This window comes from Vibrio sp. 10N.247.311.51 (assembly GCF_041467855.1).
Taxonomy (GTDB): Bacteria; Pseudomonadota; Gammaproteobacteria; order Enterobacterales; family Vibrionaceae; genus Vibrio; species Vibrio coralliirubri.
In genome coordinates, this window is the sequence record NZ_JBFSVK010000010.1 from 1 (window position 1) to 57,671 (window position 57,671).

The 57,671-nt window shown below is 45.5% G+C and carries 52 protein-coding genes, 1 tRNA gene and 1 other RNA gene (1 of these 54 running past the window's edge); 34 read left to right on the top strand and 20 right to left on the bottom strand.

Annotated features, from left to right (window positions below; genetic code table 11):
* The coding region (locus AB6E85_RS11130) for a type I restriction endonuclease subunit R, EcoR124 family (protein WP_408063618.1) at positions 1-1,347 on the top strand (1,347 nt) is incomplete at its 5' end.
* Between the two features lie 239 nt (positions 1,348-1,586).
* Here AB6E85_RS11130 and AB6E85_RS11135 read toward each other — a convergent pair.
* The 6 genes from AB6E85_RS11135 to rpsU form a co-directional block, all read right to left on the bottom strand.
* A complete protein-coding gene (locus AB6E85_RS11135) occupies positions 1,587-2,828 on the bottom strand; it encodes an integrase domain-containing protein (RefSeq protein ID WP_372142693.1) in 1,242 nt (413 codons plus the stop codon).
* Between the two features lie 185 nt (positions 2,829-3,013).
* Positions 3,014-3,089: transfer RNA gene (locus tag AB6E85_RS11140), tRNA-Ile, on the bottom strand.
* Between the two features lie 163 nt (positions 3,090-3,252).
* Positions 3,253-5,097 carry an RNA polymerase sigma factor RpoD gene (gene rpoD, locus AB6E85_RS11145; RefSeq protein WP_048609664.1) on the bottom strand — a complete coding sequence of 615 codons (1,845 nt, stop codon included), beginning with the start codon at positions 5,095-5,097 and terminating at the stop codon, positions 3,253-3,255.
* Positions 5,098-5,196: 99 nt separating this feature from the next.
* The gene (gene dnaG / locus AB6E85_RS11150) at positions 5,197-6,948 is read right to left on the bottom strand and encodes a DNA primase (RefSeq protein WP_017069474.1); all 1,752 of its coding nucleotides are present in this window, start codon (positions 6,946-6,948) and stop codon (positions 5,197-5,199) included.
* Positions 6,949-7,067: 119 nt separating this feature from the next.
* The gene (locus AB6E85_RS11155; RefSeq protein WP_017069475.1) at positions 7,068-7,511 is read right to left on the bottom strand and encodes a GatB/YqeY domain-containing protein; all 444 of its coding nucleotides are present in this window, start codon (positions 7,509-7,511) and stop codon (positions 7,068-7,070) included.
* A gap of 25 nt (positions 7,512-7,536) precedes the next feature.
* Positions 7,537-7,752: a 30S ribosomal protein S21 gene (gene rpsU / locus AB6E85_RS11160; RefSeq protein WP_004396009.1), complete on the bottom strand. Its 216-nt coding sequence runs from the start codon at positions 7,750-7,752 to the stop codon at positions 7,537-7,539.
* A 258-nt stretch (positions 7,753-8,010) separates the two neighbouring features.
* Between rpsU and tsaD the strand changes: the two genes are divergently transcribed.
* Together tsaD and AB6E85_RS11170 are read left to right on the top strand one after the other, a co-directional pair.
* The gene (tsaD, locus tag AB6E85_RS11165) at positions 8,011-9,027 is read left to right on the top strand and encodes a tRNA (adenosine(37)-N6)-threonylcarbamoyltransferase complex transferase subunit TsaD (protein ID WP_372142695.1); all 1,017 of its coding nucleotides are present in this window, start codon (positions 8,011-8,013) and stop codon (positions 9,025-9,027) included.
* A gap of 106 nt (positions 9,028-9,133) precedes the next feature.
* Entirely contained in the window at positions 9,134-9,949 is an 816-nt protein-coding gene (locus AB6E85_RS11170) for an alpha/beta fold hydrolase (protein ID WP_372142697.1), read from the top strand.
* 43 nt (positions 9,950-9,992) lie between these two features.
* Here the strand turns inward: AB6E85_RS11170 and plsY are convergent, their stop codons facing one another.
* A complete protein-coding gene (plsY, locus tag AB6E85_RS11175; RefSeq protein ID WP_009847793.1) occupies positions 9,993-10,589 on the bottom strand; it encodes a glycerol-3-phosphate 1-O-acyltransferase PlsY in 597 nt (198 codons plus the stop codon).
* Positions 10,590-10,727: 138 nt separating this feature from the next.
* Between plsY and folB the strand changes: the two genes are divergently transcribed.
* The 3 genes from folB to AB6E85_RS11190 are packed head-to-tail and all read left to right on the top strand — an operon-like array spanning position 10,728 to position 12,385.
* Entirely contained in the window at positions 10,728-11,087 is a 360-nt protein-coding gene (folB, locus tag AB6E85_RS11180) for a dihydroneopterin aldolase (protein ID WP_050622274.1), read from the top strand.
* Positions 11,084-11,566 carry a 2-amino-4-hydroxy-6-hydroxymethyldihydropteridine diphosphokinase gene (folK, locus tag AB6E85_RS11185; RefSeq protein WP_050622275.1) on the top strand — a complete coding sequence of 161 codons (483 nt, stop codon included), beginning with the start codon at positions 11,084-11,086 and terminating at the stop codon, positions 11,564-11,566. Before folB ends, folK begins: the two co-directional genes overlap by 4 nt.
* A 15-nt stretch (positions 11,567-11,581) precedes the next feature.
* Entirely contained in the window at positions 11,582-12,385 is an 804-nt protein-coding gene (locus tag AB6E85_RS11190) for an undecaprenyl-diphosphate phosphatase (protein ID WP_010434624.1), read from the top strand.
* Between the two features lie 92 nt (positions 12,386-12,477).
* Here AB6E85_RS11190 and AB6E85_RS11195 read toward each other — a convergent pair whose 3' ends face one another.
* The gene (locus AB6E85_RS11195; RefSeq protein ID WP_172380449.1) at positions 12,478-13,794 is read right to left on the bottom strand and encodes a multifunctional CCA addition/repair protein; all 1,317 of its coding nucleotides are present in this window, start codon (positions 13,792-13,794) and stop codon (positions 12,478-12,480) included.
* 36 nt (positions 13,795-13,830) lie between these two features.
* On the opposite strand from AB6E85_RS11195, the gene AB6E85_RS11200 reads away from it, so the two are divergent.
* Both AB6E85_RS11200 and AB6E85_RS11205 read left to right on the top strand, forming a co-directional pair.
* Entirely contained in the window at positions 13,831-15,501 is a 1,671-nt protein-coding gene (locus AB6E85_RS11200) for an AAA family ATPase (protein ID WP_372142699.1), read from the top strand.
* Positions 15,501-16,460, top strand: a complete 960-nt coding sequence (locus AB6E85_RS11205) for a general secretion pathway protein GspB (RefSeq protein WP_372142701.1) — start codon at positions 15,501-15,503, stop codon at positions 16,458-16,460. The genes AB6E85_RS11200 and AB6E85_RS11205 overlap by 1 nt, the downstream gene beginning before the upstream one ends.
* Positions 16,461-16,565: 105 nt before the next feature.
* Here AB6E85_RS11205 and AB6E85_RS11210 read toward each other — a convergent pair whose 3' ends face one another.
* The 3 genes from AB6E85_RS11210 to AB6E85_RS11220 form a co-directional block, all read right to left on the bottom strand.
* Positions 16,566-17,177: a TIGR04211 family SH3 domain-containing protein gene (locus AB6E85_RS11210; protein ID WP_017629377.1), complete on the bottom strand. Its 612-nt coding sequence runs from the start codon at positions 17,175-17,177 to the stop codon at positions 16,566-16,568.
* A gap of 205 nt (positions 17,178-17,382) precedes the next feature.
* Positions 17,383-18,645, bottom strand: a complete 1,263-nt coding sequence (locus AB6E85_RS11215) for an inorganic phosphate transporter (RefSeq protein WP_048609672.1) — start codon at positions 18,643-18,645, stop codon at positions 17,383-17,385.
* A gap of 128 nt (positions 18,646-18,773) precedes the next feature.
* Positions 18,774-19,454 carry a TIGR00153 family protein gene (locus tag AB6E85_RS11220; RefSeq protein WP_010434644.1) on the bottom strand — a complete coding sequence of 227 codons (681 nt, stop codon included), beginning with the start codon at positions 19,452-19,454 and terminating at the stop codon, positions 18,774-18,776.
* A gap of 207 nt (positions 19,455-19,661) precedes the next feature.
* Between AB6E85_RS11220 and AB6E85_RS11225 the strand changes: the two genes are divergently transcribed.
* The gene (locus AB6E85_RS11225) at positions 19,662-21,179 is read left to right on the top strand and encodes an inorganic triphosphatase (RefSeq protein ID WP_017102953.1); all 1,518 of its coding nucleotides are present in this window, start codon (positions 19,662-19,664) and stop codon (positions 21,177-21,179) included.
* 51 nt (positions 21,180-21,230) lie between these two features.
* On the opposite strand, the gene AB6E85_RS11230 is transcribed toward AB6E85_RS11225, so the two are convergent.
* Entirely contained in the window at positions 21,231-21,980 is a 750-nt protein-coding gene (locus tag AB6E85_RS11230) for an ion transporter (RefSeq protein ID WP_333007649.1), read from the bottom strand.
* A gap of 97 nt (positions 21,981-22,077) precedes the next feature.
* On the opposite strand from AB6E85_RS11230, the gene AB6E85_RS11235 reads away from it, so the two are divergent.
* The 3 genes from AB6E85_RS11235 to hldE all read left to right on the top strand — a co-directional run bounded on the left by AB6E85_RS11235 (position 22,078) and on the right by hldE (position 27,960).
* Entirely contained in the window at positions 22,078-23,334 is a 1,257-nt protein-coding gene (locus tag AB6E85_RS11235; RefSeq protein WP_372142703.1) for a methyl-accepting chemotaxis protein, read from the top strand.
* Positions 23,335-23,558: 224 nt separating this feature from the next.
* On the top strand, positions 23,559-26,408 hold the full coding sequence (gene glnE / locus AB6E85_RS11240) for a bifunctional [glutamate--ammonia ligase]-adenylyl-L-tyrosine phosphorylase/[glutamate--ammonia-ligase] adenylyltransferase (RefSeq protein ID WP_372142704.1): 2,850 nt from the start codon (positions 23,559-23,561) through the stop codon (positions 26,406-26,408).
* 121 nt (positions 26,409-26,529) lie between these two features.
* A complete protein-coding gene (gene hldE / locus AB6E85_RS11245; RefSeq protein ID WP_017061423.1) occupies positions 26,530-27,960 on the top strand; it encodes a bifunctional D-glycero-beta-D-manno-heptose-7-phosphate kinase/D-glycero-beta-D-manno-heptose 1-phosphate adenylyltransferase HldE in 1,431 nt (476 codons plus the stop codon).
* Positions 27,961-28,050: 90 nt separating this feature from the next.
* On the opposite strand, the gene tolC is transcribed toward hldE, so the two are convergent.
* Entirely contained in the window at positions 28,051-29,370 is a 1,320-nt protein-coding gene (gene tolC / locus AB6E85_RS11250) for an outer membrane channel protein TolC (RefSeq protein WP_019824182.1), read from the bottom strand.
* Between the two features lie 227 nt (positions 29,371-29,597).
* Between tolC and nudF the strand changes: the two genes are divergently transcribed.
* The 6 genes from nudF to parC all read left to right on the top strand — a co-directional run bounded on the left by nudF (position 29,598) and on the right by parC (position 36,559).
* The gene (gene nudF / locus AB6E85_RS11255) at positions 29,598-30,227 is read left to right on the top strand and encodes an ADP-ribose diphosphatase (protein ID WP_372142706.1); all 630 of its coding nucleotides are present in this window, start codon (positions 29,598-29,600) and stop codon (positions 30,225-30,227) included.
* A gap of 4 nt (positions 30,228-30,231) precedes the next feature.
* Positions 30,232-30,672, top strand: a complete 441-nt coding sequence (locus AB6E85_RS11260) for a DUF1249 family protein (RefSeq protein WP_008222561.1) — start codon at positions 30,232-30,234, stop codon at positions 30,670-30,672.
* Positions 30,673-30,731: 59 nt separating this feature from the next.
* Positions 30,732-31,556, top strand: coding sequence for a 3',5'-cyclic-AMP phosphodiesterase (gene cpdA / locus AB6E85_RS11265; protein ID WP_017061426.1), 825 nt, complete (start codon positions 30,732-30,734; stop codon positions 31,554-31,556).
* Positions 31,557-31,571: 15 nt separating this feature from the next.
* Positions 31,572-32,177: an esterase YqiA gene (gene yqiA / locus AB6E85_RS11270; RefSeq protein ID WP_048614924.1), complete on the top strand. Its 606-nt coding sequence runs from the start codon at positions 31,572-31,574 to the stop codon at positions 32,175-32,177.
* Between the two features lie 239 nt (positions 32,178-32,416).
* Positions 32,417-34,297, top strand: a complete 1,881-nt coding sequence (gene parE / locus AB6E85_RS11275) for a DNA topoisomerase IV subunit B (protein ID WP_017061428.1) — start codon at positions 32,417-32,419, stop codon at positions 34,295-34,297.
* 3 nt (positions 34,298-34,300) lie between these two features.
* Positions 34,301-36,559, top strand: a complete 2,259-nt coding sequence (parC, locus tag AB6E85_RS11280; RefSeq protein ID WP_372142707.1) for a DNA topoisomerase IV subunit A — start codon at positions 34,301-34,303, stop codon at positions 36,557-36,559.
* Positions 36,560-36,661: 102 nt separating this feature from the next.
* Here the strand turns inward: parC and degS are convergent, their stop codons facing one another.
* The 3 genes from degS to zapG all read right to left on the bottom strand — a co-directional run bounded on the left by degS (position 36,662) and on the right by zapG (position 39,822).
* Positions 36,662-37,726 (bottom strand): outer membrane-stress sensor serine endopeptidase DegS, encoded by a 1,065-nt coding sequence (gene degS, locus AB6E85_RS11285; RefSeq protein ID WP_017061430.1) that lies wholly within the window; start codon positions 37,724-37,726, stop codon positions 36,662-36,664.
* A 158-nt stretch (positions 37,727-37,884) separates the two neighbouring features.
* On the bottom strand, positions 37,885-39,240 hold the full coding sequence (locus tag AB6E85_RS11290) for a Do family serine endopeptidase (RefSeq protein ID WP_052880165.1): 1,356 nt from the start codon (positions 39,238-39,240) through the stop codon (positions 37,885-37,887).
* A gap of 126 nt (positions 39,241-39,366) precedes the next feature.
* The gene (gene zapG, locus AB6E85_RS11295) at positions 39,367-39,822 is read right to left on the bottom strand and encodes a Z-ring associated protein ZapG (protein WP_019824592.1); all 456 of its coding nucleotides are present in this window, start codon (positions 39,820-39,822) and stop codon (positions 39,367-39,369) included.
* Between the two features lie 219 nt (positions 39,823-40,041).
* Here zapG and zapE point away from each other — a divergent pair, with 219 nt between their 5' ends.
* The 8 genes from zapE to sspB all read left to right on the top strand — a co-directional run bounded on the left by zapE (position 40,042) and on the right by sspB (position 46,381).
* On the top strand, positions 40,042-41,145 hold the full coding sequence (gene zapE / locus AB6E85_RS11300; protein ID WP_086971329.1) for a cell division protein ZapE: 1,104 nt from the start codon (positions 40,042-40,044) through the stop codon (positions 41,143-41,145).
* 247 nt (positions 41,146-41,392) lie between these two features.
* The gene (rplM, locus tag AB6E85_RS11305; protein ID WP_010434689.1) at positions 41,393-41,821 is read left to right on the top strand and encodes a 50S ribosomal protein L13; all 429 of its coding nucleotides are present in this window, start codon (positions 41,393-41,395) and stop codon (positions 41,819-41,821) included.
* A gap of 13 nt (positions 41,822-41,834) precedes the next feature.
* Positions 41,835-42,227, top strand: coding sequence for a 30S ribosomal protein S9 (gene rpsI, locus AB6E85_RS11310; protein ID WP_004740758.1), 393 nt, complete (start codon positions 41,835-41,837; stop codon positions 42,225-42,227).
* Positions 42,228-42,557: 330 nt separating this feature from the next.
* Complete coding sequence (petA, locus tag AB6E85_RS11315; protein ID WP_017061434.1) at positions 42,558-43,148, top strand: ubiquinol-cytochrome c reductase iron-sulfur subunit; 591 nt, start codon at positions 42,558-42,560, stop codon at positions 43,146-43,148.
* Positions 43,148-44,413, top strand: coding sequence for a cytochrome bc complex cytochrome b subunit (locus AB6E85_RS11320; protein ID WP_017061435.1), 1,266 nt, complete (start codon positions 43,148-43,150; stop codon positions 44,411-44,413). Before petA ends, AB6E85_RS11320 begins: the two co-directional genes overlap by 1 nt.
* Positions 44,410-45,147, top strand: a complete 738-nt coding sequence (locus AB6E85_RS11325; protein ID WP_048614931.1) for a cytochrome c1 — start codon at positions 44,410-44,412, stop codon at positions 45,145-45,147. The genes AB6E85_RS11320 and AB6E85_RS11325 overlap by 4 nt, the downstream gene beginning before the upstream one ends.
* 97 nt (positions 45,148-45,244) lie before the next feature.
* A complete protein-coding gene (gene sspA / locus AB6E85_RS11330; RefSeq protein ID WP_009848943.1) occupies positions 45,245-45,880 on the top strand; it encodes a stringent starvation protein SspA in 636 nt (211 codons plus the stop codon).
* 6 nt (positions 45,881-45,886) lie between these two features.
* Positions 45,887-46,381, top strand: coding sequence for a ClpXP protease specificity-enhancing factor (gene sspB, locus AB6E85_RS11335; RefSeq protein ID WP_372142708.1), 495 nt, complete (start codon positions 45,887-45,889; stop codon positions 46,379-46,381).
* Positions 46,382-46,458: 77 nt separating this feature from the next.
* On the opposite strand, the gene AB6E85_RS11340 is transcribed toward sspB, so the two are convergent.
* Genes AB6E85_RS11340 through AB6E85_RS11355 form a run of 4 tightly spaced genes read right to left on the bottom strand, consistent with a single transcriptional unit; the run spans position 46,459 to position 49,876 of the window.
* Positions 46,459-47,064: a BON domain-containing protein gene (locus AB6E85_RS11340; protein ID WP_017059276.1), complete on the bottom strand. Its 606-nt coding sequence runs from the start codon at positions 47,062-47,064 to the stop codon at positions 46,459-46,461.
* A 16-nt stretch (positions 47,065-47,080) separates the two neighbouring features.
* Positions 47,081-47,671, bottom strand: a complete 591-nt coding sequence (locus AB6E85_RS11345; RefSeq protein ID WP_004729817.1) for a phosphoheptose isomerase — start codon at positions 47,669-47,671, stop codon at positions 47,081-47,083.
* A 2-nt stretch (positions 47,672-47,673) separates the two neighbouring features.
* Complete coding sequence (locus AB6E85_RS11350) at positions 47,674-48,072, bottom strand: YraN family protein (RefSeq protein WP_050622288.1); 399 nt, start codon at positions 48,070-48,072, stop codon at positions 47,674-47,676.
* Positions 48,059-49,876: a penicillin-binding protein activator gene (locus AB6E85_RS11355; protein WP_372142710.1), complete on the bottom strand. Its 1,818-nt coding sequence runs from the start codon at positions 49,874-49,876 to the stop codon at positions 48,059-48,061. Before AB6E85_RS11355 ends, AB6E85_RS11350 begins: the two co-directional genes overlap by 14 nt.
* Positions 49,877-49,937: 61 nt before the next feature.
* Between AB6E85_RS11355 and rsmI the strand changes: the two genes are divergently transcribed.
* The 8 genes from rsmI to mraY form a co-directional block, all read left to right on the top strand.
* Positions 49,938-50,804 carry a 16S rRNA (cytidine(1402)-2'-O)-methyltransferase gene (rsmI, locus tag AB6E85_RS11360; RefSeq protein WP_372142712.1) on the top strand — a complete coding sequence of 289 codons (867 nt, stop codon included), beginning with the start codon at positions 49,938-49,940 and terminating at the stop codon, positions 50,802-50,804.
* Between the two features lie 176 nt (positions 50,805-50,980).
* Positions 50,981-51,420: RNase P RNA component class A (gene rnpB, locus AB6E85_RS11365), an RNA gene on the top strand.
* Between the two features lie 228 nt (positions 51,421-51,648).
* The gene (gene rsmH, locus AB6E85_RS11370; RefSeq protein ID WP_017059280.1) at positions 51,649-52,599 is read left to right on the top strand and encodes a 16S rRNA (cytosine(1402)-N(4))-methyltransferase RsmH; all 951 of its coding nucleotides are present in this window, start codon (positions 51,649-51,651) and stop codon (positions 52,597-52,599) included.
* A 3-nt stretch (positions 52,600-52,602) separates the two neighbouring features.
* Complete coding sequence (gene ftsL, locus AB6E85_RS11375; RefSeq protein ID WP_019824585.1) at positions 52,603-52,920, top strand: cell division protein FtsL; 318 nt, start codon at positions 52,603-52,605, stop codon at positions 52,918-52,920.
* Positions 52,917-54,674 carry a penicillin-binding transpeptidase domain-containing protein gene (locus tag AB6E85_RS11380; protein ID WP_048618225.1) on the top strand — a complete coding sequence of 586 codons (1,758 nt, stop codon included), beginning with the start codon at positions 52,917-52,919 and terminating at the stop codon, positions 54,672-54,674. Before ftsL ends, AB6E85_RS11380 begins: the two co-directional genes overlap by 4 nt.
* Before the next feature lie 18 nt (positions 54,675-54,692).
* Positions 54,693-56,177, top strand: coding sequence for a UDP-N-acetylmuramoyl-L-alanyl-D-glutamate--2,6-diaminopimelate ligase (murE, locus tag AB6E85_RS11385; protein ID WP_372142714.1), 1,485 nt, complete (start codon positions 54,693-54,695; stop codon positions 56,175-56,177).
* Positions 56,177-57,550 (top strand): UDP-N-acetylmuramoyl-tripeptide--D-alanyl-D-alanine ligase, encoded by a 1,374-nt coding sequence (murF, locus tag AB6E85_RS11390; protein WP_372142716.1) that lies wholly within the window; start codon positions 56,177-56,179, stop codon positions 57,548-57,550. Before murE ends, murF begins: the two co-directional genes overlap by 1 nt.
* Positions 57,547-57,671, top strand: the 5' end (the start) of a protein-coding gene (gene mraY / locus AB6E85_RS11395; protein ID WP_019824581.1) for a phospho-N-acetylmuramoyl-pentapeptide-transferase. The gene runs 958 nt beyond the window's last position; 125 of the gene's 1,083 nt are visible here — the first part of the coding sequence; it begins with the start codon at positions 57,547-57,549; the stop codon falls past the right edge of the window. The genes murF and mraY overlap by 4 nt, the downstream gene beginning before the upstream one ends.

Here is a 57,671-nt window from a genome sequence, read left to right on the forward strand (position 1 = left end):
ACGTTTAAAGGTGATGGTCTACAAGAGGTTATGGCCGATTATAACGCTCGCTATGGCCTAGAGTTTGATTTTGCCCGCCATTCAGCTTTTAAAAAAGATATCGCAGCGCGGCTTGCTCATAAAGAGCAATACAAGAATATTCAAAAAGAGCCTTCAAAGCAGTTGGACTTACTGATCGTTGTCGATCAAATGCTGACTGGCTTCGATTCTAAATGGCTGAACACCTTGTATTTAGATAAAGTGATTAAGTACCAGAATATTATTCAGGCTTTCTCGCGTACTAATCGTTTGTTTGGTCCCGACAAGCCTCATGGCATTGTTCGTTATTATCGCTATCCACATACCATGGAGCAGCACATTAATGATGCTGTCAAACTCTACTCCGGCGACAAACCTATTGGGCTGTTTGTTGATAGGTTGGCAAGTAATATTGAGCTTATGAATGGGGTGTCAGCGGATATCTCTGAGCTGTTTGCTAGTGCAGGTATTGAAAATTTTGAAACACTGCCAGACGATGTAGAGCTCTGTGCTAAGTTTACCGAATTATTTAATACCTTTAACAAGCACCTAGAAGCTGCCAAAGTGCAAGGTCTGAATTGGGAGCAGTCTACCTATACGGACTCATTAGAAGGCGAGAGCGGTGTTGAGCGCGAGGTCACTCTGGCTATCGATGAACTCACTTACATGAGCTTAGTTCAGCGTTATAAAGAGCTTGCTGGCAAAGGGGACGGCAATGGTGAAGGTTCAGGTGGTGATGTCCCTTTTGATATCAGTGGTTATCTAACTGAAATAGACACGGGTAAAATCGATGCCGACTACATGAATAGTCGCTTTGATAAATATTTAAAAGAGCTTAATCAGCACCAAGGATCTACCAGCGTTGAAACTACACTCAATGAGTTACATAAGTCATTTGCGTCACTGAGTCAAAGTGAGCAAAAGTATGCCAAGCTCTTTTTACACGATTTGCAGCGTGGAGATGCGCAGCTAATTGAAGGCCATACTTTTAGAGACTACATCAACGACTATCAAAATCAGAAGGAACAGTTACGAATAGCCGTTATTGTCGAGGCTCTTGGTTTAGATAGGAATTTACTTCTTCAGTTGATGGGTGGGGATGTGAATGAGCAGAACATTAACCGTTTTGGTCGCTTTGACACACTGAAATCAACGGTCGATAGAGCTAAGGCAAAAGTCTACTTTGAACGCCTCGAAGGAGCGACGATCCCCCCGTTCAAACTGAACATGCGCATTGATAAGTACCTTCAAGAGTTTATCTTTGGGCAAGCGGAAGATTTTCTGGGCGATGTTCTGTTAGGTGATCTCGAAGGTATTAATAGTCAATAAGAAACTAATTAAAGAAGGGAAAGGCACTTAGCACTAGTATTGAGAACTATCAAAACATGAGCAGAATGTGAAAATTTGAAATGTTTTATAGCTTGAATACTTACTTCCAGTAACGAAGAGGCAGCCAAAGGCAGCCTCTTCTATATGCACGAGCCACCAGCACATCGTCGATGTACAATGCTTTAGGTCATTAGTAGGGTTGTGAGCATTGGGATCTAGTTGTCAGTGCCACATAAAGGTTAACCAACGGCCTTTAGATTTTTATAACCAGTTAAGGATAAATTACCGTAGCTGGCTTGCTCTATATGCTCACCCCACCAGTCCATAACTTTTCTTCGTCTTTCTAAATAATCTGTGCGGTTATAAGCTCTACGAACTTCATTCTTATCAACGTGCGCTAAACAGGCTTCAATTTCATCAGGGTCAAACCCTTGTTCATTTAGAGTGGTAGATGCTAACGCTCGTAGGCCATGAGAGACTAACTGATCTTTAAACCCCATACGTTTTAACGCCATATTAGCTGTTTGCGTATTAGAGTGCTTTAGAGGGTTTCTATGGCTAGGAAATAGGTATTGTCTATGCCCACTAATAGGACGCATTATTTCTAATAGCGCGAGCATTTGCCTTGATAAGGGAACTGAGTGAGGCTTCTTCATCTTCATTCGTTCTGCTGGAATGACCCATACGTTATTTTCTAGGTCGATATGTTCCCATTCTGCTGTGGCGGCTTCTACAGGCCTTGTCATGGTATGTAATTGCCATTCTAGTAAACATCTTGTTGTGAGCGTGATTCTCGCTTTGCTAATAGCGTTCATTAACTCTGGTAAACGATCTGGTGTAATTGTTGCCATATTCGTTTTATTAGGAGATGGGAATAATCGAGTTACATCAGTTAAGTAGTTAATGTCAATTTGTCCACTAGCAACAGCAAGGCGCATAACTTCATTTATGATACGACATAAACGTTTAACCGTTTCTAAGTTCCCTTTAGCGGCTACAGGCTCAAGAATCGATATGATTTGTTTCGGTCGAATGTCATCAATAGGAGTTTGTCCTAAAGATGGCAAGATATGTTTTTCTAATGCTCGATAGGAGTGTGCCGCAGTATCTGGCTTTACTTGTTGTTTTTTTAATTCAAACCATTTGTCCGCAAATATTGAGAAGGTTGACTCACTAGCTTCTTTTTGTTGTAGCTTTTGCTGATCTCTATGCGTTTTCGGATCGATTCCTTGAGCTAGTAATTCTCTTGCTTCATTTGCAGCTTTTCTTGCTAAGGCGAGAGTTAAGCTAGGATAGATACCTAAACTTAAATTAGCTCGTTTATTATTGATAGGACGAGAATAGTTTAGCAACCAAAGCTTAGAGCCATTTGGTTTTATTCTTAACTGTAAGCCATTCCCATCAGATAAAGCATAATCTTTATCCCTAGGCTTAGCATCTTTTACCTTTATTGCGGTCAGTGGAACCACTGTTCTAGCCATAAAAACGCCTTTTAGTAACAATGAAATGAGCAATTTTGTGCTGATGTTACTAATGATGTTACTAAAAAGGTTGGATTCTAACAAACGGCAAAAGATGCTATTGGACGCTAATTTTTGTAAGTTGTTGATTTTCTTTTTATTTAAACGTAAAAAAAGACGCCAGCGGACGTCTTTGATTATGAATTTGGTGGCCCCTCCCAGATTTGAACTGGGGACCGAACGATTATGAGTCGTGCGCTCTAACCACTGAGCTAAGGGGCCGTAGGGCATAGATTATAGGGGAACCAATCAATGGTGTCTAGACACTATGAGGGGCAATTCCGCTTACATCTTAGCCACTTAAATCACGTAGGCACAAAAAAGGTGAGCCAACGCTCACCTTTTTTATTTTATGCTTAAAAGCTAACCACACTAAAGTGTGTAATTACTCGTCTAGGAAGCTACGCAGAGTTTCTGAGCGGCTTGGGTGACGAAGTTTACGCAGTGCTTTTGCTTCGATCTGACGGATACGTTCACGAGTTACGTCGAACTGCTTACCAACCTCTTCAAGAGTGTGGTCAGTGTTCATGTCGATACCGAAACGCATACGCAGTACTTTCGCTTCACGAGGCGTTAGGCCTGCAAGAACGTCTTTAGTTGCACCGCGCAGGCTTGTTGCCGTTGCAGAGTCTAAAGGCAGTTCTAGCGTTGTATCCTCGATGAAATCACCTAGATGCGAATCTTCGTCGTCACCGATTGGTGTCTCCATTGAGATAGGCTCTTTAGCGATTTTCAGTACTTTACGGATCTTGTCTTCAGGCATTTGCATGCGCTCAGCCAGCTCTTCCGGAAGTGGTTCACGACCCATCTCTTGTAGCATTTGACGAGAGATACGGTTTAGTTTGTTGATCGTTTCGATCATGTGAACCGGAATACGGATAGTACGAGCTTGGTCGGCAATCGAACGAGTGATTGCTTGACGGATCCACCACGTAGCGTAAGTAGAGAACTTGTAACCACGACGGTATTCAAACTTATCTACGGCTTTCATCAGACCGATGTTACCTTCTTGGATTAGATCCAGGAATTGTAGACCACGGTTTGTGTACTTCTTAGCAATCGAGATTACTAGACGTAAGTTCGCTTCAACCATCTCTTTCTTCGCACGACGAGCTTTCGCTTCACCGATAGACATACGACGGCTGATATCTTTGATGCTTTGAACAGTAAGAGACGTTTCACGTTCGATCATATCCAGTTTTTGGATAGAGCGACGGATGTCGTGCTCGTTACGTTTGATCTTTTCTGCGTATGGCTTGTCTGAAGCAAGAACTTCATCCAACCATGCTTCGCTAGATTCATTGCCAGTAAATAGAGCAATGAAAGATTTCTTCGGCATTTTGCCGTACTCAACCGTTTGACGCATGATTAGACGTTCTTGAGTACGTACGCGATCCATAGAGTTACGCAGTTCGTTTACTAGGTAATCAAACTGTTTTGGTGTTAGACGGAACTCTTTGAATACGTCTTGCATCATTGTTGTTGCAAGCATTGCTTTCGGGCTTTCATGGCCGTACTCGTTGATCGCTAGCTGACGGTTCTGGTAGCTAGTGCGAAGCGCTGTGAACTTCTCAAGAGCAAGCTCAGGATCGATACCTGTATCTTCTTCTTCCTCTTCCTCGTCGTCTTCAGCTTCTTCTTTGTCTTCGTCTTCCAGATCAGTTTCAGCAAGTTCTGAACCGATGTGAGTCGCCGTTGGCGCAGCTGTGCCATCGTCGTCAGGGTCAACAAAGCCATTGATTAGGTCTGTTAAGCGAATCTCTTCTGCTTGTACGCGGTCAAACTGTTCCAAGATGTATGGAATAGTGCCTGGGTACTCAGCAACCGATAGTTGAACTGTATTGATACCATCTTCAATACGTTTCGCAATGTCGATTTCGCCTTCACGAGTCAGTAGTTCAACCGTACCCATTTCACGCATGTACATGCGAACTGGGTCAGTAGTACGGCCAATCTCGCTTTCTACGCTTGAAAGCGCAGCAGCTGCAGCTTCGGCTGCATCTTCATCTATATTGGCATCGTCATCATTAAGTGCTAGATCATCAGCATCAGGTGCAGTTTCAACTACCTTGATACCCATGTCGTTGATCATTTGAATGATGTCTTCTACCTGTTCAGAATCCACGATTTCTGCAGGTAGGTGGTCGTTTACTTCGGCGTAGGTCAGATAGCCTTGTTCCTTGCCTTTAATAACAAGTAATTTAAGCTGTGACTGCGGATTTTGATCCATAGATGATATCCAACTTCAGGTCTGGTGAAGGACGTTGCATTCTCAAATGCAAACCAATTATGTTAACAAATTTATTAAATGCTGACTAATCAAACAGGGTTACGCTTTTAGATCTAGCATTAAAGCTAGTAGCTCCCTTTTTTCTTCGGCTGATAAACCGACGCTTCTTGCTTTGGCCTGCAGGTTTTCAATTTGTTTTTCAACGCACTGGGCAAGTATGTTGTCCAGTGAGTCTAAAAATATGTCTTCTTGATTGTCTTCGTCGAGGGGGATTTCCCAGCTCGCGAGACGAGACAGAAGAGCCTCATGTTTATTGTGTCGCCAATGCTCTAATAATTGGCCTGTGTTGATATGGGGATGCGCGTGGCATTTATCAAGTACTTCGACGAATAAACTTAGTCCAGGCAACTGTAAGCCTTTGACACTTGATAAATCCGGTACCATATCAGCATAGCTCGGATTTTGGATAAGCAAAGCGATAACTTCACGCATTGGAGTGCGCTTGAGCTCTTTATGCGGTTGAGGTGTCGGGTTCTGTGTATGAACACGCGCACGTCGCAATTGGTTATCAAATCCAGTTCGCTCATCGAGCAGTTTTTCGAGCAATTCTTGGAAGTAACTGTCAGGAATTTTGTTAATCAAGGCGCTGGCGTGTGCACGCAGTGCTGATTTACCTTCGGTTGTTCCCAAGTTTAACTTGTGTATTTCAATCAGGTTATCGAACAAATAGGTCGAAAGCGGCGTCGCATTGTGGACTAGCTGTTCAAAAGCGGCTTTACCATGCTCTCTAATATAGCTGTCTGGGTCTTCACCGTCGGGCAAGAACAGAAACTTAAGCGTGTTACCGGTTTTCAGATACTCAAGTGCGTTTTCTAGTGCGCGCCATGCGGCCTCTTTACCTGCTCGGTCACCATCGTAACAACAAACCACAGTGCTGGTCTGACGGAACAACATTTGAACGTGGTCGCCAGTTGTCGAGGTGCCCAGTGATGCTACTGAGTAATCGACACCATATTGCGCGAGAGCCACGACATCCATGTAACCTTCAACCACAAGAATTTGCGGCGGTTCACGGTAGGCTTGCAGCACTTCATAAAGGCCGTAAAGCTCTTTACCTTTATGGAAGATAGGCGTTTCTGGTGAGTTGAGATATTTTGGTGTGCCGTCTTCTAATACACGACCACCAAAACCAATCACACGGCCACGACGATCGCGAATCGGGAACATTACGCGTCCACGGAATCGGTCGTATCGGTTACCTTTATCGTTCTCAATTAACATGCCGCCAGTCACGAGCATGTCTTGGGCTTCTTTCTGTTGGCCAAAGTTCTTACGAACTAAGTCCCATTCATCGGCCACATAACCAATGCCAAACTTCTGGACGATCTCGCCCGAAAGGCCACGATTCTTTAGGTAATCAATCGCAGGTTTGTTGGCTGATATTTTCAGTTGAGAGCGGTAAAAATTACTGATACCGCCCATCAAATCGTAGAGGTTACGTTTTTGTTCGCTGTTGGCTCTTGGTGCTGTTGATATCTCGCCGCTGCGCTGTTCTCTAGGAACATCGAGGCCTAAGAAAGAGGCTAGCTCTTCAATAGCTTCAACAAAATCGAGACGTTCGAACTCCATAATGAAGTCGATAGCATTACCGTGTACGCCACAACCAAAGCAGTGATAAAACTGTTTTTCTTGGCTTACGCTAAAAGAAGGGGTCTTTTCGTTGTGGAATGGGCAACAAGCACCATAGTTTTTGCCTTTTTTCTTAAGTTTCACGCGTGCGTCCACAATGTCGACAATGTCGAGACGCGCTAGGAGATCATCGATGAAACTACGCGGGATGTGTCCTGCCATAAAACCTTAGAAAAATGCACTAACTGAGAGTGTGGATAATAATAGTTTGAATAGGTTACAGATACAAACAAGCCGTGCGTTCCGAAGGATTGCACGGCTTGTTGCAATTTGATTTGGGATTAAGCGAGTTTAGAACGAACTAAACCACTAACTTTACCCATATCTGCACGCCCTTGAATTTGTGGTTTCAAGATAGCCATTACTTTACCCATGTCTTGCATGCCCGCTGGTTGAGCTTCGGCGATTGCGCTATCAAGTAGTGCAATAACTTCTTCATCAGTTAGCGGTTGAGGCATAAAGCCTTCAAGTACCGTAATTTCTGCTTTTTCCACGTCAGCAAGATCTTGACGATTTGCCGATTCATATTGAGCAACAGAATCGCGACGTTGCTTAACCATTTTAACTAATACAGCAAGAATGTCGTCGTCGTTCAGAGTGATCCGTTCGTCAACTTCACGTTGCTTAATTGCTGAAAGAGCTAAGCGGATAGTGCCAAGGCGCGGTTTGTCCTTGGCTTTCATCGCTAATTTTTGCTCTTCTTTGAGTTGTTCAATAAGAGCCATAACTCAGTCCTTATGGATTAAGTTATTAGTACAGGCGAACGCGACGTGCGTTTTCGCGAGCTAGCTTCTTAGCGTGACGCTTTTGAGCTGCTGCTTTAGCGCGTTTGCGAACTGTTGTTGGCTTTTCGTAGTGCTCGCGACGGCGAACTTCAGAAAGGATACCTGCTTTTTCACAAGAGCGCTTGAAACGACGTAGTGCAACGTCGAACGGTTCGTTTTCACGTACTTTAACTATTGGCATATGCCTTTCACCTCAGGGGTTATTCATTATCGCTGGCCACTCAGTACCAAATCAGAGAAGTTACCCATCGAGCTAACTCTCTATTCGCGTTTGGCCATTAACCAGCTTGATCAAAAATGGTGCGGAATTTTAATCCGATCACAGTGGCTTTGTAAAGCACTTTGTCGATTATAGTCTGTACAATATTTGTTTGAAGAGCTTAGGCAGGGTAATATTGCGCTAATTTCCCATTTTAGACGAAAGCGTGCCGAGAAAATTATGCGCATTATTGGTATTGAAACCTCTTGTGATGAAACAGGAATCGCGATTTATGATGATGAGCAAGGGCTGCTTTCTCATCAATTATATAGCCAAGTAAAGCTGCACGCCGATTACGGTGGTGTGGTGCCTGAGCTAGCTTCGCGTGACCACGTGAAAAAAACAATTCCTCTTATTAAAGCGGCATTAGCTGAAGCGAACCTAACGTCGAAAGACATTGATGGTGTGGCTTACACAGCTGGCCCTGGTTTAGTGGGTGCTTTGCTTGTAGGTGCAACGATTGGTCGCAGTATTGCTTATGCGTGGGGCGTGCCTGCTGTGCCTGTTCACCATATGGAAGGTCACCTTCTTGCGCCAATGTTAGAAGACAACCCACCTCCATTCCCATTTGTGGCTCTGCTGGTTTCTGGCGGGCATACCATGATGGTAGAAGTGAAAGGTATTGGTGAATACCGAATCCTTGGTGAATCGATTGATGATGCAGCGGGTGAAGCGTTTGATAAAACCGCGAAACTGATGGGCTTAGATTACCCTGGTGGTCCACTGCTATCTCGTTTGGCGGAAAAAGGCACTCCAGGCCGTTTTAAGTTCCCGCGCCCAATGACCGATCGTCCGGGTTTAGATATGAGCTTTTCTGGTCTGAAGACGTTCGCAGCGAATACCATTCGTGATAACGATAATGATGACCAAACTCGCGCTGATATCGCTTACGCGTTCCAAGAAGCCGTTTGTGCAACCTTAGTAATCAAGTGTAAGCGTGCCTTGGTTGAAACGGGCATGAAACGTATAGTGATTGCTGGCGGTGTAAGTGCCAACAAACAACTGCGTGTTGAGCTTGAGGCGCTTGCTAAGAAAGTCGGTGGTGACGTGTACTACCCACGCACTGAGTTCTGTACAGATAATGGTGCGATGATCGCTTATGCGGGCATGCAGCGCCTGAAGAATGGCGAAACGGCTGATTTGTCTGTTCATGCCACACCGCGTTGGCCAATTGACCAACTAGAGCCAATTGCGTAATTGACTATAGTGTTTCGATAAACGGTCGCCTTGTGCGGCCGTTTTTATATCCTAGCTTACCGACTGTATGTCGATAAATAATTGCTGATAGAGATTAGGGAAGAAAATGAACAAGTTCACAGTAGACAATCAATCGATGGCGTACCTAGATGAAGGTCAAGGCCCTGTTGTTGTACTCGGCCACAGTTACCTTTGGGATAGTGCGATGTGGAACCCGCAGATCGAAGCGTTAAAAACTCATTATCGCTGTATTGTTCCAGATCTTTGGTCTCATGGTGGATCTCAAGCTGCACCCACTTCGATGCGTAACTTGAAAGATTACGCTCAGCACGTTTTGGCTCTGCTTGATCACTTAGAGATCGAAGAATTCTCAGTGGTTGGCTTATCGGTTGGCGGTATGTGGGGGACTGAGTTAGCGGAGCTTGCACCTGCACGTATTAAGTCTTTGGTTCTAATGGATACTTTTGTGGGTTTAGAACCAGAAGTTGCTCACGCTAAGTACTTCAGCATGTTAGATACCATCACTCAAACCAAGACGTTTCCTCAGCCAATTGTTGAAGCGATTGTTCCACTGTTCTTCGCTAATGATGCTCAAACCAACACGCCAGCTTTAGTTGAAGGTTTTACTCAGCAGTTATCAGCTCTTGAGGGCGACAACGCTGAAGAAGTGGCACGAATTGGTCGAATGGTGTTTGGACGTCGTGACATGATTGAATCGGTAGAGAATTTTGCTCTGCCTGTTTTGATTGCTGTAGGACAAGAAGATAAACCACGTCCGGTACTTGAGTCATACCTAATGCACGATTGCATTACGGGCAGTGAATTAGTGGTGATTCCTGGCGCAGGTCATATTAGCTCGTTAGAGCAACCAGAGTTTGTGAGCACAATGCTGAAGACGTTTTTAGATAAACACCTGCTATAAGCTTTAAATACTGAATATTATGGTTCGGCTTAGACGTAACAGTTTAAGCCGATTTTTTTTGTCCGAGTTTTGGTTCGCTGCCATCGAGTAGGCGGCGGATATTCTGGTGGTGACGTAACACGATCAAACAGCAAAGCATGGCTACTGGCAATGTGTATTGAGGTTTGACTAACCAAGCGTAGAAAGGGGCAAGTAGCACGGTGACCAGTGCCGCTAAAGAAGAGTAACGAAACAAAAACGCCACCACTAACCAAGTCGCCATGATCATTCCTGTTAGATCGAATCCTATTGGGGCGATAGCGCCGAGTGCGGTTGCCACGCCTTTACCACCTTTGAAGTGGAAGAAGATCGGATACATATGACCTAGACACGCCGCAATTGCCACAACCCCTAGAATGATTGGGTCGATCTTGAGGTAGTAGCCAAGCCAGACAGGGATAGTGCCTTTCAGCATGTCACATAGGAGGACGGCAGCAGCTGCGCCTTTACCGCCAACGCGCAGTACATTGGTGGCTCCTGGGTTATTAGAGCCTACCGTTCTTGGATCAGGAAGTCTTAAGACTCGGCATATCAAGACCGCACTAGAGATTGAACCTAGCAAATAGGCTGCAATGATCATGATTAGTGCCAATGGGGTCATGTCTTTCCTTAAACGGTTATAAGCCTAACGATGGGAAAATAATGCTCAATCCAAGAGTAATTGATATCATATCTCGAATTACGCAAATAATACGTTTTTTTCCCTCATATGGGTATCCGACCTCTAAAAGGACAAGTCATGGCACTGGATAAAGTTTTCATTGAACAGCTAGAAGTAATTACAACGATCGGTGTTTACGATTGGGAACAAGAGATTAAACAAAAACTTGTGCTTGATATTGAAATGGCTCATGACAACCGCCCAGCGGGTAAGAGTGATGATGTAGTTGATGCTTTGGACTACTCGACTGTGAGTACAGCTGTGCTTGACCACATTGCTAATGGCCGATTCCTATTGGTTGAACGTGTGGCTGAAGAAGTCGCTGAATTGGTCATGACTCAATTTTCTGTGCCGTGGATTAAAATCCGCTTGGCGAAACCTGGCGCAGTGCCGCAAGCAAAAGCCGTTGGCGTGATCATCGAACGAGGTCAAGCATGACAGTAGCCTATGTTGGTGTTGGCACGAACATAGACCGCGATAAGCATGCAAGGGTGGCATGGACAGAGCTTCAATCGTTAGGGACTAACCTTAAATGCTCTAAAATCTATCACTGTGAGCCCGTGGGTTTTAATAGCCATCCGTTTTATAACTTTGTGATAGAGCTCGACACGTCACTCTCGTTGACTGAATTTTCACAGAAGCTGCGTAAAATTGAGTTTAAATGGGGTCGCTCTCAAGATGCGCACAAACTACAAGATCGAAAGCTCGATCTTGATATTGTGCTGTTTGGAGAGGAGGTTTCTGAGCGTGAACCAGAACTGCCACGCAGTGATATCTACAAATATCCTTTTGTAACACAACCGCTTTATGATCTTTGTCCTGCGCGAGTGATCCCGCAAGACGGAAGAACCGTCAGTGAAATATGGCAGAAGATGCAGCAATTAGACTCGCTCTCTGTCGTAGATATAAAACTATAATTTTTAAGGTAAGTAATGAGTTATTTTGAAGCGTTTATATTGGCGTTGGTGCAAGGCTTTACTGAGTTTTTACCTATTTCCAGTTCTGCACACCTAATCCTTCCTTCTGCTGTTTTAGGCTGGGAAGATCAAGGCTTGGCCTTTGATGTCGCTGTCCACGTTGGTACTTTGGCAGCCGTGGTTATCTATTTCCGTAAAGAAGTGGTCTCTCTGTTGAGTGCATTCTTTGGTTCAGTGTTTAAAGGCGATCGCAGTAAAGAAGCGAAGTTAGCGTGGATGATCATTCTCGCAACGATTCCTGCGTGTATCTTTGGTTTGTTGATGAAAGATATTGTTGAGCTTTACTTGCGCAGTGCGTGGGTGATCGCGACGACAACGATTATCTTTGGTCTATTGCTATGGTGGGTGGACAAGAACTCAAGCCTGCGCGATGACGAATACCAAGCAGGTTGGAAAAAGGCGCTGTTTATTGGTCTTGCTCAAGCAATGGCGATCATTCCGGGTACGTCTCGTTCTGGCGCAACCATTACCGCAGCGCTTTACCTTGGTTTCACACGTGAAGCCGCGGCTCGATTCTCTTTCTTGATGTCTATCCCAATCATCACTCTGGCGGGTGGTTATTTAGGTCTTAAGTTGGTGACCAGTGGTGACCCAATCCATGTTGGCACTTTGCTAACGGGCGTTGCGGTGTCTTTCATCAGTGCTTACATCTGTATTCACTTCTTCTTGAAGCTTATCTCTCGTATGGGCATGACACCGTTCGTTATCTACCGCCTGATTCTCGGTTGTGGTCTGTTTGCTTTCTTGATGATGCAGTAACAGACGCGGACAACGGTCTCGCTGTAAAGATTGAAACAAAAGGCCCGCTTAACAGCGGGCTTTTTAATGCGTTTTAGTTAGTGCGGTGACGATTAACTGGTAGCGAGCCCTGATAGGGCGCTTTCAATTGCGATGGCTCTTCGCTTCTCTTGTTCTTCTCGAATATCTTTGCCTTTAAAACCATCGGCAATGATCGCTTTGACTTCGACTTGAAGCGCCGCTTGGTAAGCGACTTCAAAACGCGCTTTTTGAGGATACGGCTGATCTTCTAATCCTTTTCGGCCTGCGTGATCGGCTTGGCAGCAAAGCAGTATATCGTCGAGCCTATCTGGCTTACGCCAAACATCAAACTTGTTGAGAACCTTGAGAAAGGTGGTTGGCTTTAGTTCACCTGCACGGTGGATATTAGAATGCTGCTCGCACACTAGCAGCGCAAGATCTCTGAACTCATTGGGCACTCTGACTCGTTCACACAGCTTCTTAATGATTTTCAAACCTGTGTGGCAATGCAATTTGTGGCTTGGCCATTCGCTTTCTGGCGTGACGCCTTTACCTAAGTCATGCACTTGAGCTGCAAAGCGTACCGGTAGCGATGGGCTTAATAGTGCGGCTTGCTGAGCAACCATCAGAGTGTGAATACCCGTGTCGATTTCAGGGTGCCATTTCTCAGGTTGCGGGACGCCAAATAGAGCGTCAATCTCAGGCAATACGACTGCCAATGCACCACACTCTTTCAATATAGAGAGGAACATTTCAGGGTGCGGCGTACTAAGAGACTTATGCCACTCTTGCCAAACTCGCTCTGCAGTGAGGTGTGCCAGCTCACCAGATTGAACGATCTCACTCATCATATCCATGGTTTCAGGTGCAACCGTGAAGTTAAGATGGTGAAGCTTAGCGGCGAAGCGAGCCACACGCAGCACACGAAGAGGATCTTCAACAAAAGCGTCTGAAACGTGTCTTAAAACACGATCTGAGAGATCTTTCTGACCATGGTAAGGATCGTAAAGTTGGCCTTTATCATCTTGAGCGATAGCGTTGATGGTCAGATCTCGACGCATCAGGTCTTCTTCCAAACTCACGTCTGGCGCGAAGTAACACTCAAAGCCGGTGTAACCGGAACCGGATTTTCTCTCAGTGCGAGCTAGTGCGTGCTCTTCTTTGGTTTTTGGGTGCAAGAATACGGGGAAATCTTTTCCCACAGCAGTAAAGCCAAGGTTTTCCATCTCTTGAGGGGTACTCCCTACCACGACCCAGTCTCTATCATAACTATCAATATTGAGCAGCTTATCGCGCACTGCTCCACCGACTAGATAGCGTTGTAGCCCGTTGTCTTTTGGTAGGCTATCGTAAATTTGCAACTTATCACCTCGAAATGTTTTATCACTGCTGGACTTTACTGCAAGCAATGGTACTTTCCATTAATCGTAATTATAGGGCAGCACATGTATAAGGAATATTTTGGCTTCGTTGAGATGCCATTTTCGATTGTACCAAATTCTCGCTACTTGTTTTTGAGTCAGCGCCATCAAGAAGCGATGCAGAACCTACAAGCCGGTTTAGGCGAGGGTGGGGGCTTTGCGATGCTTACTGGTGAGGTTGGTACTGGGAAAACAACGGTCGCTAAGGCGATGTTGTCTTCATTGGATAGTCATACTCAGGCTGGCCTTATACTTAACCCTACGTTTTCAAATACGGATTTACTTGAAGCTATCTGCGATGAGTTTGAGGTCGAGTACCCGGAACAGGCATCGTTGAAACAGCTCAGTCAGGCTATTCATTATTTTCTACTTGATAGCCATGCCGAAGGCATTCAAACCCTATTGGTAATAGATGAAGCCCAACATCTCGCTGCCGATGTGTTGGAGCAGCTACGCCTTCTAACAAACTTGGAAACCGACAGTCGCAAGTTGTTAAAAGTACTGTTGGTCGGCCAACCTGAATTACAACAGCACTTACAAACTACGCAGCTGCGTCAGCTAGCACAGCGCATTACTGGTCGTTATCACTTACTGCCTCTTAATACCGAAGAAACGGGCAAGTACATCGCGTTTCGTTTGGAGACGGCGGGTGGCGAGCAGATGTTGTTTTCGAACCGCTCTATCAAGCTAATTGCTCAATATACGCATGGTATTCCAAGGCTCATTAACTTGGTGTGTGACAAAGCACTGCAGTTGGCTTTTCATGATGGAGAGCAGCTACCGAGCAATGAAACGGTTAACCGAGCATGTCAGCAGGTTATGTCCTTTCAGGCCGATGTCTATCACGTCGAGAAAGCTCGAACTTCTCGTGTCGCGCCCAAGTTATTCCAATACGCAGGGATTGCGACGTTAAGCGTTGGCCTTGCAATAGCGACCTTTAACTTCGCTCCAACTTATATCAATGCTTGGTTGCCTAAGGATGCTTCAAATGAAGCGAAGACTGAAGTGTTAGCACATACTCAGCGTTCATTGGTGGCAGATGTTCCTAAGTTGGTTGCTGAGCCAAAACTTGCCAAGCTTGAATTGCCACAACACATTCAACAACATTTGATGCAGGGGACCAATCGTTCTCTTGCTATAAAGGACTTGTATACGCTGTGGGGATATCAATCTTCACTGCGTGATGGCTTGTGTTTAAGTGAGCCACAAAGTGTCTTTGTATGCGAGCAGCAACAGGCCAATTTGGATACATTGTTAGAACTAGGCGTGCCTGTGGTACTTAATCTCGACATAGACCAAAAGCCAGTGTTTGCTGTGCTATATGGTGTGTCTGAGGATGCTGTAGAGTTACTGGTGAATGAAAAGCTCCTGGTGATGCCGAAGCAATCCTTAGAGCAAATCTGGCAAGGCGATTATGTCGCTATTTGGAAACAGCCGTTGCGAGAGACACTCAAAGAGGGCTATCAAGGTGAAGCGGTTGCTTTGCTTGATCTACTGCTTTCTGAAGTGTTAGGAGAGGTTGTTTCCGGTAGTGATGTCTTTGATTATGAGTTAAAAATGAAAATCGAAGCATTTCAAACGTGGCAGGGTATGTCGGTTGATGGCATTGCAGGTAAGCGCACCTTGGCAAGATTGCAGAAATTAGCTCAACTCGATTCGCCTAAGCTGATGTCACTAGAAGGGGGCGAAAGCTAATGTCACGTATTATGCACGAACTTAAACAGTCGTCTCACAAGCCGTCTTCTATTAATCAGCACTCTCTTAGCAAACTAAACTTCAAAGGCTACCAGAATCATCATGTTCCTAATTCTGCAAAAGGGATGAGTAACAAACGAGGTTCATCGTTAGCGATGGGGTTGCTCTTAATCTTGGTTCCTTCTTTGTTGGTGGGTGGCGTTCTAGCTTATCAATCTTACCATCAACAGCAAACGGCTAGCCAAGCTGTCACCACTTCGAACACAGAACCACAGCCAGCTCAATTCAAGGATGTCGAAACGGCTGACTTGAATGCGGAAGAAGAAATGGAAGAAGAAATGGAAGATGGGCCTCTGTTTGTGGTGCGTTCAGCACCGACAAGTAAGGCGTTAAAGTCGTTACCTCGGCAAGAGGTTTATGCTCAGGTTTATTTTGACAGCACTAACCTCTCTAGTGGAGTTACTGTGCCGGTAGTCATAGCCGAGAGCAGTACGCGAACGATAGATGATTCAGAGCTGTCATTAGCTGAGCCTGAAGTTGGACCTGGTGTAAGCGATAAAGGCAATTATCAGCAATCAGACAGCGACCTGCTGCAAGGGCTAGACCTCAGTGAGTTGCCACCTGATTTGGCATTGAAGCTTGAATCCATTATGGGTGAGCAACAAAGCGCTCCTGAACCAATGGACTCTAGACCAGCAGGGCAAAGAGGTTCTCAGGTCATTGAGTTGGAAACGCACACCAATAGCTTATCAGGAGTCCTTCCTAAGTTAGACCTACAAACCCATATGTACTCGAGTAGCGAAACCAAGCGTTGGGTAAAAGTGAACGGCCAAGAAGTGGCGCAAGGAGATTGGATTGGACAAGACATTCAATTACTGGAGATTAAGCCACAATCGGTGATCATAGAATTCAATCAGCAGAAGATAGAAATCCCAGCTCTGTATGAGTGGAAAGGTTAGATAGCTCTAAACGCACCTAGAGAACAGACAAATAAAAAGGAGCACCTCGGTGCTCCTTTTTGATATTCGATACTGAATTTACTGTACCTGATACAAGCGTTACGTCTACGCCCAACCGTTTGGTGATTTTCTGCGACGAGGCATGATGTGTGGCAGAACAAGGCCTAGAAGTAGACCAATACCCGCAACACCACCACCGTACATGAAGTACTTTAATAGCAGGTCGTCTTTCTGAGTGTCTAGCTTAGCGCGCAGTTCACGGTTCTCTGTTTGAGAGCTCGTTAGTTGTTGGCTAATTTCACTGTAGTTCTGTTCTAGTTCAGCAATCTGCTTGTTACGAGAATCTAGAGAGCTTGCTAGGCCAGCTTTTTCGCTGTCAGCACTCTGACGAGCATTCGCTAGCTTACCTTTAACTTCCGTCAGCTCTTTCTCTAGCTTAGGCATACGCAGTGCCATGCTTTCTTGAGTGCTTACAAACTTGCTTTCAACCCAACCTTTACGGCCACGGTTGTCTTGAATTTGGGTGTAACCCGTACTCTTGTTAGTTTGTAGGTATGTAATCTTTTCACCAGCATCAACACTACCGATGATACGGAATGTGTTGTTTGGGCCAGAATGCATATAAGTAAATAGTTTGTCAGCAATATAACGGTCTTGTGCAAAGGCAGCTGGAGCCGCAAGCATTGCGAACAAAACTAAGCTAATCAGTTTTTTCACAGTAAATCCCTTAACGATTCAAATTGGGTAGGCGTATGAGTCAGCCTCAATCAGCAAATAATATTTAGTTTCTTTATGCGGTGCAACAAAGAAGGGAGGCAAAGCCTCCCTTTCTGTGCGTTTGAGTCAATAATGACATGGCATTTACATATCGTTACTGAAGCTCACACTATTCTGACGCTAGTATTCACTAACGCAGTCGCGATTACATAGTAAACGCAGCTTGAATTCCGTAGAAGAACACAACAGCAAGTAGAGCACCTGCAGGCAGTGTCACAATCCAAGAAGCCACGATATTACGTACAACACCTAAGTTTAGTGCTGCAATACCACGAGCAAAACCAACACCTAATACTGCACCAACGAGTGTTTGTGTAGTAGAGATTGGAAGGCCAGTACCTGAAGCTAGTACAACTGTACATGCCGTTGCAAGTTGTGCAGCAAAGCCACGGCTTGGTGTTAGTTCTGTAATACCAGTACCAACGGTTGCCATTACTTTATGACCCATTGTTGCAAGACCAACAACGATACCGAAACCACCTAGAGGAAGAATCCACCATGCGATAGTACTCTTACCTGTGATTTCACCCATGTGCTCAACGGTTGATACAACAGCAGACAGTGGACCAATCGCGTTCGCAACGTCGTTTGAACCGTGTGCAAAGGCCATCGCACAAGCTGTGATAACCATTAGTACCGAGAAGATGCCTTCAACACCGGCAAAGCCGTGGTCTTCTTCACGATTAGCAAATTTCTTCTGGATGTATAGGTAACCGCCGACCATAACAAGCGCAGAAACGGCAGCAGCCCAAACCCATGCTTCAGTGTTGCTTAGGTGAAGACCAACGTGCTTAAGACCTTTCTTGATGGTTACAAGTGCAATCACCATCGTTGTGATGAACATGTATACCGGTACAAAGCGTTTCGCGTTGAATAGCGGGTTCTCTGTATCAAAAATCAGTCGTTGAGCACTTACAAATATCACGTAAGCGAAGAAGCCGGAAATAACGGGTGTGATAATCCAACTGCCCACAATACCTTGAACACTGTTCCAGTCTACAGCTTCAGTACCTACAGAAATACACGCAAAACCGATGATTGCACCGATGATTGAGTGAGTCGTAGAAACAGGCCAGCCCATGTAAGAAGCGAGAAGTAGCCATGTACCAGCAGCAAGAAGTGCTGACATCATGCCGTACACAAGTACATCAGGTTGATGAGCGAATAGAGACGTTTCGATAACACCTTTACGGATCGTGTCTGTTACTTCGCCGCCCGCAAGGTAAGCACCTGCGAATTCAAAGATCATTGCGATAATGATCGCTTGTTTAACGGTTAGAGCTTTAGAGCCTACTGAGGTGCCCATTGCGTTCGCAACGTCATTTGCACCAATACCAATAGCCATCAAGAAACCGAAAGCTGCTGCAACAATAATCAGGACAGTGCCGTAGTTAGCAAGGATATCCATCGTAATACCTAGTTGTTTGATAACAAGCGGAACAAATTTAGACGCAAAAAACCGCTCAGCGAGAGGAATACTCAGCGCATAAGTGGTTTGTTCAAAAAATGCTCTTCGTTATATGGTTAACGTATGATTTAAGATCGAGAAAGCATTACTTCAAGACGAGCGCCTACACGCTGTGCTTGATCTGCAATACCACCAACCCATTCAAGAATTTTGTATAAGAACATGATATCAACTGGATTCAGATCGCCTTCAATTGCCATTAGTTGTTGGCGTAGTTCGATCTGCATCGCATCCGTGTCATCTTCAATTACATCTAATTGATGAATCATTTCGGCAACGAGTGTTACTTCACGGCCTTTAAAGCCAGTCTCAAGTAATTCGTCTAATTCATTGATTACGTTTTGTGCTTGGTTCGCTGCATCTAGACAACGTTTAACGTAAGCGATGAAGTTTTCTTGCATAGGAGCAGGAATGACAAGTTGACGACCATATACACGGCCAGCAATGTCTTTCGCTAGGTTTGCGAGTTTGTCTTGTTGAGTTAATAGCTCCAACATATCGGTGCGATCAACTGGCATAAACAAACCACGAGGAAGTTTAAGGCGAATTTCACGTTTTAGTACGTCAGCTTCTTTCTCAAGGTGAGAAATTTGAGCTCGAATTTCTGATGCTTTTTCCCAGTCACCTTTTGAAGAAACTTCAAAGAAATTAACTAGGTGAGAACAACATTCGTTCACGCATACTACGTGACGCTGCAAAGGTTTAATTGGGGACTTTGCAAATAACCCCATAATTGTATTTACTGGCATGGTCATCCAACCTAATAAATAATAACCTTAAAACAACATACACCATATTCATGGTGAAATGTTAAGCGATGGCTACAAAGTCGCGCATGTTAACCTAATCAATCTCTCATTAAAACTGTTTTAGATCATCATAAGGGCGATATTTCTGACTTGCCGACTTTTCAAATTGGCAATATCCTGTCCCTATCTTCACAGAAAGGTATAACTATGGAAACCGAGATAGAACTGAAGTTTTTTGTTTCGCCTGAATTTTCAGAGACTTTACGCAATAAAATTGCTGAAACTAAAGTACTTCAGCACAGTTGTCGTGAGCTAGGTAACATCTACTTTGACACCGCTGACAACTGGCTACGTAAGCACGATACAGGCTTACGCATTCGACGCTTTGATGACGTATTTGTACAAACCGTAAAGACTGCTGGTCGTGTGGTTGCTGGCCTGCATCAAAGGCCTGAATACAATGCAGAACACGACAGCAACGAACCTAAGCTAGCCCTGCACCCAGAGGATATCTGGCCAGCGGGTAAAGACATCGAAACGTTACAAGCTGAGCTGACTCCTCTGTTCTCTACCAACTTCACGCGTGAGCAGTGGTTGATTGGTATGCCTGATGGTAGCCAAGTCGAGGTCGCATTCGATCAAGGCTTCGTTGAATCAGGCGATCTGCAAGAACCGATTTGCGAAGTTGAATTGGAACTTAAATCCGGTCAAACGGATGCGCTATTTACATTGTCTCGCCAATTCTGCGAACAAGGTGGCATGCGTTTGGGTAACCTAAGTAAAGCAGCTAAGGGTTACCGCCTTGCTCAAGGTTATCAAGGAGATGAAGTCACTCCTTTGACCTTAGTTGATACTGACAAAAGTGATACTGTTGAATCGTGTTTCATTCAATCTTTAGAGCATGCTCTCGCTCATTGGCACTATCACGAGCAGATCTTCACTGAGCGCCAATCGATTGAAGCGCTGCACGAGATCAGTCACTCGCTGAGTTTTATTCGTCAAACCTTCACTATCTACGGTGGTATTGTCCCAAGACGCGCGAGTGCTATTTTACGTCAAGAGTTGAAGTGGCTTGAGCAAGAGCTCGACTGGCTGAAAAGTTATGATCACTTCGAAGACTTGCTGGAAGATAAAGGGCACGTGCTGCGTAAACTTGATGCGCGTAAGTTCTTAGTCGCTGAGCTTAAAGAGATGCAAGAGCAACTGCCAGATCGTGAAGATCTGCTTACCTTGCTGAGTTCTGCTCGTTACACTGGTTTATTGTTGGATCTGAGCCGTTGGATCTTGTCTCGTGGCTGGCAGCCTTTCTTAGATGAGAAAGCGCGTGAACAAATGGGTCGTGGTATCGAATGGTTTTCTGTGCAGCAACTCGATCGCACATGGGCAGATTTGATGGAAGCTTTCCCGCCAGAGCGAGTAATGACCAGCCAAGCGTATATTGAGCAGCAATACCGTTTGATGCGTAATCTGTATTCTGGTGTTGGTTTCGCGAGTTTATATGATGACGCTGAGCGAAACAGCTTCCGCTTGCCATGGGCCGATATGGTGCAAGGCATTGATGATTTGCTGGCACTTAAAACACTGGAGCCTTTGACTGAAAAGTTGGAAGGTGATGAGAAGGTTCAGCTAGAGCGTTGGTTGGCTCGTCAAGAAGTGTCCATTCTGCATGCGATGGAACAGACGCGCCAAATCAGTGTTGAGGTTGAGCCATACTGGCAAGACTAAACTCAACAACCGTATCAATATAAGTATGAATTTGAAAATAGGGCTACGGCCCTATTTTTTTGTTTGTTGCTCAAGTTTTTCGAGTCGCTCTAAGATCTTTTGTTGCTGCTCGATGATCTTCTCAAGGTGTTTCTCTTTGTTTTCCGCTCGTTGATTCTCATGATGAGTTGGGGAGGTGATCAAAGAAGTAATCAAGCCTGAAATCATACCAAACACACCGACACCGCAAATGATCACCATAGACGCGACTAATTTTCCTGAGCTCGTGACTGGATAATGATCGCCATATCCCACCGTACTGATAGTAACGAAAGCCCACCATAAAGCATCTTGGCCAGTGGTGATGTTGGCATTGGGATCTTTGTGCTCTAACAGCAATATTGTTCCAGCTCCAATGGTCAGGAGAATGACCAGCAACAATATAATTGAGGCGAGGGTGGTTTCTTTGCGATTGCGGAATAGCTCTCTGAAAACGCGTTTACCCGAGCGAAGCACAAGAATGACACGCAGGATCTGAAAAATGCGAGCGAAACGAAGTGGTTCGATCATTGGGATGCTTGCTAAGAAATCGATCCAGTGTACTTTTAGAAATTCTTTTTTGTTTTGTGATCTGAATAGATCAATCGTGAGCTGAAAAAGAAAAACACTACAGATTATAAAATCGAGGCCGATAAGGACTTGTTTCGATTCTTTATCGATCGGTACGAACAATAAGCCTGAGATCACAAATAACGCTAAGAAAGAGAGAATCAGTGACAATAAGCTCATCGGCTTGGTGGCGTCTTTGGTATTATTCAACATTCATACGAGGCTCAAAATAAATCGCGAACTTTGACTGACATAGCCACCTCGCGGATATAGAAGCCATCAATATATAAGAATTAATGGAGAACTGACAATGACTAAACTGTCATTCAAGCCGTGGGAAAGGGTAATCTCTGACGTTCGTCTCGTTCCAAAAATGGTCATGTTGATGATATTCAGCACTATCTTGATCATTTCGAAGCAGCTATGGGACGCAAGTACGTTTTATGATTCATTGCTTGCTGTAACCAACAATGCGCAAGTCGCACAACAGCATTACGAGACTTACCTAGTTCAAGTGGCTTGGCAAACAGCCTTAATGATCATTGTGTTTGTGGTTCTTCTATTAGCAGCGGCGCGCGTTATGCTGCGCCAGACTCAATACCTTAATGACGCAATTAAAACCATGGCCGACAAGAACTTATCAGTGCCGATTCAAATGGACTGTAAAGATGAATACGGCGACGTGGCACGTGAACTTGAAAAAACTCGCGTTCAACTGAACGACATGATCAAAACTCAGGTGGCCTCTTCTGATGAGCTGTTTGCTCTGACGGAAGTGATGACCATCAGCATGTCTGAAACCAAAGATTCAGTTCAAGAAGAGTTCAACGAGATCGATCAGCTGGCAACAGCAATGAGTGAGATGACGTCGACGGTACAAACTGTCGCTGAGCATGCGCAAAGCGCTTCGTCATTGACGGAACAGGCATCAGGCCAAGCTCTTACTGGCCAGAAGTTCGTTCAAGGATCAGTGTCTAAGATGAGTGAGCTATCTTCAGATATCGCAGCATCTGCAGCAGCGGTAAACCAAGTAGAAGAACGAGTTGACTCAATTGGCAGTGTGGTTGGTACTATCCAAGGCATTTCAGAACAAACAAACCTATTAGCATTGAACGCTGCGATTGAAGCGGCACGTGCAGGTGAAGCGGGTCGTGGTTTTGCGGTTGTTGCCGATGAGGTTCGTAACCTTGCACAGCGCACTCAGCAAGCAACGGTAGAGATTCAAGACATGATCAGTCATCTACAAAGCAGCGCTAACTCTGCGGTAGAACTGATGGAGAAGAGTGTTGTTGAAGCTGCAGAAGGTGTTGATCTGGTGACTAACGCGGGAAGTGAGCTTGACGGCATCGTAAGCCAAGTCAATCAAATCAATGATATGAACTTCCAGATCGCGACCGCTGCAGGTCAACAGAGCAGTGTTGCTGAAGAGATGAGCGTCAACCTGACTAATGTACGCGAGCTTGTTGAAGCTTCAGTAGTGGTGGTTGGTGAACTGCTAGAGACCTCTCAGCTTATGGAAAGCAACGCACAAGAACTCGACGGTAAGATTAAGCAATTTAAGGTTTAGTCCTCAGCACCGAATCTTCATCGGTAAAGGCTTATTTCCAGAGACGGTTTCTCGGTTGTAAGGTCTACCAGATAAGTTAATCGATAAAACGCCCACATTGCTAATGTGGGCGTTTTTTATTGGCGTAACTTTGGTATAACTTACCTTTAGTTATGAAAACTCGTTATTGAAGAACTGAATCGATAAACCGATTGTTCGGCGCGCAGCTTATACAAGGAAGAAACATGCCATTGCCTTCTCAACTCATCACTCACTCCCAGTCTGCTTTTGATCAATTATTAGAGCATCAAAGTGAAGCCATCAATACTTGGTCTGAGCCACTGACTGAAGATCTTAAACGTGTACTCGGTTTAAGCTGTTTTATTGGTGATTGCCTGCAGCGTGATACGGTTTTATGTGGTGACTTACCTGATATGTTGGCATGCGAAGAACGCGCTGAAGCGTACCGAGAACGACTGGCTGAATTACTTTCTGGTTGCATCGATGAAATGAGCGGTCAGCGCGTGCTGCGTCAATTCCGAAATCGAGAAATGACCTACATTGCTTGGCGTGATTTTATGGGGGCGTGGGAGCTAGAGCAGAGCCTAAATCATCTATCGATGTTGGCTGAGGCGATGATCTTCGAAACCTACCAATGGCAGTACGATGTTTGTTGTAAAGAGTGGGGCACACCTTGTAATGAGCAAGGTGAAGCACAACCGATGCTGATCATTGGTATGGGTAAGTTAGGAGGCGGTGAGCTTAACTTCTCTTCCGATATCGACCTGATCTTCACCTACCCAGAGAATGGTGAAACCCAAGGTGCAAGACGCAGCATTGCCAACGCACAATTTTTCACGCGTTTGGGGCAACGTATTATCAAGGCGCTTGATCAGCAAACCTTCGATGGATTCTGCTATCGAGTCGACATGCGCCTGCGCCCGTTTGGTGAGAGTGGTCCACTTGTGATGAGCTATGCCGCACTTGAAGACTATTACCAAGAGCAAGGGCGCGATTGGGAACGCTACGCTATGGTTAAAGCGCGCGTGATGGGCAGCGAGATGTATCCTGAGTATCAAGAGCTTCGCCAAATGCTACGTCCGTTTGTGTTCCGCCGTTATATTGATTTTAGTGCGATTCAATCTCTGCGCCGAATGAAGTCTATGATCAGCAGCGAAGTGCGCCGTCGTGGCTTATCAAACAACATCAAACTGGGTTCTGGTGGTATTCGTGAAGTTGAGTTTATTGCGCAAGTCTTCCAATTGATTCGTGGTGGACGCGAGCCTAGCTTACGCGGTCGAGGGTTACTCGAAACCTTAAGTGCGATTGAATCCCTTCATCTGCTAGAGTCTGAAGAGGTGGGGCACCTACGAGAAGCTTATCTGTTTTTGCGTCGCCTTGAGAACCTGTTACAAGCCATGGCTGATAAGCAAACTCAAACCTTACCTGACGGTGAATTCGAACAACTGCAGCTTGCGGTTGCCATGCAATTTTTCGATTGGGATAGCTTGATTGTGGCAACTCGCGCCCATATGGCGAATGTACATACCGTGTTCGAAGACCTAATTGGCGTTGATGAAGATGACGCTAATCCGATCGCGAGTCATTTTAGCGAACTGTGGGATATGGCCCATAAACCAGATGTGATTGAACATGTTCTGGAGCATGATATTGCGGTCGCTAGCCCACCCGAAGCGGCAAAAACGATTATTCAGTTTAAAGCCGACTTAGCTAAGAAGACTCTTGGTCCACGCGGGCGTGAAGTCCTCAATCGACTGATGCCAAAAGTCTTTCAAGCGCTGTACACCGCTAAGGATGCCGAGTTTGGTTTGTCGCGAGTACTGCATCTGCTGCATAAAATCGTTACGCGTACCACTTACCTTGAGCTGCTAGATGAACACCCTGCAGCGTTGACTCAGTTAGTTCGTTTATGTACGGCAAGTCCGATGATCTCGGAGCAGTTGGGTCGTTATCCAATCCTGTTAGATGAACTTATCGACCCTCAACAACTTTACAATCCAGTGCCTTTAGAGTCTTACAAGACCGAGCTGCGTGATTACCTAGCCCGTATCCCTGAAGATGATATGGAGCAACAGATGGAAGGCCTGCGTCAGTTTAAGCAGACCTGTATTTTGAGAATTGCAGCCGCGGATATAGCGGGTGCTCTACCTGTCATGAAGGTCAGTGATCATTTGACCTACTTAGCCGAAGCGATTGTTGAAGCTGGCGTTAACCAAGCTTGGCTGCAGGTGTCAGCTAAGTTTGGTGAGCCGACTCACCTTAAAGACCGTGAAGGTCGCGGTTTTGCGGTTGTCGGCTACGGTAAAGTGGGGGGCTGGGAGCTGGGCTATAACTCCGATCTCGATATTGTGTTCATGCACGACTGCCCGGTACACATCTATACTGATGGTAAGAAAGAGATCGATGGACGCCAATTCTACTTAAGATTGGCGCAGCGTATTATTCATATTTTCTCGACCAGAACTGCTTCTGGCATTCTGTACGAAGTAGACACTCGCCTACGCCCTTCGGGTGCATCTGGCCTGTTGGTGAGTCCAACCGATGCCTTTGACGAGTATCAGCACAATGACGCGTGGACTTGGGAACACCAAGCCTTGACTCGCGCTCGCATGATTTATGGTGATGAGTTATTGGCTTCGGCATTTAACAAAACACGTCATGAGGTTCTGTGCTTAGCGCGTGATGAGGCAACACTCAAAAAGTCCGTTGTGGATATGCGTGAAAAAATGCGCGGCCATTTAGGCGGTAAAAAAGCTGATCGATTCATGCTCAAACAAGATGCGGGTGGTATTACCGATATTGAATTCTTGGCGCAATATTTAGTGCTTCGGTACAGTAATGATAAGCCAAAGCTTACTCGTTGGTGTGATAATGTACGAATCTTCGAAAGCTTGTTGTCACAAGGGATTATGGACGAACAGCAAGGCATGGCATTAACTCATGCTTATACAACATTAAGAGATGAAATCCACCACCGTAATCTACTCAATCTTGATGCGGATGTGGCGATTGAAAAGTTTGAAATGGAAAGAGAACATGTTGTTCAAGCATGGAAGCAGTGGATGGAAGCATAATCCAGTCACAGAGTAGTGACGGATGTGTCTATCTTGATAGGCTTTTACTCATTTATCTATAGTTTAGCCTCTGTAATCAGTGTGCTAGACTCTAGCCAGATTCGATTTTTGGAGATCCATAATGAAACCAATTCTACCTGACTACAGCCAATCAGGCGTTCTTGTTGTCGGTGACGTCATGCTTGACCGTTACTGGTATGGCCCAACTGGCCGTATTTCACCAGAAGCGCCTGTACCCGTTGTAAAAGTAGAAAATAACGAAGAGCGTCCTGGTGGTGCAGCCAACGTAGCAATGAATATTGCTTCTCTTGGTGGCCATGCTCATATCGTTGGTTTGACCGGTAAAGATGAGCCTGCTGAGGTGTTAAAAAATACCTTAGGCGCACTGAAGGTTAAATGTGATTTCGTTGAGTTAGAAGATTACCCAACCATTACTAAATTGCGAGTGATGAGCCGTGGTCAGCAGCTAATTCGCCTTGATTTTGAAGACAAATTTGAGAATACGGACCCTGAGCTTGTTTTATCTCGTATGGAGCAAGCGCTGCCAAATGTGCGCTCGGTAATTCTATCTGATTACGCAAAAGGTGCGTTGGAGCATGTGCAGAGCTTTATCCAAAAAGCACGCGCAGCAAAAGTTCCCGTGTTTATCGACCCGAAAGGCGCAGACTTTGAACGCTACCGTGGTGCGACTTTATTGACGCCAAACATGGCTGAGTTCGAGTTGGTTGCTGGCAAAGTAAAATCTGAAGAAGAAATGATCGAAAAAGGACTCGCGTTAATCGAAGAGTTTGATTTCGAGGCTTTGTTGGTAACGCGCAGCGAACATGGTATGACTTTGCTTCGCAAAGGTTTGGAACCATTCCACTTGCCGACTCAAGCGAAAGAAGTGTATGACGTGACGGGTGCGGGTGATACGGTTATCTCGGTACTGGCGGCTTCTGTTGCTGCTGGTAAGCCACTGGATGAGGCGTGTGCACTGGCGAACGCTGCTGCGGGTGTGGTAGTAGGTAAGCTTGGTACATCTACACTGTCTACGATTGAGTTAGCGGAAGCGATTCACGGTAGTCAAGACACAGACTACGGTGTTATCTCTGAAGCGGCACTGGTTGAAGCGGTGAAGCGTGCTCGTGCGAAAGGCGAGAAAGTAGTTATGACCAATGGCTGCTTTGATATTCTACATGCTGGTCATGTTTCTTACATGAACCATGCGGCTGAGTTGGGCGATCGTTTGATCGTTGCGGTGAATACGGACGAATCAGTGAAACGCTTGAAAGGCCCTGGTCGCCCTGTGAACCCAACTGATCGTCGTATGGCGGTATTGGCTGGCTTAGGTGCAGTTGATTGGGTTGTGCCATTCTCTGAAGATACCCCTCAACGTTTAATCTCTGAGGTACTGCCAAGCATTCTTGTGAAAGGTGGTGATTACAAGCCTGAAGAGATTGCTGGTGGCGCGGAAGTGATTGCTGCTGGTGGTGAAGTGAAAGTACTTAACTTTGAAGATGGTTGCTCTACCACTGAAATCATTAAAGCGATTAAAGGTGGTCGAGGCTAAGTTTTAGCGCTCAATACCAATATTCGACAGATAATAAAAATGCCGCTCAATGAGCGGCATTTTTGTAACGGTAACTTGAGTAATTAAGAGTTACTTACTTGCTACTTTTAGACCTGCGTTTACATCAACAATGTCTTGTTCGCTTAGCGTACCAACCGCTTGACGAAGCTGAAGTACACTTAGGATGTAGTTGTAACGAGCATCTGAAAGGTTTTTGTTCGCATCATATAGACGACGAGTTGAATCTAGTACGTCAACGATAGTACGAGTACCTACATCAAAACCAGCTTCTGTTGCTTCTAAAGCAGACTGAGCAGACACTACAGACTGTTCGTAAGCGCGTAGAGCACCGATCGAAGCACTGATGTTGTTGTTGAATGCACGTACGTCTTTTACAACGCTACGGTAAGTCGCTTCTAGATCTTCACTTGCTGCAACGTAGTTGTATTCAGCCTGTTTAGTCAAAGAAGTTGTGCTACCACCCGTGTATAGAGGTACAACTAAGTTCAAACCGATGTTTAGGTTGTCAGAGTCGTAGTCATTTACGCTGTTAGAGCTGTCTGTCTGTTCTGCAAGACCGTAGCTACCATCTAACGTTAAGCTTGGTAGGTGACCAGAGCTTGCTAGAGAGATATTATCTTTCGCTACATCTTGAGAGATACGTGCAGCCAATAAGCTAAGGTTCTTTTGTTCTGCTTGTTCAACAAGTGCAACTGCAGATTCAGAAGATTTGCTTGCTGAGAAACGATCAGTATCTAGGATGCTTAGGTTAGAGTGTTCCTGACCTGTAATCTCGCGTAGACCTTCGTAGCTATTCGTTAGGTCGTTCTCTGCAAGAACTTCATCAGCCAAAACGCCATCGTACTGAGCTTGCGCATCGTGTACATCGGTGATTGCTGAAAGACCTACTTCAAAACGCTGTTTAGTTTGCTCTAGTTGACGAGCAACCGCTGCTTTCTCTGCACGAACAAACTCTAGGTTATCTTGAGCTCGAAGCACTTCGAAGTATGCTGTCGCAACACGAAGGATCAAGGCTTGTTGTTCTGCCGCGTAAGCTGAATCAGATTGACGAGCAGTTTTCTCTGCCGTGTCTAGAGTGATCCAAGAAGAACGCTGGTAAAGCTCCTGACTGAAACCAATGCCAACACCCCATTGGTTGTTATCATTGCTCATATCGCTTCGGTCACCACGATTAATATCGTAGTTAGCTGTTAGATTAATTTGCGGTAACAAAGAGCTACGGCTTGACGTTACTGCTTCAAAAGCGGCATCGCGCTGCGCTGCTGAACGAAGAAGTTGTGGATCGTTCTGTTTTGCTTGGTCGTAAACTTCAGCTAGCGTATCAGCAAAAGCTGACGAACTCAGGCTGCCAATTGCTGCACTGATAAATAGTGGAAGCAGTTTTTTCATTTTCCTATTCCTGCCTTTTATGGAATTTTCTTTAAAAGAGTTTAACCCAGTTTGGTGGTAATTTACTCGAAACTTTGCACTTTTTTACAGTTAACTGTCCACTTGTGCAATATTTATTTTTTAAAACTTAACTTTAATTATAAATTTTATATAAAAAGTTGAACCTTATCCTTGGTAGTTAACTCGGACAATGAGTAAACTATAAAGATCACTTAGTGAGGTACCAAATGCAACAGTATGACAATCAACGACATGAGTTTACTCCGCAAGATGTGGAAATAGTCTCAAAAGAGACGCTGTTTCGTGGTTTTTTCAAAATGGTTAAGTACACATTTAAACATAGACTGTTTGAGGGCGGCTGGAGCCAACCAATAGAGCGTGAGATGTTTGAGCGTGGACACGCTGCCGCTTTGCTAGCTTATGACCCTGTGCGAGATGAAGTGGTGATCGTTGAACAGATCCGTGTCGGTGCCCTAGAGCATGAGAACCCATGGCAATACGAAATTGTTGCTGGGATCATTGATACCGATGAATCACCACAAGATGTCGCTCGTCGTGAGGCGATGGAAGAAGCCGGAGTCGAAGTCGGGTCTGTGTTGCCTATTACTTCGTATTACCCTTCATCTGGTGGTTGCTCTGAAAAGCTCGACGTCTTTGTTGGCTGTGTTGATGCAACGACAGCCAAAGGGGTACACGGATTGGACTACGAAGGTGAAGACATTCGTGTACAAGTGATGAGTCGCGAAGCAGCTTATCAGTTGGTAAAAGATGGTGTATTTGAAAATGGAGCCACGATCATTGCGCTACAGTGGCTACAATTGAACTACCAAGAATTACAGTCAGAGTGGATAGATTAACGTCATGCCAAATATCGCGGTCAAAAAACCGTATCATGTTGATCTTGCTGAATTGATGCGAGTTTACGAGACTAACTATGCCAAACTGAACGCTTTGTTACCTGTTGGGCATGAGGTTGGTGACGTTCGCTGTTACCAAGCCGTTAATATGGTGTATCAATTGACAGTGAATGAGGTCACAAAATACACCACATTAATAGATATATGTCAGAGTGACGCGATGCCAGTGTTTCCTTTGCCAAAAATGTCTGTCAGGCTATATCACGACGCTCGAGTTGCAGAAGTGTGCGCTAGCGGGGATTTTTCGCGAGTCAAAGCGAAATATGACTATCCCAACACTAAGCTTCTGCAAAAGGACGAGAAATTTCAATTGAATAAATTTCTTGGGGAATGGTTAACGTTTTGTTTAAAAACTGGTATCAGCCGAACCCCAATTGCCTTTTAATTGAGCCGATTTATCAACACTTTTAAAGTCTAAACAGTAACGTATCTGGATTTGTTATTTTGGAATTATCACACACTTCAAAATTTGATGAGAGCACTATTAAGCTGGTGCAGCTAACGGACACGCATTTATTTGCGCCGAGCAATGGCAGCTTATTAAGCATCAACACTCAAGATAGCTTTCGTGCTGTAGTCGATGGCATTGTTAGTCAGGGTTTTGACTATCAAGCGATTTTAGCAACCGGTGATATCTCTCAAGATCACAGTGCTGAGTCGTACCAGAAATTTGAGTCAGGGATTCAACCTTTGGAAAAGCCATGCTATTGGCTGCCAGGGAACCATGACTTTAAGCCTAATATGGGCAGTGTTTTACCATCACCACAAATACAGTGTGTTGAGCATGTCTTGCTAGGCGATAACTGGCAGATGGTGATGCTAGACTCGCAGGTGGTTGGTGTGCCTCATGGTCGCCTCAGCGATCAACAGCTTGACCTGTTAGAACAGAAGCTGACGGAGTTCCCTGAACGTAATACCTTGGTTCTATTGCACCACCATCCATTGTTGGTTGGCAGCGCATGGTTGGATCAACATAACCTAAAAGACGCCGATCAATTTTGGGATGTGGTTCAACAGCACACCAATGTTAAAGCGGTACTTTGTGGTCATGTTCATCAAGACATGAACCGAGATCATCATGGTGTACAAGTCATGGCAACCCCATCGACTTGTGTGCAATTCAAACCTAACTCAGATGACTTCGCGGTCGATACTTTGTCTCCGGGTTGGAGAGAGATTGAATTACATCAAGACGGAACAGTGAGCACGCAAGTTCGTCGTCTGCCTCATGGGCAGTTCTTGCCTGATTTTAAGGCTGCTGGTTACTAATGAAGGTGGTTATTGATGACAGGCTCTAATCAGCAAACCGCTAAGCCATCACTGCTTCTCTATATTCATGGGTTTAACAGCTCATCACGTTCTCATAAAGCGAATGTGATGGCAGATTACTGTGCGGAGCATCGCGCTGATATTAAAGTTGTAACTCCTCAACTGCCGAGTTTCCCTCAGCAAGCGGCACTTCATTTGCAGCAGCTGGTGAAGCAATACAAAGAGCAATATCAAATAGCGTTGGTCGGTAGCTCGCTGGGTGGCTATCTTTCAACATGGCTGAATAGTCACTATGGTTTTAAGGCGGTGGTTGTAAACCCAGCAGTGAAGCCGTATGAACTTCTTGCTGACTATTTAGGTGAACAAGTAAACCCATACACAGATGAACGATATGTACTGGAAACAAAGCATATTGATGAACTGAAGGCGTTAGAGGTTTCGGCTATCGCTAAGCCGAGCGACTTCTGGTTACTTCAGCAAACGGAAGACGAAGTTCTGGATTACCGACAAGCGGTAGAGAAGTACCAAGGTGCAACACAGACAGTAGAAGAGGGCGGGGATCATAGCTTTGTTGATTTTGAACGCTACCCACAACAAATCATCACCTTTCTAAATCTTTAATCTGTTCCACCAACCAAGTGATTTTCTCTTGTTTGCCTGTTATTTCATCTATCAATGGTGAAATATCATAGTTTGATGTCTTAGTTTTTGAACTAGCTTGACATCATTACTCAGCTTCCAGACTATATTCCCCAATACTTCGCTCGTTCGCTCTACTATGACGGTTCATAGTAATGATTCTGCTTTAGTGAAACTGGAGCTAGCGAACTGACGCAAACTTTTTGAGTAAACTCCGTATTATGACTGAACAATATAATGCAAAAGACCTCGAGGTACTTGAAGGTCTCGATCCTGTGCGACACCGCCCGGGAATGTATACCGAGACAGAAAGACCTAACCACCTTGCCCAAGAAGTCATTGATAACTCGGTCGATGAAGCACTAGCGGGACACGCTAAGAAGATCAAAGTGGTACTTCATGCAGACCAATCGTTAGAAGTTACCGATGACGGCCGTGGTATGCCTGTCGATATTCACCCTGAAAAAGGGATCTCAGGTGTTGAGCTGATTTTAACTAAGCTCCACTCTGGCGGTAAATTCTCGAATAACAACTACAAGTTCTCGGGTGGTCTGCACGGTGTAGGTATCTCGGTTGTAAACGCGCTGTCAAAACGTGTTGAAGTGACCGTACGCCGAGAAGGTCAGGTTCACGAGATCGCACTTGAAGGCGGTCATGCAGTAACAGAGCTTACTGTAACGGGCACTTGTGGTCATCGTAACAGCGGTACATCAGTGCATTTCTGGCCTGATCCTAAGTACTTCGATAGCCCTAAATTCTCGACACTTCGTCTGATTAACAACCTACGTGCAAAAGCAGTGCTTTGCCCAGGTTTAGAAATTACCTTTATCGACAAAGTCGGTGGCGAAGAGCATAAATGGTTCTATGAAGATGGCCTAAAAGACTACCTTGCCGAAGGCGTGAAAGGTTACACCTTACTGCCTGAAGAACCGTATGTTGGCGAATTCGTTGCTGAAACAGAAATGGCAAACTGGGCGATCATCTGGCAGCCAGAAGGCGGCGATATGATCACCGAAAGTTACGTGAACTTAGTACCGACTAAACAAGGTGGTACACACGTAAACGGTCTTCGCCAAGGTCTGCTTGATGCAATGCGTGAGTTCTGTGAATTCCGTAACCTTCTGCCGCGTGGCGTTAAGTTAACGGGCGACGATATTTTCGATCGCTGTTCGTACGTACTATCGGTGAAGATGCAAGATCCGCAGTTTGCTGGTCAAACAAAAGAGCGCTTGTCTTCCCGTCAAACTGCTGCGTTTGTGTCTGGTGTGGTTAAAGATGCGTTTAGCCTGTGGTTGAACGAAAAGCCACAACTGGCAGAACAGCTAGCAGAAGCTTGTATTGCGAATGCACACCGCCGTATGCGCGCAAGCAAAAAGGTTGTGCGTAAGAAAATCGCTTCAGGCCCGGCACTGCCGGGTAAGCTAACTGACTGTTCAGTTCAAGATTTAAGCCGTACCGAAATCTTCTTCGTGGAAGGGGACTCGGCGGGTGGTTCTGCTAAACAAGCACGTGATCGTGAGTTCCAAGCGGTGATGCCACTTCGCGGTAAGATCCTAAATACATGGGAAGTGTCAGCAGACCAAGTATTGGCTTCGCAAGAAGTGCACGACATCTCGGTGGCTTTGGGTATCGACCCGGACAACGATGATTTATCAGGCCTGCGTTACGGTAAGATCTGTATTCTTGCCGATGCGGACTCGGATGGTCTTCATATCGCGACACTGCTATGTGCATTGTTTACCCGCCATTTCCATGCATTAGTTGAAGCGGGTCATATCTATGTGGCAATGCCTCCTCTGTATCGTATCGATTGCGGTAAAGAAGTGTTCTACGCACTTGATGACGCAGAGAAAGACGGTGTGCTTGAGCGACTATCGCAGAAGAAAGCCAAGATCAACGTGCAACGATTCAAAGGTCTGGGTGAAATGAACCCACTTCAGTTGCGTGAAACCACCATGGATCCAAACACTCGTCGCCTTGTTCAGTTAACGATTGACGACAGCGAAGCGACCAACGAGATGATGGACATGCTGCTTGGTAAGAAACGTGCAGATGATCGCCGTACATGGCTACAGACTAACGGTGATATGGCCGAGGTATAATGGATGTCTAACGAAATTACATATGATGGCGTTGAACAGCTGCCAATGCGCAAGTTCACCGAAGATGCCTACTTAAATTACTCAATGTACGTGATCATGGATCGTGCATTGCCGTATATCGGTGATGGCTTGAAGCCAGTACAGCGTCGTATTATCTACGCGATGTCTGAGCTAGGCTTGTCGGCTGCATCGAAATACAAAAAATCAGCACGTACCGTTGGTGACGTATTAGGTAAGTATCACCCACACGGTGACTCTGCTTGTTACGAAGCGATGGTACTGATGGCGCAGCCTTTCTCTTACCGCTACCCATTGGTCGATGGTCAAGGTAACTGGGGTGCTCCGGATGACCCGAAATCGTTCGCTGCGATGCGTTATACCGAAGCGAAATTATCTAAGTTTGCTGAGGTTCTTCTAGGTGAACTAGGTCAAGGCACTGTTGACTGGCAACCAAACTTTGATGGCACGATGAAAGAGCCTCAAATGTTGCCTGCCCGTCTTCCTCATATCCTGCTTAACGGTATCACGGGTATCGCGGTAGGTATGGCGACGGATATTCCACCACACAACGTGCGTGAAGTCGCTAATGCAGCCATTCACCTAATTGATACGCCTAAGTCTGAGCTTTCAGACGTGATGGGTTTCATTCAAGGTCCAGATTATCCGACAGAAGCTGAGATTATCTCTCCGAAATCGGACATCGAAAAGATCTACCGTACTGGACGTGGCAGCATCAAGATGCGTGCGGTTTGGCACAAGGAAGGCTCTGATATTGTTATCACGGCTTTACCTCATCAAGTGTCAGGTGCGAAGTTACTTGAGCAAATCGCTAACCAGATGCGCGCTAAGAAGCTGCCAATGGTTGACGACTTGCGTGATGAATCTGATCACGAGAACCCAACGCGTATCGTTGTCGTTCCTCGCTCAAATCGTATCGACTGTGACCAATTGATGAGTCACCTGTTTGCTTCGACGGATCTAGAGAAAAACTTCCGCGTTAACCTGAACATGATTGGTTTAGATAACCGTCCTCAAGTTAAAGGCTTAGTTCAAATCCTGAAAGAGTGGATTGAGTTCCGTCGCACAACGGTTCGTCGTCGTTTGCAGTACCGTTTAGATAAAGTACTGGCACGTTTGCACATCTTAGAAGGTTTGCTTGCTGCTTATCTTAATATCGATGAAGTGATTGAGATCATTCGTACAGAAGACGAACCATGTCCTGTCCTAATGAGCCGTTTCAACATCTCTGAAATTCAAGCCAATGCGATTCTTGATATTAAACTTCGTAACTTAGCTAAGTTAGAAGAGTTTAAAATCCGAGCTGAGCAAGAAGAGCTTGAAGCTGAACGTGAAAAGCTTGAAAAGCTACTTGGTTCAGAGCGTCGCTTGAATATGCTGATCAAGAAAGAAATCCAAGCAGATGCAGATAAATACGGCGATGATCGTCGTTCACCTCTGATTGAGCGTGCTGAAGCGAAAGCGCTAACTGAACGCGACTTAGTACCAAGCGAACCAATCACGGTTGTGTTGTCTGAGAAAGGTTGGATTCGTCATGCCAAGGGGCATGAAGTTGACGCTGAAGGTTTGAACTACAAATCGGGTGACAAATTCTTAGCGAGTGCTAAGGGTAAGAGTAACCAGCAAGCGGTGTTCCTCGGCAGTGATGGCCGAAGCTACTCCCTTGAGTCACATTCATTACCGTCGGCGCGAAGCCAAGGTGAGCCAATTACAGGCCGCTTGAACGTCAGCCCAGGTACTTCTATTCGCCAAGTGGTGATGGGAGAGAATGAACAATTATGGTTAGTCGGTTCTGATGCAGGTTATGGTTTTGTTTGTAAGGGTAGCGATCTGCTGTCCAAGAACAAGAGCGGTAAAGCTTTGGTTAACTTGCCACAAGCTTCTGAAGTGATGATGCCAAGCCCTATTGCTGACTTGGACAGTAACCAGATTCTGGCGATTACTAACCAAGGTCGTATGTTATTGTTCCCGATTAAAGATCTACCTCAGCTGAGCAAAGGTAAAGGCAACAAGATCATCAACATCCCTTCTGCGAAAGCAAAAGAGCGTGAAGAGTTTGTCTCACATCTTATGGCTATCCCAGAGAATGCGACGCTGACTATCTACGCCGGTAAACGTAAGCTTGGTTTGAAACCTGCGGATCTTGAAAACTTCCGTGGTGAACGTGGTCGTCGTGGTGGTCTACTGCCTAGAGGACTACAGCGAGTGACTCGCATCGATATCGAAGAGCAAAGTGAATCGTAGAGATACTTGAAACAATCTTTAGATAAAAGAAAACCCAGCCTATGAGCTGGGTTTTTTGTACTTGTGTATTAGCCGCTTGAATCACTGCTTACAGAGTTTGCTCTACAGGCGAGTATCTTCGGCGATGGTCACCTTTAAGGTTTTGCTTTCACCTTGGCGCAATATACCCACATCGATAACTGTACCCGGTCGCAGGTCGGTAACGATGTCCATTACACTCTGGCGGCCATTTACTTGGTTATCGTTGATACTGACAATAATGTCTTGAGCTTCAAAACCCGCATCGGCAGCCGGACCATTAGGGTCTATCCCCAACACAACGATCCCGCCGATATTCTTAGTACCCAACATACGTGAGGTGACTGAGTTGATGTCTTGTCCATCGATACCAATATAGCCACGAATCACACGACCATCGGCGATGATCTTTTCCATGATTTTATTAGCAAGCGGATAGGGGATAGCGAATGAGATCCCATAGGTTTCCATGTCGGTAGCTTGTTGGAAAGAAGCGGTATTGATACCGACTAGCTCACCTTGTGAATTAACCAGTGCGCCACCTGAGTTACCTTCATTGATTGCCGCATCAGTCTGGATAAAGGCTTGATGGCCATCCGCACTGATCGAAGAGCGGCCGGTTGCAGATATGATACCAAAGGTTGTTGTTTGACCTAGGTTGTATGGGTTACCGATAGCTAGTACAACATCACCGACGTTGGCTTTGTAATTAGGGTTGAGTGGGATCACTGGTAGGTTATCACCGCTGACTCTAAGTATCGCGATATCGGTGCGCTTGTCTGAACCGACAAGTTGCGCAGCTGCAACTCGGCCATCTTGAAGTGCCACAACTATTTGGTCTGCTTGAGCCACTACATGGAAGTTGGTAATGATGTAGCCTTTCTCGCTAACAATCACCCCAGAGCCCAAACCTTGTGTGAGCAGTTTGTTGCGATCGCTTTCAGCGTATTTACGGCTATAAATGTTAACCACTGCAGGTGCCGCGCGGCGAACTGCTTGGTTAAATGAAATCTGAAGAGAGCCAATATTATCGACTTTAGGGCTAGTGACGTCAGCGACAATCGCTGGTCTTAAGCTCGGAAATGCGAGAAGAATAAGCGCCGCTGAAACGAGTCCAAGGGAAATAGAACGAAATAGAAAGGACAGCATGTTTCCCTCTTCAACAAGTAAGGTGTGAAGCCTCCATCAATGGATGACTAACTTGATTACAAGTGAAGCATAGCATTTTGATTGATCTAAAGAAAAGGGAGACTGAGTAAGTTTAAAGCAAACTTACTGGGCCTCCCTGTAATTGCGCTGACGTAAGACTATCGAATTACAAGATAGATAGTTCGGTCGCCTCGCTGGATATTAAGCGCCAGTACACCAGGTTGTTTTTCAAGAATCTCTCTAAACTCAGCAAGGTTCTTAACCGTTTGACGGTTTACCCCGATGATGATGTCATCTTTCAGGAGTTGATAGGCTTCGGCTGGTGAGCCTTGAGCAACACTCGAGACCTTGACACCCGTTGCCGAGTCACTCTCGGTTGTGTTGGTTAACTCAGCACCGGCTAGTCCTTCATGGAGCTTCTCAGCCTGTGTTTTATTATTGGTAGATTCACCAAGCGTCACATCAAAGGTTTTGCTCTTACCGTCACGAACCACACCCAGCTCAATCTGCTTACCTGCGCCGAGTGTTGCGACCTTAGCTCTTAACTCGCTGAAGGTATCAATGCGTTTACCATTAATAGAGACAATAATATCGCCCGCTTTCAGTCCTGCTTTATCGGCTGCGCTGTCAGGGACGATTTGGCTAACAAAGGCACCCTTGCTTGATTCATAACCGAGTGCTTCTGCCAATTCGGATGTCACTTCTCCGCCTTGAACGCCAAGCATGCCGCGTTTTACTTCACCGAAGTCGAGAATTTGTTCTGTCAGGTTTGTCATCATATTAGAAGGGATTGCAAAGCCGATACCGACATTACCTCCGTTAGGGCCAAGAATGGCGGTGTTGATACCAATTAGCTCGCCGTTGAGGTTCACTAGTGCGCCACCAGAGTTACCGCTGTTGATTGCTGCATCGGTTTGAATGAAGTTTTCAAAGTTTTCTAGATTCAGGCCGCTACGACCAAGTGCAGAAACAATACCGGATGTTACGGTTTGCCCAAGTCCGAATGGGTTACCGATCGCGACACTAAAATCACCAACTCGTAGTTTGTCTGAGTCTGCGACTTTTATCTGGGTAAGGTTCTTGGCTTCTTCTAATTTTAGCAGTGCGATATCAGACATCTGGTCGCCGCCGATAAGCTCAGCATCGTACTCTCGACCATCATGCAGTTTTACTTTGATATCGTCCGCGCCATTGATGACATGGTAATTGGTCACGATATGGCCTTTCTCGGCGTCAATGATGACACCAGAGCCTAATCCGCGGAATGGACGCTCTCGTGTTTGTTCTGGACCAAAAAAGAATTGAAATTGTTCAGGGATTTGCTGACGTTGTACCTGTTTGCCTTCTACGGCAATACTAACCACAGCGGGGGTCACTTGTTCAAGCATAGGAGCAAGGCTCGGTAATTGTTCATTACCCACACTTAATGGCAGTGCGGCTGTTGCTTGAATGGGGGTGATGATTGAACTTAAGCTTAAAGTCAGTACTGATAAAGCAAGCAAAGGTTTTTTCATCATAAACTCCTCTCTAGTTAAGGTCTTAACCCTCTTATACGTTGAATAAGTATGAGAAGTTTCAAATGACCTGAGTGAAAGTTATGACTCAAAAACCTTTGTAAAGTTCACAGAAGTGTTAAATGTTTACGATGCTTTTGCTGTTACAACATCGGGAGCATCCATGATTTCTTTCTTCTGCTCGGTAAATAAACCGGTTGCGCCATTAGCGTAATCTTTCGGTTGTTCCTCAAGTGTCGCCTCTTTTGCTGAAGACTTCTCTTGTGGCTTGTCCGAATGGGCAGCGGCTGTTTTCACAAACGGGTTATCTTGCTCTGGCAGGTTAGGAATCAGCTCTGAGCTTGTTTTTTCCATGTGTTGGTACAGTTTTGTGTAGTCTTTACCTAATGTGTCCAACATTTCTGCTGATTTCGCAAAGTGATCAGCCAGCTCTTGTCGCTGCTGCTCAAGGGCAAACTTTGCGCTATCTAATTCTTTCTGTACGTTCTTTTGTTTTTTGTATTCAGGTGTCATGAGACGAGAAATAGCGACCCCTAAAATAACTCCGACTAGTAAACCGGCAACGGCATACATCCAAGGCATAACAGCTCCTTATTATTGTTTTTTAACATGTTTGTTACTGCTTAGTTACACGTGATACGGCTCCATGGTACTATGAGAAAGCCGCAGTATAAAGAGAAATGCGTGTGCGCTAGCTAGCAGTTTGATGCTGCATTATTCACCACATCACGTTATTCCTAGTACTGTTTGGGCTCATTTTTAGTTGTTGCCTGATATTGCTTTCATTGTGGAAATGTCGTCATGAATCCCATTAAAAAATACGAACAAGATATAAAAGAACATGGATTTCAAAGAGATCCAGCACAAGAGCAAGCCGTAAAATCTTTAGATGAACTCTTTCATCAATTTCAAGATTACATGAATACGCCCATTCCTCAAGTGACTCGCTTCCAGAAATTACTGGGCAAAAAGCCAGAACTGCCACAGCCACCGAAAGGTCTCTATTTTTGGGGTGGCGTAGGGCGAGGAAAAACGTACCTAATGGATACGTTCTACGATGCCTTACCGACCACTAAAAAAATGCGTGTTCACTTTCACCGCTTTATGTATCGAGTTCATGATGAGCTAAAGGCGCTAGGTAATGTGAGTGATCCATTGCCTTTAGTCGCAGACAAGTTGAAGGAAGAAGCGGACATTATTTGTTTCGATGAATTCTTTGTTTCGGACATCACCGACGCGATGATCCTAGGAACCTTGTTCCAAGAGTTATTCGCTCGAAACGTTATCTTGGTTGCGACCTCTAATATTCCACCTGCGGATCTGTATCGCAACGGGTTACAGCGAGCGCGTTTCTTACCGGCTATTAAGCTCATTCAAGACAACTGTCATATCCTTAATGTCGATAGTGGCATTGATTATCGTCTACGTACCCTAGAACAGGCTGAGATTTACCATTACCCGCTGGATAGCCAAGCGACTATCAATCTCCAAAAGTATTACGCTCAGCTGGTTGGCGAAGATAAAGAGAAGCTTAAGCAGATAGAGGTTAATCACCGTCAATTAGATGTAGTCGAAGCGAGTGATGGCGTACTGCATGGTACCTTTGCTCAGCTTTGTCAGTCTGCTCGTAGCCAGAACGACTATATTGAGTTGTCTCGGGTTTATCACACGGTTCTATTGGCGGATGTGTTGCAAATGGGCGCGACTTCAGATGACGCTGCGAGGCGCTTCATTGCGTTAGTTGATGAGTTCTACGAGCGTAATGTGAAGCTGATTATTTCAGCGGAAGTGGAGCTAGAAAAGCTCTACACCCATGGTCAGCTAGAGTTTGAATTTAAACGTTGTCAGTCACGTTTAATTGAAATGCAGAGCCATGAATATTTGGCAAAAGAACACTTAAGTTAGCTTTGGTTATCTCGAATAAGAAATAGAATTAAAAAAATCGTGATTTTGTTCAAAAAGAGGTGATTTTTTCTTCGCTCTTCTCTATAATCCTGCGACCTACCGTTACTGCGGGCCTCTAGCGATGAGTAAAATCACGTTATGCCAAGAGTTTTCCAACACTCGAAGGGGTGATGAATGGTAACTCTTAGACAGTGGGAATACGCGAGTATTCCTTAAGTGTAAATTTTTTAAATAGGTAATTATTAGCATGAAAACTTTCGTTGCTAAACCAGAAACTGTAAAACGCGACTGGTATGTTGTAGACGCTGAAGGCAAAACTCTTGGCCGTCTAGCAAGTGAAATCGCTTCTCGCCTACGCGGCAAGCACAAAGCAGAATACACTCCTCACGTAGACACTGGTGATTACATCATCGTTGTTAACGCTGAGAAAGTTGCTGTAACTGGTAACAAAGCTAAGGGTAAGGTTTACTACCGTCACTCTGAGTTCCCAGGTGGTCTTAAAACTATCACTTTTGAAAAGCTAATTGCTAAGAAACCAGAAATGGTTCTAGAACTAGCAGTTAAAGGTATGCTTCCACGTGGTCCTCTAGGCCGCGCGATGTACCGTAAGCTTAAAGTGTACGCTGGTACTGAGCACAACCATGTTGCTCAACAGCCACAAGTACTAGACATCTAAGGGGATTATGAAAATGGCAGAGAATCAATACTACGGCACTGGTCGTCGCAAAAGCTCAGCAGCTCGTGTTTTCATCAAACCAGGCTCTGGTGAGATCGTAATCAACAAGCGTAGCCTTGATGTTTACTTCGGTCGTCCAACTTCTCGTATGGTTGTTAAGCAACCTCTTGAGCTAGTTGAACTAACTGAGAAACTTGACCTTTACATCACTGTTTCTGGTGGTGGTATTTCTGGTCAAGCTGGCGCAATCCGCCACGGTATCACTCGCGCTCTTATGGAGTACGATGAAACTCTACGTCCTGCTCTACGTGCAGCTGGCTACGTTACTCGTGACGCTCGTTGCGTTGAACGTAAGAAAGTTGGTCTACGTAAAGCACGTCGTAAACCTCAATTCTCTAAGCGTTAATTTTTCTTTACGAAAAAGTATACGCTCCCAGTTTTACGACTGGAATTGTGGTTCAAAGCTCGGCTATATGCCGGGCTTTTTGTTTTTATACCCCCTCTAAACGCTTTCCCTTCCTCGTTTTATTTCCAAATTCTTATATTTTGAAAGCTTTTGTAACCCAATGTGCGCTTTGCCTCATGATTGTTACAAAAAGGTAGCTTTATCTTGTCAAAAAGTAGGGTTTTATTTATCATTTGCCGTCAATAAATAGAACTAAATACATATTTTGTTAGCCATGCTCTTTAATCGGAATTATTTCAATCCACAAGGAGCAAATGGGAGAATGTTTGGATGAGCAACGCGCCTTTAAATAACGGTCGCAGGCGTTTCTTAACCGCAACAACAGCCGTTGTTGGTGGTTTAGGAGCAGCTGCTGTAGCCGTGCCTTTTATTAAATCATGGAATCCGAGTGCCAAGGCGAAAGCTGCGGGCGCGCCGGTGGAAGTGGAAGTCAGTAAGTTAGAACCGGGACAAATGGTTCGTGTCGAGTGGCAAGGTAAACCTGTATGGGTTGTACGCCGTGCTGAGTCGGTACTAGAAAACCTAAAATCGATCGGTGGTCAACTTCGTGACCCTCAATCTGAAGCTGAACAACAACCAGAATACGCACAGAACGAGTTCCGTTCAATTAAGCCGGAATTCTTCGTTGCTGTTGGTTTCTGTACGCACTTAGGTTGTTCTCCAACTTACCTGCCGGATTCTTTTGCAGAACAAGTTCAGGGTGTTAAGTCTGGTTTCTTCTGTCCTTGTCATGGTTCAAAGTTTGATATGGCAGGTCGAGTATTCCAAGGCGTACCAGCTCCATTGAATCTTGTTGTACCAAAGCATATGTATTTGAGTGACACTAAGATCATGATCGGTGTGGACGAGGGAGACGCGTAATGCAAGGATTGCTTGATTGGGTAGAGAAACGTCTACCCGCGATGAATGCTTATAAAAAGCATTTATCTGAATACCCAATGCCTAAGAACTTTAACTTTTGGTACCTTTTCGGTTCTTTGGCAATGTTGGTACTGGTTAACCAAATCCTTACGGGTATTTGGCTAACAATGAACTACGTACCGTCAGGTGAGGGTGCATTTGCTTCTGTTGAATACATCATGCGTGATGTGGAATACGGTTGGTTATTACGTTACATGCACTCAACAGGTGCTTCGGCATTCTTCGTTGTTATCTACCTGCATATGTTCCGTGGCCTAATCTACGGCTCTTACCAAAAACCTCGTGAGCTACTTTGGATCTTCGGTATGTTGATCTTCTTAGTGCTTATGGCTGAGGCTTTCATGGGTTACCTACTACCATGGGGTCAAATGTCTTACTGGGGTGCTCAGGTAATCATTTCTCTGTTTGGTGCGATCCCTGTTATCGGTGATGACCTAACGCTTTGGATCCGTGGTGACTACATCATCTCTGGTGCAACGCTGAACCGTTTCTTCGCACTGCACGTTATCGCTCTACCAATTGTACTTCTGCTGCTTATCGTACTTCACGTACTAGCACTGCACGAAGTGGGTTCGAACAACCCAGACGGTATCGAGACGAAACTTCCTAAAGGCACAATGGGCGACGACTACAAAACGCAGTTCCCATTCCACAAGGATTACACTAAGAAATACGACATCATTGACTCTATTCCTTTCCACCCATACGGGACCGTGAAAGATATGGTTGGTGTGGCTGGTTTCCTATTCTTTTTCTGTTATGTGCTGTTCTTTAACCCAGAGATGGGTGGGTTCTTCCTTGAGCCGCCAAACTTTGAAGCTGCTAACCCACTGAAAACACCAGAGCACATCGCTCCGGTATGGTACTTCACGCCGTTTTACGCAATTCTGCGTGCTGTTCCTGATAAGTTGCTAGGTGTTGTAGCAATGGGCGCATCTATTGTTGTGCTATTCCTACTACCATGGTTTGACCGTTGTAAAGTGCGTTCTTACCGTTACCGTAGCAAACTGCATTTGATTAACATCATCCAATTCACAATAAGCTTTATTGCGCTTGGTGTACTTGGTGCGCTTCCAGCAACGCCAACATACACGCTACTTGCTCAAATCTTTAGCTTAGGTTATTTCATGTTCTTCGTTTTACTGTGGTTCTACAGTAAAAATGAAGCGACGAAACCATTACCAGAAAGGGTGACATTCAAATGAAAAAGTGGATTGTAATTTTATTTGCTATGTTGCCGTCACTGGCAATGGCAGCGGGTGCAAACGTACCATTAGACAAAGCGAACAATGATTTAACAGACAAAGCTTCATTGCAAAATGGCGCTAAGATGTTCATGAACTACTGTTTCGCTTGTCACTCAACGCAGTACCAGCGCTATGAACGTGTTGCGAATGATTTAGAGATCCCAGTTGATCTTATGAAGGAAAATCTGATTTTCGACCCTGAAGCGAAAATCGGTGACTTGATGGTTAATGCTATGCCTTCTGATCAAGCGGCAAGTTGGTTTGGTGCTCCGCCACCAGACCTAACATTGGTTGCTCGTGTTCGTGGCGCAGACTGGCTGTACACTTACCTTCGTACTTTCTATGAAGATCCGTCTCGTCCATTTGGCGTGAACAACATTGTTTTCCCAAGCGTTGGTATGCCGCACGTTCTTGAAGAACTGCAAGGCATCCCAACACCAATCTACGATACTCATATGGTAGATGGCGAGGAAGTGACGGTTGTTGTTGGCACTGAGACTGATGGCTCTGGCGAATTAAGTGCTGGTGAATACGACGAAGCGGTTCGTGACCTTGTTAACTTTTTGGTTTACTCGGGCGACCCAGTTCAACTTGAGCGTCACGCTATGGGTTGGTGGGTAATGGCCTTCTTAGTAATCTTCACTATCATCGTGATTTTGCTGAAGAAAGAGTATTGGCGTGATGTGCACTAATTGTGCTATAATACCGTGCTAATTCCCAAATTATGTTAATGTTCAATGGAGGCTTTAGGCCTCCATTGTTTTTATTTAAAGTGTACTGGAGGGCTCCATGGCTGTAGCTGCCAATAAACGTTCTGTAATGACTCTTTTCTCAAGTGCTTCTGATATGTATAGCCATCAGGTGCGCATCGTTCTTGCTGAAAAAGGCGTAAGTGTTGAAGTTGAGTTGGTTGATGAAAAAAATCTACCAGCAGAGCTTGTTGAACTGAACCCGTACAAATCAGTACCTACTCTTGTTGATCGTGAGCTTGCTCTATATGACTCAAAGATCATCATGGAATACCTAGATGAGCGTTTCCCTCATCCACCGTTGATGCCTGTATACCCGGTTGCTCGTGGTAACAGCCGTCTAATGATGTACCGCATTGAGCGTAACTGGTATTCGGTTGCAGAGAAGATCGTTAAAGGCAACGCTGAAGAATCTGAAGCAGCTCGCGTTAAACTGCGCAACGACCTACTGACTCTTGCTCCTATCTTCGCTGAGTATGAATACTTCATGAGCGAAGAGTTTAGCCTAATTGATTGTTACCTAGCTCCGCTACTATGGCGTTTACCTGAGCTTGGTATCGAACTGATTGGTCCTGGTTCTAAAGAGCTTAAGATTTACATGAACCGCGTATTCGAACGTGATTCATTCCTAGCTTCTCTAACTGAAGCTGAGCGTGAGATGCGACTCGTTCGCTAAGCGTTTATGGATACTTCTAATATGACTCCACGCCGACCATACATGCTTCGTGCATTTTATGAGTGGCTGGTTGATAACGAACTAACTCCACACCTTGTTGTTGAAGCAACATTGCCGGGTGTGCGAGTTCCAGAAGAGTTTGTTCAAGATGGTCAGATCATTCTGAACATCGCACCTCGTGCGGTTGGACAACTTGAACTGGGTAACGAAGCTGTGACGTTTAGTGCTCGCTTTAGTGGTCGTCCACACTCTGTGATTGTTCCGCTTTACGCAGTACAAGCGATTTATGCTCGTGAAAATGGTGCTGGTACCATGTTTGAACCTGAAGAGGCTTACATGGAAGCGTTTGAAGAAGGGATTGAAGAAAGTCCTTTTGAAGAACCAGAAAAAGGCCCATCTTTGAGCGTAGCAACGGCAGACGTAGATGCTGAAGAGCCTGACTCAGATCCTGAGCCACCTCGTCCAGCGAAAGGTCGCCCAAGCCTTCGTGTTATCAAATAACGAACCAAATAAAAAAGCAGCGACTCGTCGCTGCTTTTTCTTTTCTGCTATATAGCATTTAATTGACTGGCTTACGGCTAGTTAACAGCCGTCTCTTCTTCACCATATTCAAATGCTCGAATGACCTGTTTTACGCCAGAGATATTACGCGCAACTTCTGTCGCGATATCGGCATGCTCTCGAGTCACGAGGCCAAGCAGGAATACTTCAGAATCCTCAGTAATCACTTTTACTTTGATGCCGTTAAGCTCAGCATTCGCAAGCAGAGCTGATTTCACCTTAGTAGTAATCCAACTGTCTTTACTGATTGCGCTCACAGACAAAGGTTCTTTCACTCGAACCTGATTGTGGATGCTCTCAACGCCAGCCACTTCTTTGGCTTGGTTTTCAAAAGCGCGACGTTCTGAATCTGTGGTTGCTTGGCCCATCAGTACCACCGAACCTCGGTATGAGCTTGCAGTGACACGTACATTGCCACGGAATGGTTGTTTATTGGTAATCGCTGCAACTTCAAATTCGATGTTGTTGTCGTTCCAAATCTCTTTGGTGGTTCGCGTATCCGTGACTAGGTTTGCAGTGGTTGCAGCACCAGCAATGAAAATGCCAGCACAACCAGACAGAGACAGTGTAAGTAGCGAAACACTAATCAGCTTAAATAGCCTCATAGAGGTTAATGATTTCATTGTGATGCTCCGTATATCACTCTTCGTGAGCAGGGAAGAGTACTTGATCGATTAGGTCACATAGGCAGTGTAGTGTCACCATGTGTACTTCATGAATGCGCGCTGTACGGTGTGACGGGATACGAATCTCTACATCGTGTTCACCAAGCAAACCTGCCATCTCACCACCATCTTTACCGGTAAAGGCGATGATTGTCATGTCGCGAGTTACCGCTGCTTCCATTGCCTTGATGATGTTCTTGCTGTTACCGCTAGTCGAGATAGCCAACAGGATATCGCCAGTTTGACCAAACGCACGCACCTGCTTAGAGAAGATCTCTTCATAGTGGTAGTCGTTAGCCACAGCCGTTAGCGTGGTGTTGTCTGCTGTGAGTGCCATTGCTGGAAGGCTAGGGCGCTCTGTTTCAAATCGGTTGAGTAGGCACGATACAAATTGCTGAGCATTCGACGCCGAACCACCATTACCACAACAAAGAATTTTGTTTCCGTTAAGCAAGGTCGCAACCATTGCTTGAGCGGCATGCGTGATTGCGTCAGGCAGAGCTTCTGCAGCCGCAATTTGGATTTGAATACTTTCTGTGAAACTTTCTTTAATGCTGTCTAGCATGTTTATCCTTGGGTAATCGCGTTTTGAATCCAGTCGATAGTGTCATTCGGCCCTTCAATGGCAACAATATCAAACCTGAAATCTGTAGAGTGCACCGACAAGCCTTGCTGCATAAGCCAAACATTGGCTGTTTTGAGCAGTTTCTGTGACTTCTTGGCAGTCACCATTTCGGCGGCATGTCCGTAGCGGGTTTGCTTGCGGTATTTTACCTCAGCAAACACAACCGTATTGTTATGGCGCATTATAAGATCAATCTCGCCACATTTTGCTATGAAGTTTTCTTCTATTAACGATAAACCGTGGTTAATCAGATAAGATTTTGCCACGGTCTCGTATTTATCACCCACTTGCTTGTGGGTGATACTTGGTTTGGATAGGAACTTTCGGCTAAAAAGCCCCATGCTCTGCCCAGCTGATTTCACGTTGAACGACACAGTTGTTATCGATGGTTAGCACACCCGTTTCACCTGGAATGCTGTAACCCTGTACGGCTTTCATCTGTGGCAGTGCATCCATTAGGTAGTATGCATCCATTCCCAGTGCTTGCAGACGCTTTTGGCCGTTTGAGTGTGCAGGCCATAGGTCGTTTAGCTCTTTATTAAGCTCGTTTTTGTTCTCAACCAATAGTGGGATGTCGCTGTAGAACACGCCGGTTAGGTCTTCATACTGCTTATCACCGCTGTTGCTGCGTGAGTTTGAGAAAAGAGCGGGTTGGCTCGCATCTGGGTTAATTGCAACTTCGATGAAGGGTTTGATTAGCGTTAGCTCTGAGTTCTTAGCCACAATGTAGACAGAATCGATATCACGACGGCTGCGTGGCTCGGTTTCTAGGTCTAGGTTCAGTAACCCGTCCATCTGAGCGATACGCTGTTGGCTCTCTTGCAAGCCGAATACCTGATTCACATTACGTTGCAGTTGGCGTTTGTCAGAGAACAAGCTGATAGCCACATCGTTGCTGCTGTATTTTTTCCACTCTTCTTTAAATGCTTGCTCAACACGCTCACCTAAACGTCCTCTTGGCGCAAGGATAAGCGGGTACTTGTAGCCTTGAGCAAATAGGTGTTTCGCTGCCTGAGCAACTTCTTGTTCTGGCGATAGAGCGAGATAACAAATGTTGGTATCTGGTTCTAGTTGCGTTGGAATGTTCAGAGCTAATGCTGGAATCGAGTTTTCGTGGTTTTTCTGCGCTTGCTGAAGCTTAGTGATGTTGCTCTTAATCAGCGGACCAACGATGAAATCAACGTTGTTCTCTTCCAGTGTCGCTTTAATCTCAGCGGCACTTTGCACGTTGGTATCCATTACCGTTAGCGTTGCATCTTCTTCACGCTCTTTGTCATTCATCATCGCAAAGATGAAACCGTCACGTACAAGTTGTGCTTGCTTACCGTATTTACCGGTTAGAGGCAGTAATAGTGCAGTGCTAGTTGGCTTGCTGATCTCTAGCGCCAAGATCTCAGTGATCGCCTGAGGTGTGTATGTCGCTGCTGGGTGCTGAGGATTCTCTGCTAGCCAATCAGACAGGGTTTCCTGCAGGTTTGGAAGGTTTGAATTCAGCGTCTTCATGTAAATCGCCAGCTGTAACCAACCTGCAAGAACGTCTTCTGTAGGCGACGTCTTAAGCTCTAGAATCTCATATTGAGAGTAGCTATTTAGGTTCTGCCAAATACGGTCAGCAGCTTGTTGTTGGAGCTCGTCGTCAGCGTCTAGATATTCTGAATAAAGAACTAACTCACGGCTTGCTTCAAAATACTTGCTTTGCATTTCTGAAATGTTCGCGCGTAGCTCGTGATAATCTTTCCACTGCTCGTTCGGAAGTTTCCACCAAGGCTGGAAGTTCAGTTGGCTATAAGCTTGTTCAGGCTGCGAGTTATTCACCAGCAGTTGAGCGCGCGCTAATTGCCATTCCGCTTGTTGCGTTTCGCTCAGCTCTTGTTTTGCTAAGCGTTTAATAAGCAGAGTTGCTTGATCGGTTTTTCCAGCTTGCACAGAAGCCTTAAGCGCCATGATTAACCAGTCGTTTTGTAGACTTCCTTTGCTACTATCCGCCTGCATCATGTAACTTTCAGTTGATTGCGCTGGATCTAGTGTAATATCAACGCTCGTTGGTGCTTGAGGACCTGAAGAACAAGCCGCCAATGTAATTGCTAATGCAATTGGAGTTAGTAAGCGTGGTACACTGAGTCTCTTATGGTTCATCGTTGCCATGAGTTCTTTAAATTCCGTATAAATTTGTATCTATATTAATCGTTGAAGTGATGGTAAACAAATGACAGATAACAAAACCTTGCTCACAGAGAGCCCAACTCTCTACATTGTGCCAACCCCAATCGGAAATTTGGGAGATATCACTCAAAGAGCAATTGAAATTTTATCAAGTGTCGATGTTATTGCAGCCGAAGACACACGCCACACGGGTAAGCTGCTTGCTCACTTCAATATATCAACCAGAACGTTCGCTTTACATGATCATAATGAACAAACTAAAGCGCAAGTTCTAGTCGAAAGGTTATTAGAAGGTCAGTCTATCGCATTAGTCTCTGATGCGGGTACTCCTTTAATTAGTGACCCAGGTTACCATCTTGTCTCACAATGTCGTCAAGCGGGTGTGAGAGTTGTGCCACTTCCTGGTGCTTGTGCTGTGATTACCGCGTTAAGTGCTTCTGGTTTACCGTCAGATCGTTTCAGCTTTGAAGGCTTCTTACCGCCAAAGAGCAAAGGTCGTAAAGACAAGTTCTTAGAGATCGCAAAAGCAGAGCGCACGTGCATCTTCTATGAATCACCACACCGTATTTCAGACTCTCTGCAAGATATGCTCGAGATTCTTGGCCCTGACCGTGAGGTTGTATTGGCGCGTGAGCTAACTAAAACCTTCGAAACCATCCAAGGGCTGCCACTGGGTGAGCTTATTGAGTGGATTGAAGAAGACGCGAACCGTAAACGCGGTGAGATGGTGTTACTGATTCACGGCCACCGTGAAGAAGCGAGCACAGAACTGCCAGACGAAGCGACTCGCACACTAGGTATTCTAACTAAAGGGCTGCCTCTTAAAAAAGCGGCGGCGATGACGGCAGAAATCTACAATCTGAAAAAGAACGCTTTATACAAATGGGGCCTAGAGCATCTAGACAACTAGAAACCTCTTTATAGAGTAGCTAACCTGTATTGAAAAGCTTGTGAGGAATGATGGTATTGCCGTCATTCCTCTTTTTTTGTCTGAATTGTGTAAAATTCACGCAGTTGCTTAGAGGTTTGCACCATATTTGTGATCTCGCTAGACACTGCACCCTAATCTCTATACAATCCGCCCTCGGAGTTGAACGGGTAATCGCTGCTTTGCTGATGTCCTTCGGGAGACTGACGTTGAGGTCCTTCGGGAAACTGACGTTGAAGTCCTTCGGGAGACTGGTAGAGGGGAGGAACGTCCGGGCTCCATAGAGCAGGGTGCCAGATAACGTCTGGGGGGCGCGAGCCCACGACAAGTGCAGCAGAGAGAAGACCGCCGATGGCCTCATTTCTTCGGAAGGGGCACAGGTAAGGCTGAAAGGGTGCGGTAAGAGCGCACCGTGCGACTGGCAACAGTTCGTAGCAAGGTAAACTCCACCCGGAGCAAGATCAAATAGGCCCTCACATTGCGTTGCTCGCGTATGGGGGCGGGTAGATTGCTTGAGCCTGTGAGCGATTGCAGGCCTAGACGAATGGTTACCGCCGCGCAAGCGGAACAGAACCCGGCGTATGTGTCAACTCCACCTATATAAAGAACCCATCATTACTTAACGGTAGTGATGGGTTTTTTGCTTTATATTGACGTAAATTATTTAGATTTCCTTAGAATCCTTCACCCTGATATGAGCTTGGGTCAAAAATTCCCAAAGCCTATACACAATATGGTGGAGATACGGCGTGAAATCAGTACACTAAAACGTTAATAGAACAAATTATTGCCGAACTAATGGCTCAATCCACTCACTGAGAAGACTATGACAGAAGCATTCAAACATATTTCAGTATTGCTTAACGAATCTATTGACGGACTTGCGATCAAACCTGACGGTACCTACATCGATGGTACTTTTGGCCGTGGTGGTCACAGCCGTACAATCCTGTCTAAACTGGGCGAGAATGGACGACTCTTTAGTATCGACCGCGATCCACAAGCGATTGCAGAAGCGCAAAAGATTGATGACCCTCGTTTTACGATTATTCACGGCCCGTTCTCAGGTATGGCTGAATATGCAGAGCGTTATGACTTAGTCGGTCAAGTGGATGGTGTTTTACTGGATCTAGGTGTTTCTTCACCTCAGCTAGATGACGCTGAGCGTGGCTTTAGCTTCATGAAAGACGGCCCGCTTGATATGCGTATGGATCCAACAACTGGTATTCCTGTCTCTCAGTGGTTGGTTGAAGCCGATCTTGATGACATCACATGGGTTATTCGTGAGTTCGGTGAAGACAAACACGCTCGTCGTATCGCGAAAGGCATCATCGCTTATCAAGAGAATGAAGAGAACGAACCACTAACGCGTACTGGTCAGTTGGCTAAGCTTATCTCGGATGTGGCTCCAAAAAGCTTCAAAGAGAAAAAGCACCCAGCAACACGTGCCTTTCAAGCATTCCGTATCTACATCAACAGTGAACTTGAAGAGATCGATACAGCCCTAAAAGGCGCAGCAAGCATTCTTGCTCCTGAAGGCCGTTTGTCTGTTATCAGCTTCCACTCACTTGAAGACCGCATGGTGAAGCGCTTTATCCGTAAAGAGAGCCAAGGCCCGCAAGTACCACATGGCCTGCCACTGACAGAAGAGCAGATCAAAGCGCTAGGCAGTGCTGATCTTAAGCCGGTTGGTAAAGCGATCAAACCATCGAAAGGCGAAGTGGATGAGAATACTCGTTCACGTAGCTCAGTATTACGAATCGCAGAAAAGTTATAGTCAATGAAGACCTCCAAACCTAACTTAGCCAAGATAATATTTTTTGATTTGATCTCAGTGGGCAAGGTCCCATTGATGCTTCTTATCTGTATCTTTGCGAGTGCGATGGGGGTCGTTCTTACGACACATATGTCACGTCAGGCGATAACGCAAAAAGACACGGCGTTGGTGGAGCGAGAACAGCTTGATGATGAGTGGCGAAATTTAATGCTTGAAGAGACGGCTCTGGCTGAACATAGTCGCGTTCAAGCATCGGCAAAAAGAGAGCTAGACATGAAACGTCCAGACTCTGAAAAAGAAGTTGTGATCACACTGAAATGACCGGTAAAAAGGAAAAAGCACCCGCAAAAACCGTTAAGAAATCAACGAAAGAGCGTGTGACGAGCGAAAAGGATTCGGATCCAATTCTTATTAAATGGCGTTTCAACGTCGTTATTGCTTTCGTGTTTCTTGCCTTTGCTGCGCTGGTTGGTCGTGTGGCTTACATCCAAATCATTGAACCAGATAACTTAATTCGTCAGGGCGACCTTCGCTCGGTACGTGTTAAGGCCATTCCTTCTGCTCGCGGTATTATTTCAGACCGCAATGGCGAGCCGCTTGCTGTGAGTGTTCCAGTTGAAGCGGTATGGGCCGATCCTAAAACGATTTTCGATAAAAACGGCATGGCCCAAATTGATCGTTGGTACGCGTTAGCCGATGTACTTGGCTTAGAGCGACAATCGATGATCGACAAGATCTCTAGCAACAAATCCCGCCGATTTATTTACCTGCAAAGACAAGTTAGCCCTGCAATGGCTAAGTATATCCGTGAGCTTAAGCTGGTGGGGGTTGGTCTGAAAGCGGAATCTCGACGTTACTACCCTGCAGGCGAGGTCAGTGCGCACCTTATCGGTGTTACCGGCATTGATGGACACGGCCTAGAAGGCGTTGAGCGCAGCTATGACAAATGGCTCACAGGCGAGGCGGGTAAGCGAACGATTCGTAAAGACCGCTACGGACGTGTTGTTGAAAATATTGCTTTAGAAGAGCGTGAAGAAGGCAAGCCACTCGAGCTAACGATCGACCAAAGATTACAAGCGATCGCCTACCGAGCGATTAAACAGGCGGTGGCCGATCATAAGGCGACTTCTGGCTCAGCTATTTTGTTGGATGTAAAAACCGGCGCTGTGTTGGCGATGGTTAATGCGCCTTCTTATAACCCGAACAATCGTGCTGACTTACAAAGTTTTAAGATGCGTAACCGCGTACTTACCGATGCGATGGAGCCCGGCTCTACCGTGAAACCTTTTGTGGTTTTGGCGGCGCTAGAGAACGGTACGGCAGATCCAGATATCGTTATTGATACTGGCAACGGCATCATGCAGATCGGTGGCAGTCGTGTGCGAGACTCTTCTAAAGTCGGTAAGGCTGATTTAGCGCTGATCCTTAAGAAGTCGAGTAACATCGGTGTGGCGAAGTTGGCACTTAACATGCCTTTAGAAGCCCTGCTTGGGATGTACAGTTCTGTTGGTCTGGGCGAAATGTCTGGGCTGAACTTAATCGGTGAAACGAGCGGTATTTTCCCGAATCGTCGTCGCTGGTCTAAGTTTGAAATTGCAACACTATCATTCGGTTACGGTTTGTCTGTTACACCGATGCAGTTGGCCCATGCGTATGCGACGCTAGCCAACAAAGGCATGTATGAACCGATTCATATTATTAAGAGTAACGACCAAGACTTTTCTAAGCAGATCATCAAGCGCGAGAACGCTGAACTGGTTTTGAATATGCTCGAAGGGGTGACTCAAAAAGGCGGCACAGCAACAAGAGCGGCCGTTCCTGGTTACCGAGTTGCAGCAAAAACGGGTACGTCTCGTAAGGCTGAAGCTGGCGGATACAGCGACGAATACATTGCGATTACCGCAGGTTTTGCCCCTGTTAGTGACCCAAGAGTCGCGCTGGTTGTTGTGGTCAATGAGCCTCAAGGTGACCTTTACTATGGCGGTTCAGTTGCTGCCCCCGTTTTTTCTGAAATCATGAAGGGTGCATTGCAAATACTGAATGTCCCTGCTGATGAAAACAAGTTTCAAGAATAGAGCCAATCAGGATTCAATATGAGTAATAGCCTCACGCTGTCATCTTTACTTTCTCCTTGGGGTGACTTTAGTTCACCTGAGCTGGATTCGATTGCTGTTGAACAGTTGGAGTTGGATAGTCGTGCCATCAAAGACGGCGATATTTTTGTTGCTGTAGTTGGGCATGCTGTTGATGGCCGTCGCTTCATCGACAAAGCGGTCGCACTGGGAGCCAATGCCGTTATCGCACAAGCTGATGCTGAAAAGGCGCATGGTCTGATTGAGTGGTTGGATGCTGTTCCAGTAATTTACATTAAAGAGCTTAACTTGGTGTTATCTGAGTTGGCCGGTCGTGTTTACTCGTCTCAAGCGACTAAGTTGATTGGTGTTACCGGCACCAATGGCAAAACCACCATCACTCAATTGATTGTTCAGTGGCTAGACCTCGTTGGTCAACGTTCTGCGGTAATGGGCACCACAGGTAATGGCTTTTTAGACAGTCTAAAAACCGCGGCGAATACCACCGGCAGTGCGATTGAAATACAACGCACACTGAGTGAGTTAGCGAAAGAAAACGCGGCTTACACAGCTATGGAAATATCTTCTCATGGTTTGGTGCAAGGTCGCGTTAAAGCCTTGGACTTCGAAGTCGGTGTATTCACTAATTTGAGCCGTGATCATCTTGATTACCATGGCACGATGGAAGAGTACGCTTTAGCTAAGAAGAGCCTGTTTACTGAGCACAAATGCAAGCACGCTGTCATAAACGTTGATGACGAAGTAGGCAAAGCTTGGGTGACAGATTTATCGAATGCGATTGCTGTTTCATTACTTCCATTAACGGGCTACCAACAGTCGGTATGGGCATCTGATGTTGCCTATGCAGAAACTGGGATTAAGCTCTCTTTCGATGGTAGTTGGGGGCAAGGCGATCTTTCGGTTTCATTGATTGGTCAGTTTAACGCATCAAACGTACTGATGGCCTTTGCGACCTTGCTGTCATTAGGTATCGATAAGCAAATCTTGGTCGATACTGCACCTCAGCTGCAACCTGTGATTGGTCGTATGGAACTGTTTCAAGTGCCGAACAAAGCAAAAGTGGTTGTCGATTACGCACATACGCCAGACGCTTTAGAAAAAGCATTAGCAGCATTGCGAGTTCATTGTTCTGGACAGCTATGGGCTATCTTTGGTTGCGGCGGTGACCGTGACACTGGTAAGCGTCCTATGATGGCAGCGACCGCAGAGCAGTTCGCCGATAAAATCATTATTTCAGATGACAACCCTCGTAGCGAAGATCCTGCCTTGATTGTCAAAGACATGCTGGCAGGCTTAAACAAACCTGAATCTGCATTTGTGGAACACGATCGCTACCAAGCGGTTAAGTTCGCGCTTGAACAGGCAGACAGCAATGACATTATTCTTTTGGCTGGTAAAGGCCATGAGGATTACCAAGTATTAAAAGACGAAACGATCCATTACTCAGATCGAGAGTCTGCGCTTCAACTTTTAGGTATTTCATAATGATTGATGTATCACTCGAACAGATTTGTTCAGCGGTCAGCGGTGAGTTGATTGAGGCTGGTAACTCAAACAATGCCGTAATTAATGCCGTTTCTACCGACACTCGTACCGTTGAAGAAGGCGCATTGTTTGTTGCTATCGTCGGAGAACGTTTCGATGCGCATGACTTTTGTCATCAAGCGGTTGAGGTAAATGCGAGTGCGTTGTTAGTCGAACGAAAACTTGACCTAAATATTACTCAAGTTGTTGTTGAAGACACTAAACTTGCTTTAGGTCAGTTAAGTGCTTGGATCCACAAACAATGTGACGTGCCAACCATGGCGATTACAGGAAGTTGTGGTAAAACGACCGTCAAAGAGATGGTGGCGAGCATTCTACAGCAACGTGGCAAGGTGCTGTTTACGGCGGGTAACTTCAATAATGATATTGGAGTACCACTAACCTTGCTGCGCAGTGAACCCAATGACGATTACGCCGTGATAGAACTGGGCGCGAACCACATTGGTGAAATCGCCTATACCACGCAGCTTGTGAAACCGCAGGTGGCGTTGGTGAATAACGTTGCTGCCGCGCATCTAGAAGGCTTTGGCTCAATTGATGGTGTTAAACAAGCGAAAGGTGAAATCTTTCAGGGGCTTGCTGCCGGTGATACTGCTATTGTTAATCTAGAAAGCAACGGTGGCGACTTTTGGAATGAAGTACTCGCAGATAAAACGGTACTGACATTTTCAGAAAGCGACAGTACGGCAGATTACTTTGCTAAGAATATTCGCATTAATGAGCAGGGCGAAGCTTGCTTTGAGATGCAAACACCGCAAGGCGCTATGCCGGTTGAGCTTGGCATTATTGGTCAGCATAACGTAGCAAATGCGTTGGCGGCGGCAGCGTTGAGCATTCAGTTTGGTGCCACGCTTGAAGAAGTAAAAAATGGTTTAGCGAATCTTATCTCTGTCAAAGGGCGAGTTGAGGTTCAACAATTAAGTCAGAATATCAAGCTGATAGATGACAGTTATAACGCCAGCGTACCTGCGATGAAGGCGGCAGCCAAACTGCTGTCGAGCTTCAAAGGTCAACGTTGGTTGATTTTAGGCAATATGGCTGAATTAGGCGACGAAAGCCTTGCACTTCACCGTCAAGTCGGTGAATATGCTGCCCCATTCGCTTTTGAGCATGTACTCACTTACGGTGATGATACCAAGGTGATTAGTGAGGTCTGTAATGGTACCCACTTCGCAACGCATCAAGCGATGATCGCGCACATAGAGCAGCACTTATGCTTGCCAGAAAACGCGTCACATACCTTGTTGGTAAAAGGCGCGAATAGTGCAGGAATGAGTAAAATAGCCGCTGCTTTAAAGGAGAACTTTTCATGATAATTTGGCTTGCAGAGCTACTACAGCCACACCTTTCTTTTTTCCGTTTGTTCGAATACCTATCATTTCGTGCAATCGCGAGTATTTTGACGGCTTTATGTCTGTCGCTGTGGATGGGACC

What these genes read in the sequence shown, in the direction of transcription:
- AB6E85_RS11135 (WP_372142693.1), bottom strand. Translation starts at nt 2,828, where the DNA reads ATGGCTAGAACAGTGGTTCCACTGACCGCAATAAAGGTAAAAGATGCT.
- rpoD (WP_048609664.1), bottom strand. Translation starts at nt 5,097, where the DNA reads ATGGATCAAAATCCGCAGTCACAGCTTAAATTACTTGTTATTAAAGGC.
- dnaG (WP_017069474.1), bottom strand. Translation starts at nt 6,948, where the DNA reads ATGGCAGGACACATCCCGCGTAGTTTCATCGATGATCTCCTAGCGCGT.
- AB6E85_RS11155 (WP_017069475.1), bottom strand. Translation starts at nt 7,511, where the DNA reads ATGGCTCTTATTGAACAACTCAAAGAAGAGCAAAAATTAGCGATGAAA.
- rpsU (WP_004396009.1), bottom strand. Translation starts at nt 7,752, where the DNA reads ATGCCAATAGTTAAAGTACGTGAAAACGAACCGTTCGACGTTGCACTA.
- tsaD (WP_372142695.1), top strand. Translation starts at nt 8,011, where the DNA reads ATGCGCATTATTGGTATTGAAACCTCTTGTGATGAAACAGGAATCGCG.
- AB6E85_RS11170 (WP_372142697.1), top strand. Translation starts at nt 9,134, where the DNA reads ATGAACAAGTTCACAGTAGACAATCAATCGATGGCGTACCTAGATGAA.
- plsY (WP_009847793.1), bottom strand. Translation starts at nt 10,589, where the DNA reads ATGACCCCATTGGCACTAATCATGATCATTGCAGCCTATTTGCTAGGT.
- folB (WP_050622274.1), top strand. Translation starts at nt 10,728, where the DNA reads ATGGCACTGGATAAAGTTTTCATTGAACAGCTAGAAGTAATTACAACG.
- folK (WP_050622275.1), top strand. Translation starts at nt 11,084, where the DNA reads ATGACAGTAGCCTATGTTGGTGTTGGCACGAACATAGACCGCGATAAG.
- AB6E85_RS11190 (WP_010434624.1), top strand. Translation starts at nt 11,582, where the DNA reads ATGAGTTATTTTGAAGCGTTTATATTGGCGTTGGTGCAAGGCTTTACT.
- AB6E85_RS11200 (WP_372142699.1), top strand. Translation starts at nt 13,831, where the DNA reads ATGTATAAGGAATATTTTGGCTTCGTTGAGATGCCATTTTCGATTGTA.
- AB6E85_RS11205 (WP_372142701.1), top strand. Translation starts at nt 15,501, where the DNA reads ATGTCACGTATTATGCACGAACTTAAACAGTCGTCTCACAAGCCGTCT.
- AB6E85_RS11215 (WP_048609672.1), bottom strand. Translation starts at nt 18,645, where the DNA reads ATGGATATCCTTGCTAACTACGGCACTGTCCTGATTATTGTTGCAGCA.
- AB6E85_RS11220 (WP_010434644.1), bottom strand. Translation starts at nt 19,454, where the DNA reads ATGCCAGTAAATACAATTATGGGGTTATTTGCAAAGTCCCCAATTAAA.
- AB6E85_RS11225 (WP_017102953.1), top strand. Translation starts at nt 19,662, where the DNA reads ATGGAAACCGAGATAGAACTGAAGTTTTTTGTTTCGCCTGAATTTTCA.
- AB6E85_RS11230 (WP_333007649.1), bottom strand. Translation starts at nt 21,980, where the DNA reads ATGTTGAATAATACCAAAGACGCCACCAAGCCGATGAGCTTATTGTCA.
- AB6E85_RS11235 (WP_372142703.1), top strand. Translation starts at nt 22,078, where the DNA reads ATGACTAAACTGTCATTCAAGCCGTGGGAAAGGGTAATCTCTGACGTT.
- glnE (WP_372142704.1), top strand. Translation starts at nt 23,559, where the DNA reads ATGCCATTGCCTTCTCAACTCATCACTCACTCCCAGTCTGCTTTTGAT.
- hldE (WP_017061423.1), top strand. Translation starts at nt 26,530, where the DNA reads ATGAAACCAATTCTACCTGACTACAGCCAATCAGGCGTTCTTGTTGTC.
- tolC (WP_019824182.1), bottom strand. Translation starts at nt 29,370, where the DNA reads ATGAAAAAACTGCTTCCACTATTTATCAGTGCAGCAATTGGCAGCCTG.
- nudF (WP_372142706.1), top strand. Translation starts at nt 29,598, where the DNA reads ATGCAACAGTATGACAATCAACGACATGAGTTTACTCCGCAAGATGTG.
- AB6E85_RS11260 (WP_008222561.1), top strand. Translation starts at nt 30,232, where the DNA reads ATGCCAAATATCGCGGTCAAAAAACCGTATCATGTTGATCTTGCTGAA.
- yqiA (WP_048614924.1), top strand. Translation starts at nt 31,572, where the DNA reads ATGACAGGCTCTAATCAGCAAACCGCTAAGCCATCACTGCTTCTCTAT.
- parE (WP_017061428.1), top strand. Translation starts at nt 32,417, where the DNA reads ATGACTGAACAATATAATGCAAAAGACCTCGAGGTACTTGAAGGTCTC.
- parC (WP_372142707.1), top strand. Translation starts at nt 34,301, where the DNA reads ATGTCTAACGAAATTACATATGATGGCGTTGAACAGCTGCCAATGCGC.
- degS (WP_017061430.1), bottom strand. Translation starts at nt 37,726, where the DNA reads ATGCTGTCCTTTCTATTTCGTTCTATTTCCCTTGGACTCGTTTCAGCG.
- AB6E85_RS11290 (WP_052880165.1), bottom strand. Translation starts at nt 39,240, where the DNA reads ATGAAAAAACCTTTGCTTGCTTTATCAGTACTGACTTTAAGCTTAAGT.
- zapG (WP_019824592.1), bottom strand. Translation starts at nt 39,822, where the DNA reads ATGCCTTGGATGTATGCCGTTGCCGGTTTACTAGTCGGAGTTATTTTA.
- zapE (WP_086971329.1), top strand. Translation starts at nt 40,042, where the DNA reads ATGAATCCCATTAAAAAATACGAACAAGATATAAAAGAACATGGATTT.
- rplM (WP_010434689.1), top strand. Translation starts at nt 41,393, where the DNA reads ATGAAAACTTTCGTTGCTAAACCAGAAACTGTAAAACGCGACTGGTAT.
- rpsI (WP_004740758.1), top strand. Translation starts at nt 41,835, where the DNA reads ATGGCAGAGAATCAATACTACGGCACTGGTCGTCGCAAAAGCTCAGCA.
- petA (WP_017061434.1), top strand. Translation starts at nt 42,558, where the DNA reads ATGAGCAACGCGCCTTTAAATAACGGTCGCAGGCGTTTCTTAACCGCA.
- AB6E85_RS11320 (WP_017061435.1), top strand. Translation starts at nt 43,148, where the DNA reads ATGCAAGGATTGCTTGATTGGGTAGAGAAACGTCTACCCGCGATGAAT.
- AB6E85_RS11325 (WP_048614931.1), top strand. Translation starts at nt 44,410, where the DNA reads ATGAAAAAGTGGATTGTAATTTTATTTGCTATGTTGCCGTCACTGGCA.
- sspA (WP_009848943.1), top strand. Translation starts at nt 45,245, where the DNA reads ATGGCTGTAGCTGCCAATAAACGTTCTGTAATGACTCTTTTCTCAAGT.
- sspB (WP_372142708.1), top strand. Translation starts at nt 45,887, where the DNA reads ATGGATACTTCTAATATGACTCCACGCCGACCATACATGCTTCGTGCA.
- AB6E85_RS11340 (WP_017059276.1), bottom strand. Translation starts at nt 47,064, where the DNA reads ATGAAATCATTAACCTCTATGAGGCTATTTAAGCTGATTAGTGTTTCG.
- AB6E85_RS11345 (WP_004729817.1), bottom strand. Translation starts at nt 47,671, where the DNA reads ATGCTAGACAGCATTAAAGAAAGTTTCACAGAAAGTATTCAAATCCAA.
- AB6E85_RS11350 (WP_050622288.1), bottom strand. Translation starts at nt 48,072, where the DNA reads ATGGGGCTTTTTAGCCGAAAGTTCCTATCCAAACCAAGTATCACCCAC.
- AB6E85_RS11355 (WP_372142710.1), bottom strand. Translation starts at nt 49,876, where the DNA reads ATGGCAACGATGAACCATAAGAGACTCAGTGTACCACGCTTACTAACT.
- rsmI (WP_372142712.1), top strand. Translation starts at nt 49,938, where the DNA reads ATGACAGATAACAAAACCTTGCTCACAGAGAGCCCAACTCTCTACATT.
- rsmH (WP_017059280.1), top strand. Translation starts at nt 51,649, where the DNA reads ATGACAGAAGCATTCAAACATATTTCAGTATTGCTTAACGAATCTATT.
- ftsL (WP_019824585.1), top strand. Translation starts at nt 52,603, where the DNA reads ATGAAGACCTCCAAACCTAACTTAGCCAAGATAATATTTTTTGATTTG.
- AB6E85_RS11380 (WP_048618225.1), top strand. Translation starts at nt 52,917, where the DNA reads ATGACCGGTAAAAAGGAAAAAGCACCCGCAAAAACCGTTAAGAAATCA.
- murE (WP_372142714.1), top strand. Translation starts at nt 54,693, where the DNA reads ATGAGTAATAGCCTCACGCTGTCATCTTTACTTTCTCCTTGGGGTGAC.
- murF (WP_372142716.1), top strand. Translation starts at nt 56,177, where the DNA reads ATGATTGATGTATCACTCGAACAGATTTGTTCAGCGGTCAGCGGTGAG.